The 57671-nt window shown below is 29.9% G+C and carries 46 protein-coding genes, 3 tRNA genes and 1 rRNA gene (1 of these 50 running past the window's edge); 6 read left to right on the top strand and 44 right to left on the bottom strand.

Annotation, left to right across the window (positions count from 1 at the left end):
* The 11 genes from BMY79_RS06970 to BMY79_RS06915 all read right to left on the bottom strand — a co-directional run.
* On the bottom strand, positions 1 to 314 hold the 5' portion of the coding sequence (locus tag BMY79_RS06970) for a hypothetical protein (RefSeq protein ID WP_074730660.1). Its footprint begins 979 nt before the window's first position; 314 of the gene's 1293 nt are visible here — the first part of the coding sequence; its start codon is at positions 312 to 314; the stop codon falls past the left edge of the window.
* 2 nt (positions 315 to 316) lie between these two features.
* Entirely contained in the window at positions 317 to 1333 is a 1017-nt protein-coding gene (locus tag BMY79_RS06965; protein WP_022748199.1) for a hypothetical protein, read from the bottom strand.
* Positions 1334 to 1970: 637 nt separating this feature from the next.
* Positions 1971 to 3527 carry a lysine--tRNA ligase gene (gene lysS, locus BMY79_RS06955; RefSeq protein ID WP_022748195.1) on the bottom strand — a complete coding sequence of 519 codons (1557 nt, stop codon included), beginning with the start codon at positions 3525 to 3527 and terminating at the stop codon, positions 1971 to 1973.
* A gap of 40 nt (positions 3528 to 3567) precedes the next feature.
* Positions 3568 to 4047 (bottom strand): transcription elongation factor GreA, encoded by a 480-nt coding sequence (gene greA, locus BMY79_RS06950; RefSeq protein WP_022748193.1) that lies wholly within the window; start codon positions 4045 to 4047, stop codon positions 3568 to 3570.
* Positions 4048 to 4169: 122 nt separating this feature from the next.
* A complete protein-coding gene (gene dusB / locus BMY79_RS06945; RefSeq protein ID WP_027422301.1) occupies positions 4170 to 5162 on the bottom strand; it encodes a tRNA dihydrouridine synthase DusB in 993 nt (330 codons plus the stop codon).
* Positions 5163 to 5191: 29 nt separating this feature from the next.
* Positions 5192 to 5974, bottom strand: coding sequence for a type III pantothenate kinase (locus BMY79_RS06940; protein WP_022748190.1), 783 nt, complete (start codon positions 5972 to 5974; stop codon positions 5192 to 5194).
* Positions 5975 to 5977: 3 nt separating this feature from the next.
* Entirely contained in the window at positions 5978 to 6346 is a 369-nt protein-coding gene (locus BMY79_RS06935; protein ID WP_022748189.1) for a DUF6145 family protein, read from the bottom strand.
* Positions 6333 to 7313, bottom strand: coding sequence for a biotin--[acetyl-CoA-carboxylase] ligase (locus BMY79_RS06930; protein WP_022748187.1), 981 nt, complete (start codon positions 7311 to 7313; stop codon positions 6333 to 6335). The genes BMY79_RS06935 and BMY79_RS06930 overlap by 14 nt, the downstream gene beginning before the upstream one ends.
* A gap of 5 nt (positions 7314 to 7318) precedes the next feature.
* Complete coding sequence (gene argF, locus BMY79_RS06925) at positions 7319 to 8308, bottom strand: ornithine carbamoyltransferase (protein ID WP_022748186.1); 990 nt, start codon at positions 8306 to 8308, stop codon at positions 7319 to 7321.
* Positions 8309 to 8497: 189 nt separating this feature from the next.
* The gene (locus BMY79_RS06920; protein ID WP_074730658.1) at positions 8498 to 9742 is read right to left on the bottom strand and encodes a cell wall hydrolase; all 1245 of its coding nucleotides are present in this window, start codon (positions 9740 to 9742) and stop codon (positions 8498 to 8500) included.
* Positions 9743 to 10354: 612 nt separating this feature from the next.
* The gene (locus BMY79_RS06915; RefSeq protein ID WP_027422299.1) at positions 10355 to 11701 is read right to left on the bottom strand and encodes a glucose-6-phosphate isomerase; all 1347 of its coding nucleotides are present in this window, start codon (positions 11699 to 11701) and stop codon (positions 10355 to 10357) included.
* Positions 11702 to 11881: 180 nt separating this feature from the next.
* On the opposite strand from BMY79_RS06915, the gene BMY79_RS06910 reads away from it, so the two are divergent.
* A complete protein-coding gene (locus BMY79_RS06910) occupies positions 11882 to 12949 on the top strand; it encodes an undecaprenyldiphospho-muramoylpentapeptide beta-N-acetylglucosaminyltransferase (protein ID WP_022748182.1) in 1068 nt (355 codons plus the stop codon).
* Positions 12950 to 13237: 288 nt separating this feature from the next.
* Positions 13238 to 15349, top strand: coding sequence for a methyl-accepting chemotaxis protein (locus tag BMY79_RS06905; protein WP_022748180.1), 2112 nt, complete (start codon positions 13238 to 13240; stop codon positions 15347 to 15349).
* 181 nt (positions 15350 to 15530) lie between these two features.
* Here BMY79_RS06905 and BMY79_RS06900 read toward each other — a convergent pair whose 3' ends face one another.
* The 16 genes from BMY79_RS06900 to BMY79_RS06825 form a co-directional block, all read right to left on the bottom strand.
* Complete coding sequence (locus BMY79_RS06900; protein WP_022748179.1) at positions 15531 to 15956, bottom strand: HIT family protein; 426 nt, start codon at positions 15954 to 15956, stop codon at positions 15531 to 15533.
* A 39-nt stretch (positions 15957 to 15995) separates the two neighbouring features.
* Positions 15996 to 16997, bottom strand: coding sequence for an SCP2 sterol-binding domain-containing protein (locus tag BMY79_RS06895; protein ID WP_022748178.1), 1002 nt, complete (start codon positions 16995 to 16997; stop codon positions 15996 to 15998).
* Positions 16998 to 17170: 173 nt separating this feature from the next.
* Positions 17171 to 17842, bottom strand: coding sequence for a rhomboid family intramembrane serine protease (locus BMY79_RS06890; protein WP_022748176.1), 672 nt, complete (start codon positions 17840 to 17842; stop codon positions 17171 to 17173).
* A 116-nt stretch (positions 17843 to 17958) separates the two neighbouring features.
* The gene (locus BMY79_RS06885; protein WP_074730657.1) at positions 17959 to 19296 is read right to left on the bottom strand and encodes a DUF6382 domain-containing protein; all 1338 of its coding nucleotides are present in this window, start codon (positions 19294 to 19296) and stop codon (positions 17959 to 17961) included.
* Positions 19297 to 19325: 29 nt separating this feature from the next.
* Positions 19326 to 19619 carry a hypothetical protein gene (locus tag BMY79_RS06880; protein ID WP_022748174.1) on the bottom strand — a complete coding sequence of 98 codons (294 nt, stop codon included), beginning with the start codon at positions 19617 to 19619 and terminating at the stop codon, positions 19326 to 19328.
* Between the two features lie 51 nt (positions 19620 to 19670).
* Complete coding sequence (locus BMY79_RS06875; RefSeq protein WP_022748172.1) at positions 19671 to 20210, bottom strand: prepilin peptidase; 540 nt, start codon at positions 20208 to 20210, stop codon at positions 19671 to 19673.
* A 25-nt stretch (positions 20211 to 20235) separates the two neighbouring features.
* Positions 20236 to 20820 (bottom strand): hypothetical protein, encoded by a 585-nt coding sequence (locus tag BMY79_RS06870; protein WP_143065826.1) that lies wholly within the window; start codon positions 20818 to 20820, stop codon positions 20236 to 20238.
* Positions 20821 to 21159: 339 nt separating this feature from the next.
* Positions 21160 to 22770, bottom strand: coding sequence for a DUF5702 domain-containing protein (locus tag BMY79_RS06865; protein WP_074730656.1), 1611 nt, complete (start codon positions 22768 to 22770; stop codon positions 21160 to 21162).
* A gap of 23 nt (positions 22771 to 22793) precedes the next feature.
* Entirely contained in the window at positions 22794 to 22994 is a 201-nt protein-coding gene (locus tag BMY79_RS06860) for a Flp1 family type IVb pilin (RefSeq protein ID WP_022748168.1), read from the bottom strand.
* Positions 22995 to 23064: 70 nt separating this feature from the next.
* Positions 23065 to 24282 carry a type II secretion system F family protein gene (locus BMY79_RS06855; protein WP_074730655.1) on the bottom strand — a complete coding sequence of 406 codons (1218 nt, stop codon included), beginning with the start codon at positions 24280 to 24282 and terminating at the stop codon, positions 23065 to 23067.
* Entirely contained in the window at positions 24283 to 25032 is a 750-nt protein-coding gene (locus BMY79_RS06850; protein WP_027422294.1) for a type II secretion system F family protein, read from the bottom strand.
* Positions 25033 to 26229 carry a TadA family conjugal transfer-associated ATPase gene (locus tag BMY79_RS06845; RefSeq protein WP_022748164.1) on the bottom strand — a complete coding sequence of 399 codons (1197 nt, stop codon included), beginning with the start codon at positions 26227 to 26229 and terminating at the stop codon, positions 25033 to 25035. It abuts the gene before it with no gap.
* A 2-nt stretch (positions 26230 to 26231) separates the two neighbouring features.
* On the bottom strand, positions 26232 to 27287 hold the full coding sequence (locus tag BMY79_RS06840; protein ID WP_074730654.1) for a hypothetical protein: 1056 nt from the start codon (positions 27285 to 27287) through the stop codon (positions 26232 to 26234).
* A gap of 41 nt (positions 27288 to 27328) precedes the next feature.
* Positions 27329 to 27838: a prepilin peptidase gene (locus BMY79_RS06835; RefSeq protein ID WP_177176427.1), complete on the bottom strand. Its 510-nt coding sequence runs from the start codon at positions 27836 to 27838 to the stop codon at positions 27329 to 27331.
* A gap of 242 nt (positions 27839 to 28080) precedes the next feature.
* Entirely contained in the window at positions 28081 to 28554 is a 474-nt protein-coding gene (locus BMY79_RS06830; protein WP_022748159.1) for a flagellar export chaperone FliS, read from the bottom strand.
* A 20-nt stretch (positions 28555 to 28574) separates the two neighbouring features.
* On the bottom strand, positions 28575 to 30023 hold the full coding sequence (locus BMY79_RS06825) for a flagellin N-terminal helical domain-containing protein (protein ID WP_022748158.1): 1449 nt from the start codon (positions 30021 to 30023) through the stop codon (positions 28575 to 28577).
* A gap of 282 nt (positions 30024 to 30305) precedes the next feature.
* Between BMY79_RS06825 and BMY79_RS06820 the strand changes: the two genes are divergently transcribed.
* Positions 30306 to 30515, top strand: coding sequence for a DUF1858 domain-containing protein (locus BMY79_RS06820; protein ID WP_022748157.1), 210 nt, complete (start codon positions 30306 to 30308; stop codon positions 30513 to 30515).
* A 79-nt stretch (positions 30516 to 30594) separates the two neighbouring features.
* Here BMY79_RS06820 and BMY79_RS06815 read toward each other — a convergent pair whose 3' ends face one another.
* Complete coding sequence (locus BMY79_RS06815; protein ID WP_022748155.1) at positions 30595 to 31539, bottom strand: adaptor protein MecA; 945 nt, start codon at positions 31537 to 31539, stop codon at positions 30595 to 30597.
* A 339-nt stretch (positions 31540 to 31878) separates the two neighbouring features.
* Here BMY79_RS06815 and BMY79_RS06810 point away from each other — a divergent pair, with 339 nt between their 5' ends.
* From BMY79_RS06810 to BMY79_RS06800, 3 genes are all read left to right on the top strand, one after another.
* Positions 31879 to 33288: a serine/threonine protein kinase gene (locus BMY79_RS06810; protein WP_027422292.1), complete on the top strand. Its 1410-nt coding sequence runs from the start codon at positions 31879 to 31881 to the stop codon at positions 33286 to 33288.
* 128 nt (positions 33289 to 33416) lie between these two features.
* Positions 33417 to 33875 carry a hypothetical protein gene (locus BMY79_RS06805; protein ID WP_027422291.1) on the top strand — a complete coding sequence of 153 codons (459 nt, stop codon included), beginning with the start codon at positions 33417 to 33419 and terminating at the stop codon, positions 33873 to 33875.
* A gap of 224 nt (positions 33876 to 34099) precedes the next feature.
* A complete protein-coding gene (locus BMY79_RS06800; RefSeq protein WP_074730652.1) occupies positions 34100 to 35824 on the top strand; it encodes a glycosyl hydrolase family 18 protein in 1725 nt (574 codons plus the stop codon).
* A 167-nt stretch (positions 35825 to 35991) separates the two neighbouring features.
* On the opposite strand, the gene BMY79_RS06795 is transcribed toward BMY79_RS06800, so the two are convergent.
* The 16 genes from BMY79_RS06795 to BMY79_RS06720 form a co-directional block, all read right to left on the bottom strand.
* On the bottom strand, positions 35992 to 39132 hold the full coding sequence (locus BMY79_RS06795) for a DUF6240 domain-containing protein (RefSeq protein WP_074730651.1): 3141 nt from the start codon (positions 39130 to 39132) through the stop codon (positions 35992 to 35994).
* Positions 39133 to 39207: 75 nt separating this feature from the next.
* Positions 39208 to 41112, bottom strand: coding sequence for a 1,4-alpha-glucan branching protein GlgB (gene glgB / locus BMY79_RS06790; RefSeq protein ID WP_022748148.1), 1905 nt, complete (start codon positions 41110 to 41112; stop codon positions 39208 to 39210).
* A gap of 32 nt (positions 41113 to 41144) precedes the next feature.
* Positions 41145 to 44069 (bottom strand): tetratricopeptide repeat protein, encoded by a 2925-nt coding sequence (locus BMY79_RS06785; RefSeq protein ID WP_074730650.1) that lies wholly within the window; start codon positions 44067 to 44069, stop codon positions 41145 to 41147.
* 277 nt (positions 44070 to 44346) lie between these two features.
* On the bottom strand, positions 44347 to 45711 hold the full coding sequence (locus BMY79_RS06780) for an AI-2E family transporter (RefSeq protein ID WP_022748146.1): 1365 nt from the start codon (positions 45709 to 45711) through the stop codon (positions 44347 to 44349).
* Positions 45712 to 45770: 59 nt separating this feature from the next.
* Positions 45771 to 48062, bottom strand: a complete 2292-nt coding sequence (locus BMY79_RS06775; RefSeq protein WP_022748144.1) for a hydratase — start codon at positions 48060 to 48062, stop codon at positions 45771 to 45773.
* A 68-nt stretch (positions 48063 to 48130) separates the two neighbouring features.
* On the bottom strand, positions 48131 to 49330 hold the full coding sequence (locus tag BMY79_RS06770; protein ID WP_022748143.1) for a DNA topoisomerase 2-like domain-containing protein: 1200 nt from the start codon (positions 49328 to 49330) through the stop codon (positions 48131 to 48133).
* 83 nt (positions 49331 to 49413) lie between these two features.
* Positions 49414 to 50154 (bottom strand): histidine phosphatase family protein, encoded by a 741-nt coding sequence (locus BMY79_RS06765; RefSeq protein WP_022748141.1) that lies wholly within the window; start codon positions 50152 to 50154, stop codon positions 49414 to 49416.
* A 174-nt stretch (positions 50155 to 50328) separates the two neighbouring features.
* Positions 50329 to 51951: a phosphoenolpyruvate--protein phosphotransferase gene (gene ptsP, locus BMY79_RS06760; protein ID WP_022748140.1), complete on the bottom strand. Its 1623-nt coding sequence runs from the start codon at positions 51949 to 51951 to the stop codon at positions 50329 to 50331.
* Between the two features lie 274 nt (positions 51952 to 52225).
* Positions 52226 to 52483: an HPr family phosphocarrier protein gene (locus BMY79_RS06755; protein WP_022748139.1), complete on the bottom strand. Its 258-nt coding sequence runs from the start codon at positions 52481 to 52483 to the stop codon at positions 52226 to 52228.
* Positions 52484 to 52542: 59 nt separating this feature from the next.
* The gene (locus BMY79_RS06750) at positions 52543 to 54588 is read right to left on the bottom strand and encodes a PTS fructose transporter subunit IIABC (RefSeq protein WP_022748137.1); all 2046 of its coding nucleotides are present in this window, start codon (positions 54586 to 54588) and stop codon (positions 52543 to 52545) included.
* 21 nt (positions 54589 to 54609) lie between these two features.
* Complete coding sequence (gene pfkB, locus BMY79_RS06745; RefSeq protein WP_022748136.1) at positions 54610 to 55524, bottom strand: 1-phosphofructokinase; 915 nt, start codon at positions 55522 to 55524, stop codon at positions 54610 to 54612.
* Between the two features lie 3 nt (positions 55525 to 55527).
* Complete coding sequence (locus BMY79_RS06740; protein WP_022748134.1) at positions 55528 to 56274, bottom strand: DeoR/GlpR family DNA-binding transcription regulator; 747 nt, start codon at positions 56272 to 56274, stop codon at positions 55528 to 55530.
* A 976-nt stretch (positions 56275 to 57250) separates the two neighbouring features.
* A tRNA-Cys gene (locus BMY79_RS06735) sits at positions 57251 to 57321 on the bottom strand.
* 14 nt (positions 57322 to 57335) lie between these two features.
* A tRNA-Glu gene (locus BMY79_RS06730) sits at positions 57336 to 57407 on the bottom strand.
* Between the two features lie 4 nt (positions 57408 to 57411).
* Positions 57412 to 57483 (bottom strand) — tRNA-Asn (locus BMY79_RS06725).
* 56 nt (positions 57484 to 57539) lie between these two features.
* Positions 57540 to 57671 (bottom strand): 23S ribosomal RNA (locus tag BMY79_RS06720); the annotation flags it as partial.

The raw sequence follows: 57671 nt of genomic DNA, 5'->3' as shown, positions 1-57671 counted from the left end.
TGGGAACCTATTGTTGTAAACTTAAATTCCTTTTCTTGACAGAGTTTTTGTTTAAATTGACACATGTTTTCTAACCCTTTTTTACCACTTTTATCTGTATAATTGTCTAAATCAACAGCAGAAAGATTTTCTCCTGTTTTATATAGCTTTACATTTCCGTATGTTTTATCAAATTCTTTTTTAACCTTTTCTTGCCTTTGGTTGGAATTTAAAACTGATCCGAATAAAGAGAAAAGTAATCCAGATAAAATTATCATTAAAAAAACTTGAACTTTGTGTTTGTTTAGAATTTTAAAGCCACTTATTAATTTCATACTTAACGAATTACCTCCTCTAATGGTGATTTAAAAAGTTTAAAAATGGATATTGCCAGTACAACAAACATGAATCCAATGCATATGAAAAATCCTTTAAAAAAAGATATAAAATAAGAAGGATAAATAATATGGCAATATGTTCCACTAATTATAAATGATAATATGGTGATACAAATATAACGGAAAACAAGGTTGCAAAGAATATCTGTTTTTCTAGCACCGCATATTCGACAGATGCATACGGCATTTTTCTGTTGATTAATCCAGCGTATGGATGTTAAAAGAATACATAAAAAACACGCTACTACAAGCATTGAAAGCCAACGTATAGAGTAAAGTTTGGGCATAATTGACTCAGAAAAGCAAGTTCCACCAGAAAAATCTTCAGGATTTAATCCGTTAGATTTTAAACTAGATAAAAGTTCACTTTGCCTAGTTGCTATATCTTTAAAGCTAAAAGCAGTTTTGAAAAAATCAAATGTGAAAATGTCAGCATCTATTTTTTCTGATGTCATGTTTAGGTATATATATGAATCGCATATTGTTTTCTTTTCATATCCAATTATTCCAAGAACTTTATAATTGGTTCCTTTATATGAATAGTATAAATTTCCATTTTTTTTCTGTGTGTTTTTTTCAAGATTTTTTCCAATAACACAAACTTTGTTGTTAGGCGTAAAATCTGAAGGTTTGAAGAATCTTCCACGTTCCATAGGAAAGGTTGCATATATGTTGTTGAAGTAAATATAGCGTACTTTTTCATCTATATTTGTACTAGAACATATAACAGCGATGTTGGTAGATTGTTGCTTACAGGATTTTATTATGGAATTTACAGGGTTTTTAGTTTTGATTTTATAATTCGTCTGACTTATTCCAAAACTTCCATTTTCCATTTTTGAGAGTGTATCAGTTATAGAAATGTGTTGTATCGTTAAAATCGTTATAATTGGCATAATACAATACAGCAATATTAATAATATTGTCGTATATTTTGTTTTTTTGAGTGCTTTCATTTTTTCTCCATAAAGCAGTTGAAACTACCAAAATAGAATCAACCGCTAGTTTTTCATTATTTTATAAATTTGTTTATTTGTTAGTGTCCGTAATAGGCATAAGCTCCAATAGAACCAATAGATATTGTAACACAAAACAATAAAATAAGAGTAGCTCTTTATTTTTCGAATAATAGCCCTTGGGTCCTTCTGTAATTGTCGATAAATATTCCATACATATCCTCCAAAAGCTCACATAATCATCTATTTAATTATATTCCTTCCGAGGAATAGTTTTAACATAAATACTTCCAAAAAGAATAACAAACCCTCCACAGGTCATGTCAAAATACTGATTGTTTTCACTAGCTTTGACATTCTCGGGAGGGTTTGATTTGTAATAGTCAAGCCCACTTAAGAATAAGTGGGCTCGTCTACGATTCACATATTTAATTGTAACCCATATCGTTAGATTTCTTTCGCATGATTTATAACATTTATTTTTATCTAACTGTTTCAAAGTCAATCGCCTTTTAAATAAAAAGAAAGCTTCCACATAGGTGGAAACTCCCTTAATCGTGTTCTCTTTCAATTATCTGGTCGTAAATTGGTCGTAAATCCTGTCATCCAACCTCTGAAACCCTTGAAAATACTAGGATTATTTATCCAAGTTCTTCAATGTTGGGAAGAGAAGTACATCTCTAATAGCTGGTGAATCTGTTAATAACATAACAAGACGATCAATACCATAACCAATACCACCTGTTGGAGGCATACCGATTGATAATGCATTTAAGAAGTCCTCGTCTGTATGGTTAGCTTCTTCATCACCTGCTGCAAATGCTTCTTCCTGAGCAGCGAAACGTTCTCTTTGATCGATTGGATCATTAAGCTCTGAATATGCGTTACACATTTCCCATGTATTAATAAATAATTCGAAACGTTCTACCTTTGTTGGATCTTCTGGTTTCTTCTTTGTTAAAGGAGAAATTGCAAGTGGATGATCCATTACAAATGTAGGTTGAATTAAATTCTTTTCACAGAATTCTTCGAAGAATAAGTTTACAATATCACCTTTTGAATGACGTTCTTCGAATTCTACATTATGTTCTTTTGCAATAGCTTTAGCTTCTTCATCTGTTTCAACTGCATCAAAATCTACTCCTGTGTATTTCTTGATACAATCAATCATTGTAATTCTTTCGAATGGTTTACCAAAATCAATTTCAATTCCGTTGTATGTGATCTTTGTTGTACCACAAACTTTTTCTGCTAAGTAGCGGAACATAGACTCTGTAAGTTCCATCATTCCATAGTAATCTGTATATGCTTGATATAATTCCATCAATGTAAACTCTGGATTATGACGAGTATCAACACCTTCGTTACGGAAAACTCTACCAATTTCATATACTCTCTCTAAACCACCTACGATTAATCTCTTAAGATATAACTCTAAAGAAATACGTAATTTAACATCTTCATCTAATGAATTGTAATGTGTTTCAAATGGTCTAGCGGCAGCACCACCAGCATTATGTACAAGCATTGGTGTTTCTACTTCCATGAAATCTCTTCCATCTAAGAAATTACGAATTTCTTTAAGTATTTTAGATCTCTTAACAAAAGTTTCCTTAACTTCTGGATTCATAACCAAATCAACATATCTTTGACGATATCTAACGTCTGTGTCTGTTAATCCGTGGAATTTCTCTGGTAAAATCTGTAAACTCTTTGATAAAAGAGTAACTTCTTTAGCATGGATTGATACTTCACCTGTTTTTGTTTTGAAAACAAAGCCCTTAACACCTATAATATCTCCGATATCATATTTCTTAAAGTCTTTATATGTATCTTCTCCAATATCATTTCTTGTAACATAAATTTGAATATCGCCTTTTAAGTCACGAACATTTGCAAATGATGCTTTACCCATAACACGTTTAAACATCATACGTCCTGCAACTGTTACAAGTTTACCTTCTGGAAAATCTTCTACAGGAACTACAATACTTTTACCATTTTCATCAACTGGTGCTTCAAACTGTAATTCTTCGTAATTATTTTTTACATCTACTGAATGATGTGTTACATCAAATTTTGTAACCTGAAAAGGATCTAATCCTCTTTCTTGTAAATCTTTTAACTTATCGCGACGAACCTGTAATAATTGATTAATATCCTGTCCGCCTTGTCCATTATTCTGCTGGGCCATATTTTCCTCCGCTTTCTTAGCAGAATTTAATCTGCGTTTTTTACATTGAACGCTGAATTTCTAGTACTTTGTACTTTAACTCTCCAGCCTGTGTTTCTACTGTTACTGTATCTCCAACTTTATGTCCAAGTAGTGCTTTACCTACAGGTGACTCGTTAGAAATTTTTCCTTTTAAGCTGTTTGTTTCTGTAGAACCAACGATTTTATATTCAAGTTCTTCATCAAATTCACAATCTAAAATTTTAACTTTACACCCGATATTTACTGTATCTGTATCAGCTTCTTCTTCAACAACTACTTCTGCATTTTTAAGGATTTTCTCGATTTCCTCAATACGAGCCTCAATATCACGCTGCTCATCTTTAGCAGCATCATATTCTGCATTCTCGGATAAGTCGCCTTGTTCACGAGCTTCCTTAATTTTCTGTGCTACTTCTTTACGTTTTACAACTTTTAAATCTTGGAGTTCATCTTCAAGTTTTTTGAGACCTTGGTAAGTCAAAATGTTTTTCTTATCCATATATTTTTACCCTTCTTTTAATATATAATGTACCTATTTTAACTAGAATATTGTATATTATTATCATGTCAATGTCAAGAAAACAAGTACATTGACTATTATACAAAATCACAGTATTTTCTTTATAATTTTTTATTAAAAATTTCTTGTTCTAATAATCTTTGCATATCTTCATATGATTCTACTGCATTAAATTTCACTCTTAATTTCGACGAATTATGATATCCTGCTGTATACCAAGCTGCATGTTTTCGCATTTCTCTTACTCCAGTATACTCACCTTTAAAATCTATCATCATTTTGCCGTGTCTTAAAATCATATTTGCCACTTCTTCTAATGAAGGTTTCGCCAAATGCTCGCCTGTTTCAAAATAATGTAATATCTGTTTGAAAATCCACGGATTTCCCTGAGCACCTCTTGCTATCATAAATCCATCACAATTAGTTTGTTCTTTCATTGCAATAACATCTTCGGCTGTTAACAAATCACCATTTCCTATAACTGGAATTGATACAGCCTCTTTTACCTGACGAATAATATCCCAATCAGCTTTTCCTGAATAATACTGTTCTCTAGTCCTTCCATGAACTGCCACTGCTGCTGCTCCTGACTCTTGTGCAATCTTTGCAATTTCAACAGCATTAACGTGTTCATCGTCAAAACCTTTTCTAAATTTTACCGTTACTGGCTTTTTGGTTGCCTTTGAAACTTTTTCTATTATCTCTCCAACTAATTTTGGATTCTTCATAAGTGCAGAACCCTCACCATTATTAACGATTTTAGGAACTGGACAGCCCATATTTATATCTAAAATATCATACGGTCTATCTTCTATCTCTTTTGCTATCTGTGCCATAATGTCAGGATCTGAACCAAATAATTGTAATGAAACTGGTTTTTCTCTCTCATCTATTGCTAAAAGAGATTGTGTATTTTTATTTTTGTATAAAATTGCTTTAGCACTAATCATTTCCATGCATAATAGTCCTGCACCTTGCTCTTTGCAAAGTATACGAAATGGCAGGTCTGTTACCCCTGCCATTGGTGCTAAAATCAAATTATTTGGTAATGTCACATCACCTATTTTTAATTTTGTAATTTGATTATTATTCATGTGTGTTACTATCTTTCTATATATATTACTTATTTTCTTCTATTTTGTTTTTTGTAAACTCTATAGATTCCTTCTAAAGTCAAATTTGGATTATAAATGTCTATGCTATCTGTTTCTTCGGCAATTATTCTTCCAAGTCCTCCTGTAGCAACTACTTTTATGTTATCCATCTTTGCTTCTTCTTTCATCTTTTTGATTATATATTCTGTTTGACCAATTTGTCCATACACAAGACCTGCTTGCATACTTGAAATAGTCTCCTTTGCCATAATTGTATCTGGCTTTTTAATTTCTATCTCTGGAAGCTTAGCAGCTTCTTCCCATAATGCCTGAGCTGATATTCTAAGTCCAGGTGCTGTTACAGCACATAAAAATGCGCCATTTTCATCTACCAAGTCATATGTTGTTGCTGTTCCAAAATCAAGTACTAAGACCGGTCCTCCATATATTTCATATGCAGCTACTGCATCTACAATTCTATCTGCACCAATCTGTTGCGGATTAGCTGTTACAATTCGTATACCTGTTTTAATTCCAGCCTCTACTACTATTGGTTTAATATCAAAATATTTTATAAATGCCCCCTCTAGCGAATGCATTACTTTAGGCACTACTGAGCAAATAATTGCATCATTAATATCCCTTACTGATATTTTGTTTTTTTCCAATAATGTTGTCAATATCATTGCATACTCGTCGGATGTTCTAGGCATTTTAGTTGTTATTCTAAAACTTGCCTCCATTTTGTCATTTTTACAGTTAAAAACCCCTACTGTAATATTAGTATTACCGACATCAATTGCTAAAACCATTTCTTATTCCTCCTGGTCGAAGCCCTCTCCTAAGAATAAAATTCTGTAATAAAGTTCTACGGACTCCAACAATTCCACTTTTGTTTTTTGTAATTGTTTTATTTTAAGGATGCTTCCAATATCATCATATAGTAAATCTCCCTCTTTAGATGAAGTTCTAAATTCTAGATTTCCTTTTCCATCAAAAACTAATTGTAAAATCCCACCTATTTCCTCGGTGTATAAAACACACATGATTCTTAGTTCTTCTTTTATTGAATCTGGTAGCCCCATAAAATTCTCATTTAAATAATATTTTTTGTTATATGCACTTGCACCACAAAGTACAACTTCGTCTTTAGAATTTTCTATGTTGTTTTTAGACATATCCATACATTCCTCTCACTGATACTTCGCCACTTGATACGTGGCGTATTTGATTATTTATTTCAACAATGAGTTCGCCATTATCTGTTATTCCTTTTGCTATTCCTTCATAAGGTTCTGTAGGATCTAACACCTTAACCTCTTTATCTAAATTAACTAGTTTTTGGTTATAAATGACTTTCACATTGCTTAAATCTTTTGTTTCTAAAAAAATATTATAATATTTTTCAAAATAAAATAGCACACGTTCTATTAGAACATCTCTATTTATTTTTTTATTGGTTTCTGTAAAAATAGAACCCGCTATGTTTTTTAATTCTTCTGGGAACGATGGGTTATTAACATTTATTCCAATTCCTACAACAATATTGTTGATATAATCAGATTGAATACTCATTTCTGTTAATATTCCACATATTTTTTTATTTCCTATGACAATATCATTTGGCCATTTTATTTTGGCTGGTACTTCTACTATTTCTTCTATTGCATCTGATACTGCAAGTGCTGCTAAAAGTGTTAACATCGGAGCACAATATGGACTAAAATCCGGTTTTAAAATTACCGTCATAAAAATCCCCACGCCTTTTGGCGACATAAAATTTCTGCCTCTTCTACCTCGTCCCGATGACTGTGTATCTGCAATTACTACTGTTCCATGTTCATATCCTTTTTCGGCTAACTCTTTTGCCAACGTATTTGTAGATGGTATATCATCTTTGTAGACTATCGTTTTTCCAAATTCTCCACCTTTGATAAGGCTTCCTACCGCAAAATCATTTACAATATCTGGAGTAGTCTTTAATAGATAACCTTTTCTACTAACAGCATCAATCTCATAGCCATATTCGCGTAATGAATTTACTTCATTGCATACCGTAGTTCTTGACACCTGTAACTGTTCGCTTAATTTTTGACCCGAAATATAATTTTCATTTGAATTTCTTAACATTCGTAATATTGCAGTTTTCACTTTAATCAATCTCCTAATGTTGCTCTCATTATTGCTTTTATTGTGTGCATTCTGTTTTCAGCTTCGTCAAATACAACAGATCTTTCTCCTGTAAAGATTTCATCTGTAACTTCCATTTCTTTTAATCCAAATTTTTCATATACTTGTTTTCCTATTTTGGTATTAAGATCATGGAAAGCTGGTAAACAATGCATAAATATCGCTGTATCTTTTGCATTTTCAAATGCTTTTTCGTTTACTTGATATGGTAATAAATCGTCTATTCTTTCTTTCCAAACTTCATCTGGTTCACCCATCGATACCCACACATCTGTATATATTACATCTGCATCTTTAGTTGCCTCTTCTATGTTATCAGTCAATGTTATGCTTCCACCTGATTTTTGCGCTTCTTCTTTCGCATAACTAACTAATTTATCTTCAGGATAATATTTTGAATTAGTACATGCCACAAAATCCATTCCTAATTTTGCACATGTTACCATCAATGAATTTCCCATGTTATATCTAGCATCACCCATATAGACAAAACGAATTCCTTTTAATCTACCGAAATTTTCTTTAATTGTCAACATATCTGCAATCATCTGTGTTGGATGAGATTCATTTGTTAAACCATTCCAGACTGGAACGTTAGCATACTCAGCCAATACCTCTACTATTTCCTGCTCAAATCCTCGATATTCTATACCATCATACATTCTTCCAAGAACTTGTGCTGTATCTGCTATACTTTCTTTTTTTCCAATTTGGGATCCTGATGGATCAAGATATGTAACATTCATTCCTAAATCATATGCGGCAACTTCAAATGAACAACGTGTTCTTGTTGATGTTTTTTCAAAAATTAATGCTATATTTTTTCCTTTAAGATCATCATGTCGAATTCCTTGTTTCTTTTTATCCTTTAGCTCTTTGGCTAAATCAATCAAATATAAAATCTCTTCAGGACTAAAATCCTTAATTTTCAAAAAATTTCTACCTTTTAAATTCATAACTATTCCTCCGTTTTATGTTAAACTTCGCTTTTATCCCTTTTTGTAATAATAGTATTTTAACCCATGTACCAAATATTAGCAAGTCTAGACCCTTTTTAAGATACAAAAAAAGCACTGAAACACTAACTTTTTAGTGCTCAGCGCTCTTTAAAATTATGCTTAAAGTTAAAAAACTAAATACCTTTTTTAGAAAAAGACCATTCCACCAATTACATGTCCACTATATGAACTTGATGAAACATCTCTAAAATTTTTAACACCACCAACATTATCAACACCGCTTAATGCTTCTTGAGCTGCTCTAACTGATGTTGAACTTGGTCCTTTTGATAATACTCTTTCAAGTTTACCTGTCATTGCTGGTCCAAATTGTCCTCTCTGATAAATTACTCCGTAAAGAGTACCATCAGCATATCCACTTTGTACACGGTTAACTACAACTGCACCAACTGCTAATTGACATTCGTATGATTCTCCACCTGCTTCACACTGAATTAATGCTGCAAGTAATGTCACATCATTAGCACTTGCTGCAAGAGATGAACCTGTTGTTCTTGCAGGTGCTGATTTTGTAGTCTGTGTCTCTTTTACACTTTGTGCTTCCTGTGCTTCTTTTGCACTTTGTGCTTCCTGTGCTTTCTTTGCTTCTTCAGCTGCTTTAGCTGCTGCTTCTTCTTCAAGTGTTACTCCAACACCTGTGTTAATTTTAACATCTACAAACTGTCTACTAACAAAATTTGTAGCATCATTAACTTTAACAGCAACCCACTCATTATTAGCCTGTGCATTTGTATCAACAGAAATTCCTTCTCCATTTGAAAGAACCTTTGTAACTTCTGCATTTGCATCTTGTGATGCTCTAACTCTAAGTCCTTCTGTTTTTGATACAGCAACAATCTGACATGATTGTTTTGCATAGTTTAATGCTTCTAAGCCAAAGTAACACATATCATTTCTTACGTATCCTTGTAGTTTTCCTGAAGAAATTTTTGTCCATTCTTCTCCTTTTTCTACAACTGTGGCTTTATTGCCTTTATATAATTTTCCAACTACTTGTGAATCCTGATTAGCTTCTGTTCTAACTAGTAAAAAATCTTCGACTTTTGGCATTAACGCGCTAGCCCAATCTTTTTCTTCATCTGATAATTTTAACTCTTTTACTAGGCCTTCGATTTGTTCACCAATCGCTTCATATCCAATTTCTTTAATTGTCGCTTTTTTAACGCTGTCAGCTTCTACGGATGTTCTAGCTATTTCTGCTCCAAAACCTGCACGTCCTCTGCTTGATTCAGTGTATGCTACGGTAACAACTTTCTTATTGTGATCAGCTAATGTTCTTTCTCCGTTGTTTGTCATTGCTGCAACTGTAGTCATAACACAAAGTGAACTAAGTACTGTCATACTACCTATCACTTTTTTGTTAAACTTCATAAATTTACCTCCATATGGTGTTTATAGATTTAAAAATCTATTACACTAATATTTCGTTTTTGAATTTTGTGTTTCAATTGTTACAAATTTATTACTTCACAAAGTATAACAGACACTATTTTTTTTGTCAAATCGAGGGCTGTTTTATAGATCATTTTATTTTTCGCATCCCCAAAAAGCCCTATTTTACGGACTCTTTAGGACATTTTCTTCATTTGAACTACTGTTAGACGCTATTTCTTTTAGGCAATTTGCACAAAAGATTTATCTTTTCCTTAACAATTACATCAATGTGTATCTTGTAACATTTTTGTAATATCTTTTCCCCTATTTATCTTATTTATACGCATTTTTGATTCATTAATTAATTTTCATTTCTTATTGTCATTTTGTTAGAGTAAACTAACTGTTTTTTCTAAAAAATGGCTTATTTTTGTTACATTTGTACATAAAAAAAAGGCTGTAAGAGGTATTTTTAACCTCTTACAACCTTAATATTTCGTTTTAAAATCTAGCATTTTCTTCTATAATTTAACATGTTTTCTTAGCAAAAATAACGTGTTATCCTACCAAAAAATAGCATGTTATCTTAATAAAAAGTAAATTTAAAAACTAAAGTCTCTTTAATAATTCTTCTCTTTGAGCTTCAAAACCTGGTTTGCCAAGTAATGCAAACATGTTCTTTTTATAGCTTTCTACACCTGGCTGATTGAATGGATTTACACCTAATAAGTATCCACTTACACCAACTGCAAACTCGAAGAAGTAGAATAATTCTCCAAGATAAAATTCATTCTGCTCTGGAATATTAACGATTAAGTTTGGTACATTTCCGTCAGTATGAGCTAAAATTGTACCATTCATAGCACTCTTATTAACGAAATCCATGTTTTTACCAGCTAAATAGTTTAAACCATCTAAGTCGTCCTTATCTTCTCCGATAACAACTTCTCTACGTGATTCTTCTACATTTAAAACTGTTTCGAACATGATTCTAGCACCATCTTGAATGAACTGTCCCATTGAATGAAGATCTGTTGTTAAATCAACTGAAGCTGGGAATAAACCTTTTTGATCTTTTCCTTCACTTTCACCGTATAACTGTTTCCACCATTCAGAAACATAGTGGCAGCTTGGTTCATAATTAGCTAAAACTTCTACTGTTTTACCTTTTCTTAATAAGATATTTCTGATTGCTGCATACTGTAATGAGTCATTATCACCAAACTCTTTATTTAATGCAAGTTCTCTACCTGCTGCTGCACCTTCCATTAATTTATCAATATCAGCACCACTTACTGCAATTGGAAGTAAACCTACTGCTGTTAGAACTGAGAAACGTCCACCAACATCATCAGGTACTACGAATGTTTCATATCCTTCTTCTGTTGCAAGGCTCTTTAATGCTCCCTTAGCTTTATCTGTTGTTGCATAGATACGTTTTGCAGCGCCTTCTTTACCGTATTTTTTCTCAAGCATTTCTTTGAATACTCTAAATGCGATAGATGGTTCTGTTGTTGTACCTGATTTTGAAATAATATTTACAGAGAAATCTCTATCTCCAATTACATCAATAAGGTCTCTTAAATATGTACCACTGATGCTATTTCCTGCATAATAGATTTCTGGAGTTTTACGCTGTTCTTTTGTAATGTTATTGTAGAAACCATGTCTTAAGAACTCAATTGCAGCTCTTGCTCCTAAGTATGATCCACCAATACCGATTACTACAAACACCTCTGAATCAGACTGGATTTTTTTAGCAGCCTCCTTAATTCTAGAAAACTCTTCTTTATCGTATGCTACTGGTAGATCAATCCATCCTAAGAAATCATTACCAGCACCTGTTTTGTTAACTAACTGCTCTTTAGCGTCGTTTACAAGTTTCTCCATGAAAGAAACTTCTTCTGAACTAATAAAAGATGACGCTTTTGAATAATCAAATGTAATTTTACACATCTTTAAACACTCCTTTATTTGGTTTGACGAATTCGTTTAAATTATAGCAATCCTAAGAATTTTATTCAAGGTATTCACGAAAATTTATGAAAAATTCACTTTTGTATTTGCTTATTTTTTCCTAAAGTTGTAATATTGAACTTGCTAAGGCTTTTATATAGAAAGAAGAGGTTATAACATATGAAAAAAATTATTATGACAGGTGGCGGAACTGCTGGTCATGTTACACCTAATATAGCTTTAATGCCAGCCCTTAAAGAAGCTGGTTACGACATCTCATATATCGGTTCTTACAACGGTATGGAAAGAGGTTTAATTGAAGCGCAGGGCATTAAATATTACGGAATTTCTTCTGGAAAATTACGTAGATATTTTGATTGGAAAAATTTTTCTGATCCTTTTAAAGTTTTAAAAGGTTATTTTCAAGCTATTCGTCTAATTAAAAAAATTAAACCAAATATTGTATTTTCTAAGGGAGGTTTTGTTTCAGTTCCTGTAGTACTTGCAGCAAAGTTCTGCAAAGTACCAGCAATTATTCATGAATCTGATATAACTCCTGGACTTGCTAATAGACTCGCAATTCCACGTTCAAAAAAAGTTTGCTGTAACTTCCCTGAGACAATGAAATATTTACCAAAAGATAAAGCGGTTTTAACAGGTTCACCTATCCGTGCTGAATTATTTGGTGGCGATCCTAACAAAGCAATCGAATATTGTCATTTTACAGATACTACAAAACCTATTCTTCTTATTGTTGGTGGTAGTTCAGGTTCAAAAGTAATAAATGACTCTGTTCGCAAAGTTTTACCTGAACTTTTAGAACAATTCAACATCATCCATCTTTGTGGAAAAGGTAATTTAGATTCTTCTCTTGATGGTTTAGTTGGATATGCCCAATTTGAATATGCTAATAAAGAATTAACAGATATGTTTGCTTCTGCCGATTTAGTTATTTCTCGTGCTGGCGCTAATTCAATTTGTGAACTTTTAGCATTACGAAAACCTAATATTTTAATTCCACTATCTGCAGCCGCAAGCCGTGGTGATCAAATTTTAAACGCTAAATCTTTCAAGCGTCAAGGATTTTCTGTTGTAATCGAAGAAGAATCATTAAATGATAAGCTTTTATTAGAAACAGTTAATTCTACTTTTAAAAACAAAGAACAATATATAAAAGCAATGAATGCAAGTGGACAAATTGATTCAATTGGAGCTATTATCTCTTTAATCAAAGAAACATCTATATAAAATTTTTTTCTATAAAACAATTTTTATTTTTCATTAGGATACATTTTTTTAATGTATCCTTTTTTATTCCTATTTTTTTTCTTATTTTTTTTCTTATTTTTTTATTCCTATTTTTTTATTCATATTTTTTATTTAATTTTATTGTTTTATATTTTCTATTTATATTTTTATCTTTTTTATTTATAATTTTTTAATTATTCTTGTCCCTATATTGTTCCTTTATCCTCCGATAAACCTGTTATAGAATGTGTTTGATACTTAGATCTATAAAATTAAGGAGGAAATTATATGAACAGACCCACTAATACAAGTAAAACAAACTCTAATGGGCGTAAAAAACCTGGTGCTTTTAAATCAGTTAGTGGAAAACTTTTAAGTATTTTGGTCCCTCTAATTGCAGTTTTAACCATTATACTTATTATGATTCTTATGCAATATGCTAAAAGCACTATCCTAACAACAGTAAAGGATTCTTTAGATAATGAATCTCACTATCAAGCTGCATCTCTTTCTGACGAGTTATTGCCACTTATATCACATTTTGAAGGAGTCATGAGCACTATTGAGCATTCTGACTATGAATCTGACGCAGATCTTTTACGTGCTATTCAACCAACTCGTACATACTCTAACCTTTCTAGATCTGGTGTTTATTTTGGTCTTTCAGATAAAAAATATTACTATTATGACCAATATGACACTCCGGGCTATTCTCCGGATACAGACCCTTGTTATGAAGATACCTATAACCCTTTAGAGCGTGATTGGTATAAAGCAGGTCTAGACAAAGAGAAATTTACTCTTGTTGGTTCTCCTTACACAAGTCATGATACCGGTGCTACAGTAATAACAATGGCAAGAAAAATCAAATTAAAAGACGGACGTACTGGTGTTGCTGGTTCAGATATTATCCTTACCTCTTTAATTGACCGAGTTTCAAAGGTAAAACCAATGAATACAGGATCAATGATGCTTGTAAGTGGTGATGATATACTTTATTTTAGAATCAAAAAATATAACAACAAAAAATTATCAGAAATAACTGATAATGAACTTATCGAAAACCTAAAACCTATTCTAAAAAAAGCTGGAGATTCTATCATATATGGCAAAAACAACCCTACAACTTCCATAAAAGGAGAAGATGGTTCGACGTATTATGTATCTCCTGCGCTTGTAAAGGGTGTAGGATGGACTGTTGCTTGTACCGTAAAAGAAAGCACTGCTCTTGCTGAAGTTAAAATTTTCCAACGTATTGGCTATATTATTATGGTAATTGCTGTTACTATTATTGCTATTGTTTTACTTATTTTCATAAAACAATTTGTTTCAAAACCTATAAAAGAAATTACTGCTATTATTCACGAAATCACACAAGGTAACTTTACCGTAAGTATTAATTCTAATTCTTCTGATGAAATTGGATACATGAGCGATTCACTACAAACCTTTGTAAGTCACATGAAAGACTCTATTTCATCAGTAAAAACTACATCTGACAACTTAGCTCTTCAAGCAGAAAACAGTAAACGCTCTTCTGATTTGTTAAGCCAACAGGCTAGTGAGCAATCTAGTTCTATGGAACAAATAAGACTTGCCATGGATGGTATGACAGATGCAGTTAGTGAACTTGCTAATAACGCCACCGATTTAGCAGGTGAAGTAAGCGATCTTATGGTAAAAGGTGATACAGCTAATAACACAATGAGTCTTCTAGTAACTAAGGCTCAAAACGGCCAACAGGATATGGAGAACGTTCAACAAGGAATGCAAGATATTGCAAATTCTATGAACGAAATGAACGATGTCGTTTCTGCCGTTAATGAGTCAACACAAAAGATTAATTCTATTATAGAAATGATTAACTCTATCGCAGAGCAAACCAACTTACTTTCTTTGAACGCTTCGATTGAAGCAGCTCGAGCTGGTGAAGCCGGTAAAGGTTTTGCTGTTGTTGCTAGCGAAATCGGCAATCTTGCCTCTGACTCTGCAGATTCAACGACTCAAATTGCTGCAATTATCAAAGATATCAATGCACAAATTGATCAACTTTACGAAAAATCTAAACAAAATGTAGAAGAAATTGCAACTAGCTCAGAAGCCGTTACAGTTGCTGGTAATACTTTTGCTGAAATTTATGACGATGTTCAAAATACAAACTTAACTATCAAAGAAATGATGGATATGATGAGTAACGTCGATAACATCGCATCTTCTGTTGCTGCAATATCAGAAGAACAATCAGCAAGTAGTGAAGAAGTATCTTCTTCCGTTGAAAAATTAGCTACTTCTGCTGAGGAAGTTGCTGCTGAAAGTGAGGAAGTTGCTGATTCAGCTAATACTGTTACCGAATCTGCTGTTGGAATTAAAGAATCAATGAGTGTATTTAAAATAGACTAACACTTTTTCAAATATAATATTAAATGTATGATATTTAAACCTTAATTAAACTTTTACAATAAACTCATATTATATACTATATAAATTAAGAAAATAAAAAATATGCATATCTACTTTTAACTGTAGATATGCATATTTTATTTTTACTTCTATTAAATTATATGAAAAACAATTTTTAAAACTAATTAAGCTTCATTTTTTCACAAATATTTTTCATTTCTTCTGGATCAACTTTTCTTTGTTCCCAATCTACAACACCAGTTGTATCCTCTTCTTGATTTTCATATCTTGGGATAAGGTGCATATGGAAGTGAAATACTGTCTGCCCTGCGACTTCTCCATTATTTTGCACTATATTATATCCTTGACATCCTAATTTTACTTTTTCTTCTTTAATTATCTTTTGTGCTAAAATAGCTGCCTTTCCCAATAATTCTGAATCAATTGAATATACATCTTTATAGTGCTTTTTAGGCAAAATTAAAGCATGTCCTTTTGTTGCTGGTGAAGCATCTAAAATAACATTAAAATCTTCATCTTCATAAATTGAATTTGTAGGAATATCTCCGTTTGCTAATTTACAAAAAATACAGTTATCTTCCTTCATCTTATATCCTCTTTTCTATTTATTATAAATATTTAAACTTTATACTAACTGCTCTGATAAAAATATTTCATCTAGAAGCCTAAGTATTTTAAAGTTACCTTTCGCTGTTATCGAGCCCGTCATGAATGCCCTTTGGAATGTCAATCTACCTGCTAAAATATCATCAAACATTTCTTGTCTGATTTTTATTACCACATCTACGCTTTCATTTTCACCATAATACACTTCGATATTTGCTCCGCTTATTCCAACATAAAGCGGCTTTTTGAATCCTTCTATGATGAAAGAATACGCTACTTTAAGGCTTCCCTGTGGTCTAAACCTTGCTAACAAATCATTCTTATAAGGTTCTATATTTTTTTCTTCTCTATGTCCTAATAAATCTTTATACATAGATGCTAATTCTTCTATATCTTCTTTTTGTTTTTTTACGTAAGTATCATCTGAAACATACTTCGATAATTGTTCACTTTCTTGTGGTGTAAGACTTAAGGATTGAGTTCTTAATACCGTTTGTTTAACAGCCTGATTACTTGTTGGTAAATTTTTTACCTTTTGAGATATAGTTCTATATAAACTCTCTGCTTTCTTTTCTATAATCAGATTATAATCTTCATTCATTTTGAACATGGCCAAATCATCAACATATCCACACAAACCTGGACATGGAGAACCACCTAAAATCTCCCAAGCATTACATAATGTCATTTCACCTTCTCGTTCTCCATATGTTGTTGACATAACAATTGGTTGCATATATGTCGTTGCAATTTTATTTTTGTCTCCATAAAGCCAACAAGCATCTAAAAATTGCTGCATATATCCGCCAATTCCAAGCCATTCAACTGTTATTGCTAGTATAATTCCATCAGCATCTTTAAATGTCTGTGGAAGGGTTGCTATTTCATTTTTATGCTCATATATATTGAATCTTTCAACATCCACTCTTAATTCACGTAATACATTTTCCATTCTTGTTATTACATAAAGCGTTGGATCATCTAAAAGCCCTCGACCCCCATAATAAATTTTTATTTTCATATCTTGCACCCCTTTAACATAATTTTTAATATGTCCCAAAACTACTCAAAAATCTGTTTATCTATACCTTATATAATTAAGTATATTAATTTTTCTAAACAAAATCAACCTTGTTCGATTATAAAATATAAGGTAAGTATCTTTATAATAATTTCAGATGTATCAATATGAAATTAGAAAATAAATTTATATCTTTTAGAAATAACACTATTCTTTTTTATGATTTTTTCCACAAAATATAACAACATTGTAATAAATAATCCACTTAATAATCCAGTTATATGGCCTATATTGTTTATATTTGTGGTTTTTGTTGTTTTACCTATTAGCAATAAAAATACAGCCAAAAATACTATTCCTTTTTTAGAAATATCTATCTTCTTTTTGCTATCTAATAAAATTAATACTATTGATGCACCTATTATTCCAAATATAGCTCCTGATGCACCTGCAGATACATAATTATTATATACTCTGAAATTTGTAATGAATATAATCTCAAGTATACTACCAACAATTCCTGAGAAAAGATAAATTAATAAAAATCGTAGTTTCCCCACAACTTCTTCCACTCTATGCCCCATTAAAAGTAGGATAAACATGTTTCCTACTAAATGATTTATATCAAAATGTATAAAAAAACATGTCAATAATCTGTAGTATTCTTTATTTTTTATAGTATTTTCAACTAATCCAAAGTATTTATAAATCAGGATATAATTATTTTTATCAAAAATAAAATTATTTACGATAAAAATCACGACACAAACCATTATTATTGTCACAGTTATCGGAAATCTTCTTACAAAATCTAATTTTTTCTTTATTTGTTCTATTTTTACCACAATTTTCATCCTCCGTAAAATATAGTTTATCTATCAACAAATATTCAATTTTGTAATTTATTTCGATTATATCACTCAAAAATTAATTTTTCAATTTTAAAACATCTTAGAATTTTTTACAGAACACGATATTTTGCATCGGCAATTAATAGAATATCGTTTCTTTTTAACTTGTATTTTTTCTGATATTCTAATAGTTTTCCGTTTAATAATGTTCCATTTGTCGAATTTAAATCTTCTACATAATATTCCGCGTTATCACGTTTTATTTGGCAATGCATTTTACTGACAGTATTCTTTTTTATAAATACATCTGCAGTTTGTGAACTACCAATTAATACTACATCTTTATCTACATAAAAATCATTTAAATTATCTATCCCTTCATAAATAAATGTTCCCTTTATTTTATCTGTTTCAACACTTAGACAAACCGTTTCAAATGTTTCAACAAGATTTTCATCCGACTCTTCATAATCTAAATCTGGATAAATAACTTGTAATTGCTCTTGTTCCTTCTCCTGTTTTTTTCCTAAAAAATTTGTTGGAATTTTCCACCCGTTAGTCTTACTTTGCTTCTCTAAATCAAACTCTTCTGATTTTTCTTCTGATTTTTCTTCTGATTTTAACCTTGGAAAATTGTTTTCATCTGAGATACCTAAAAACTCATATATTACCCCTCGTGTTTCTTTAATTTTATCTTGAATAAGTCTACTTAATTTATTCCTCTTTCGCTCTACTTCTTTCTTCTTTTTAGGGGTATTTTCCTGAGGTATACTGTGTACGGTTTTTTCTTGTTGTGGAGAAGTTTCTAAATTCTCAAGTTTTTCTACTTTCTCAGAGCTGATTTTCGATATATTTTCCGAGTTGTCAACAAACTTTTCCACTTTTCCACTTTTTTGATCTGATATTTCATACTTTTTGACATATTTTCTGATAGATTTAAAGCAATTTTCATCTTTTCCAATTTTCTCATACACTCCATAAACAAATTCAACTATATCATGTTCTTCATGTGGGATTTCTTTCAATATAATTTCCATTAAATTTTGAAATTTTTCTAGAAAACTCACACTTTTTGATGGATAAATTGTAAAAAAGATTTCTTTTTCTTCTATATAAATATATCTTGGATCTAATACTAACGAATTGATACTTATAAGATTTTTTTCAAGAATTTCAATTTGCATAAAAATGCTATTTATCAGATGTTTGTATAACTTAATCGTTGGCTTTTTTAATTTACAATATTTATCAAAAGACTGATAGCCTGTTATATCATACCAATATTCTGCAACTCCATCATTATAATTCTTTTTACAATTCAACGTATTTTCAAGTTCTTTTCTTAAAAGTAATTCCTGATCTAATTTTTCACATTCTCCCACCGGTATTTTCATAAAACTTTTTGTTGGTGTCCTAAAAAAAGAAACTTCTTGTAAAAAATCTGACATACTATACTTATCCTTTCCTGTTAATAATGTTATTTTTCTATGTATGGTTCATCTTTATTAAACTCAACAAGATAAAAATCTGAAACCGCCCACATTTTTTCGATTTTTTTATCTTCATGTTCATTACTAATTTCTTTATATAATGAAATCGATAGGTTACAAGTCACTAAAAATACGGCTAATATTATTGGAACCATAACTGCGGCTTCAATTGTGTACGAAGCACGTAATTTTTTTTCTAAATTTATACCATACAAGTTTATACTATTGTCTTTTTTACTTTTCTTGTATAACCTTAATTTTATTAATCCTTTTTTTAACATATTGCTTATTCCTATCTTCTACATGTCTTTTATTATTGTACTTTTTTACTGTTAATGAATAAACTGTGTACAATTTATAATAACGTATGAAATAAATAAAAATGGCACAAACGGAATCTCATGTTTTTTATCTTTTTTCCTTATTATGAATTCGTATAAAGCTACTAATCCTGCTATGAAAAAAGCTAATACAATTAATCCCATTAAATTCTTCACATCTAAATATAGCCCTAATACAACAATAACCATTGTATCCCCATATCCTATCATTTGATTCGTATATTTAGAAACTAAAAACAATATAATCCCTGGAATCAACGAAATAGCCGTATTCATTAGTACACTAAACAATAGTCTCATACCAAAGTAACCACTACATACGACCGATACTATTGATAAAGCCACACCTATAAATGCCATAATTATTGAATTCTTTACTGGTATTTCTTTTGTTCTTATATCTAAATATGCGTTGTAACCTAAATAACTAATGCATATTAGATTTGAAATAATAGGTATTATCAGATATTTAGCCATATTAGGATATATTTGTATTAATTTTATTGCAGAAAAAATAGATATATTTTGCATTATAATTCCTTTCTAACTTTTTACCTTAAACGCAGTGTTTACAAGGGCTTTTACCTTTTACATCCTTAAGTTTTATCCTTTCTACGCTTCTTTTTAATCCACTACACAATATACTTGAATGATAATTTGTTCCATAATCAGCTATATAATAGTAAGGTACGTCTTTTTTCACACAGTGTGAACATCTGTAATATTTTCCACCTGATAAATTTCTTGCGGAATTTATATTCTCCTTACTTATTAAATGTATCGATAAATCTAGGTGACTGCACTTTATATCTTTGTGATATGCATACCCTGTTTCTGTAATATATACATATTCTGAGTCTTCGTTCGCATCTAATCTTGGCTTATCTCCTGACCATCTCCTTTGGTGCGATGATTGGTATATTCTAAGTGAATCTATTGTTCCAAACTTTATAGGCATCTTGATTTCATAGCTGATCTTTAGTACTATATCATCCTTATCACAACTACTTCCATCAAATCTTGTCATTACCCAAGAACCTTTCATGTATTTTTTTACCACTTTATATTTTGCTGCGTGGTGAAAATAATAACCCTTTGCCATAGAAAGAGCTACTGTATCACTCTTAACATTCACTGCCATAGCTGCTGTCTTCCTTGTTGCATAAGTTGCACTTTCTTGTACAGCCGTTTGCACCTGTAGTACCCTAAACAGCATGAGAATACTGGCAAAAGTAAACACTAAAAACAAAATGACTACAGTAGCTTCTAATGTCAGAGAACCCTTTTTCCAGGTGCATATGGGTGTCTCTGAAATTTTGGTATGTTTATTTTTCGTTTTCATATTGAGAGAGTTTCCTTTCTTATTTATTTTTTATTTTTTTATTATTATTTATTTTTAATTTTGAGATGAGTTTTTATAGAGACACCCATATACACCTGAAATATGTATGGGTTAAATTTTTTTTTAATTATCTTTATACTATTCTTTACAGTTTTTTAGATATGAATACCTTGATTTATTATTTATTTCTACTGAACTAATTTTGCTTGTATTCAAGTTGACAAACCCTAGAAATACAGTGTTTATTCGATATCTATAATCAACTTCAGCCTCTATTATCACATTGTCTAATCTAAACTTTTCATATCCTTTTTGTTGTGCAATTGTATGCTCTATAATGTCCATTGCATTTATTGTAGTTTCCTTTTGATTTTTTAAAGCTAGAAAAGCTGATAAAAAATCTTCATACTTTATACCTTTTTTATTTTCTTTAGCCTTAAATTTTAAATCCGTTAATGATCCTATGTTAGATAATCCTAAAGTCCACTCATTTTGAGATTTTATAATACTAATTTTGCCTCCACTCATAAGCGTCCTTAAATCTAAGATACTTTCACCATAAGCCCATGCCGTTATCAATCCAATTTTTGCACACTTCATAATAACTGGATTTGCTGTTACAACACCCAATGAATTTGCTAAAGCTTCGATCTGAGACATTTTTGACGGATCCTTATAAATAGCCGCCATGTTAGAGGCTGTTCGCATTACTAATATTTTATTTATTGTACTTTTCAAATTTGAGCAATCATCTTTTTTTCCTGATAAAATATATTCTTGTTCATATTGTAAAGCACCTTCTCGCCTTGGTTTAGTATATGAAGAAAAATACTCACTAAAATAGTGTGTTAGTGCGACTTTGTCTATCAACATACTTTCAGATGTAACCTTTATATTTCCACTTAATATGCGTCTTTTGGACAATGACTTCTTAAGATCAATTTCATTATTAGATACTTCACCCGGTTTCTCTAAAACTAATTCTAGGATACCTTTTTTTCTTAAATTATTTATCACCTTTAACGGATTTGTTTTTTCATTTGATACTGCCTCGGATTGATTCACAGGAAACTTACTTACCTCGTCACTTACCTTATTTACAGTATTATTATCATTAGGAACATCTATCGTAGAATTGTTCTTTGAAGCTTCTTTCTTATAATTGTCTTCTAGTGAAATATTATGTTTTTTTGCGTATTCCTTGGGATTATCAATTGCTTCTTGAGCATCATCTAAATCTTTATCCATTTTATCGCCAGACTTATTTGCATCTATATTTCTTAGGCGTTCCTTTAGTTCATTAACTAATCTTTGAGGAATTGTTCGTTTTTCTTTTTCAACTATTGATTGTGTAAATGCCCTTCCATTATCATCTGTCATTAACATATATTTTTCTACTTTTATATCACAATTACTAACTCTAAGTAAATTTAAGGCATTTTTATTATACAAATATGGTTGATTTTTTAAATTTTGATACGTATAATTTTGTATTTTTGATATAGTTGAATCAAAACTAACATTTCCTTTCTCATTATCCGCCCAATATCCTAGCAAACCATATTTTTGATATAATGGCGTATTATATTCTGCAAAAACACCTTCTAATACAGCATCTGAATTCATTCGCGTAACTTTTTGTATTTCTGTAATTCTTGCCGCTTCCAATAAAGAAAAGGAAACTGCAAGAACCAACATAAAGGATAAAGTTGCAAAAACTGTAATACTCGCTTTTTGAGTTTTTTTCATAGTTATTTATTTTTTTCTTTCTTTTAAACAGAAGATGCTTTATCAGATATTGTTTTAAAGATTTTATTTACAATTGATGTTAACTGTTCTTTGAAAATTAGTACCAAGCCTATTAAAACGACCAATATTAAGATCATTTCTACAACACCTACACCGTCTTCCTCCTTTAAAAAGTTCTTAACATTAACTAATTCTGTGTCTTTTAATTTTTTTAAAAATTTCATTTCTTTTTTTCAGAGTTATTAAAAAGTATTCTAATCAACCCTGATTCTCCTTTCTTTTTTTATTAGTTTTTTATATGTGAAATGTAAATATGGCAGGTGCAATAACCACCGCCATTACAATTCCAAACATTATCATCATTGGGCCTAAAAGTTTTGTACTGGCTTCTTCTCCTAATTTTTTTGCTAAATTTTTTCTAATTTCAAAGGACTTATACATCTCTTCTTCTAAAGATTTTGCCAAACTTGTCGACCCTTTTTGCATATTTTGAATTAAAAGCCTTGAAAATCTTCTATATTCTGGAATTTTTACCCTCTCTGCAAGTTTCTGAATGGCAATTCTATCCGAAATACCATCTTTTATCTCATTACTAGTAATAATAAGTTGTTTATAACCTTCTTTATTTCCTAATTCTTCATTATTATTTTTAGCATTTTCTGCAATTCTATGAAGACAACTTGATATCGACATACCTGCACCAATCAAAATCACAAACTTGCTTACAATTTGTGAATAATCAATTCTAAGTTGCATTTGTCTCATCTTTTCTTTATTTTTCATTTCTTCTAACTCAGATAGTTTCAATAAAATCATTACTATAAAAGAAAAAAATAATATTTTTACAAAATAAAATTTTGATTTCTTTTTCCATTTTACTTCCACTCCATCTATTCTCTGCGGTAAATTAAAATATTGAGTTTGGGAATTTATTTGATTATTTGCAATTTTAGAATCTAATTCATATATAAGATTTTCTTTTTTAGAAAGTTTTTTGCGATAGAGTATCATTTTTAGTGTGGTTTTATCAGAATACTGGCCACAAATAAGATTTATATGAAGATTAACCTTACTTCCTTTTTTTGATATTTTATTAAAAATTGGCTTTCCTGCTGGTGTTATAACATCATAACGATCAAAGTACCATTCTGCTGCAACCATTCCATCTGCCCATTTTTCTTTAAGTTGTAATTTTTTAGTTACATGATTTACATTATCTCCTTTTGCAAAAATTTGACTACTAATTTCTTTTTTTGCTTGTTTCAAAAATTTTGCCGCTTGTTTAGCTGTAATTAATGATTCACGAATTTTGATGTCATAATCATAATTTTTAACAACTCCATCTGCGTCAATTTTAACATGTACTATTTTCTGCCCTTCTCCGCTTTTATTTTTCTTTAAAATCAAATTATCCTTTCCAAGAAATCCAATAATATCAGCAGCTAAACCGAATAAAGCAAAAATAATACATATAATCATTAACTTTTTTTTATCTATTTTACTCTTGTTCATTTAAACCTCTATTTCTAAAATTTTTTTCTCCCATTTTAAAGAAATATAATAAGCTACTAAACATATACTCATAAAAAAAGCGCCAAAAAAATTATTATAGAGCGGATTTAAATATCCACCAGAAGTTACTCTTAAATAAGCAATAATAAAAATTGGTACCATACTCATTATTTTTTGTTCGTATTTTTTTGCAGCAATTAAAACATTAATTTCATTAGAAATATCAATACTTTCTCTTATATGTGATACCGATTTTTCTATTATCTTTACAAAATCGCCACTACCTCTTTTAGCATAATAAAATACTTCTGCAAAATTTTTTATTTCTTCTACACCAGATCTTTGAGCAAAATCATCTAGCAATTGTTCTAATGGTATATTTAAATCGACCGATTTATTTATTTGGTTTAATTCTTTATACATTACGGATTTTTTAGAATGTAATTGTTCTATCTCATTTTCCGCTTCTTTAAATGCATTTTCTACGGAATATCCTGATAAAATAGAAGTTGATATACTCTGTAGCGCATCAACAAATTGATTTTCGAGAATTTTTCTCCTTTTAGTTTTACCATCTTCTATAAGTTTATCCTTAACTAATTTATACAGTAAAAAAAATATTATTAATGCTATTGGAGAATTATAAAAAAGAAATGCTATTACTATCGTAAGAATTATACTGATAAATAGAATTTTCTTTTTTTCTATTTTTGAAAGTATATATTCGTTATAATTAATATTACTGTTCATCTATATTACTCCTGACATGATTAACTTATCTTGATTGATTAATTCATTGCACTTTATTAATATATTTTCTGAATTAATCTCATAGATTTTATTCAATTGAATTTCTCCATTTTTCAAGCCATTTACTTCTGCGATTTCAAGAACTTTTCTTGATTTATCAATGCACCTTCCTAAATGAACAATGATATCTATACCTGATGCTATTTGTGATCTTATTGCAGGAAGTGGAATATCTACTCCCATAAGTACCATTGTTTCAATTCTATAGAGAATATCTCTGCTTGAATTTGCATGTCCTGTTGATAAACTTCCATCATGTCCTGTATTCATCGCCTGTAACATATCTAGTGTTTCTTCGCCTCTACATTCACCTACTATAATTCTATCCGGTCTCATTCTTAATGCAGATTTAATAAGATCTCTTATTGTAATTGGTGTTACACCATCAACGTTTGCATTTCTCGTTTCTAATCTCACAATATTTTCTACACCTTGAATTTGTAGTTCTGCGGAATCTTCTATTGTGATAATTCTTTCATCTGAATTAATAAATTGTGATAATGCATTCAAAAAAGTTGTCTTACCAGAACTTGTTCCTCCTGAAATAAAAATATTGTATCTAGCTTTTACTAACATCTTCAAAAAAACTGCCGCTTCCTCAGTTATACTACATTTTTTTATTAAATCATCCATTTCTAATGGTTTACTTGGGAACTTTCTTATTGATATAGAAGAACCATTTAAAGAAATCGGAGCTAAAACTATATTAACTCTTGATCCATTTGGCAAACGTGTATCTACTATAGGATTTGCTTCATTTACTACTCGATTATGTTTTCCAACAATTTGTTGTATAACATCATGCAATTTTTCTTCAGACGCAAAATTTAGATTTGATTTTTTTATTATTCCAGCTTCTTCATAAAAAATATTTTTAGGTCCATTTATCATTATTTCACTTACCTGAGGATTATCTATCAAATCCTGTAAGACATCAAATTTCCTTAATGAATTAAAAATACTTTTTTCTAGTTCGATACGTTCTTGTATTTTAAAATTTATACCATTTAGATTTTTTACTGTTTCTTCTCCGATAATGCATTTTATTTCTTCATCATCAACTTCTCTTGTAAAATCTAAACGTTTAAGAACATCTTCTCGTATATTTTCATATATTTTTGTATCTGAATTATTCATTATTAGATCACCAGTCTCTTTCTTATTGAATCTCCAAATTCGCTCCATTTCCAAGCTTCGACAATTTTAGAAATATCTAATAATTTATTCTTTGGTTGTATTAGCGAAATTTCTTCAACAATTTCATATTCATTTAAGTTAGACTCTTGGTAAAAATCAGATAATCTATTATTTGAAATTAATGACTCATCTTTAAGAATATAAATCTTTTTACATTCTTTTAATACATCATAAAAATTTATACACCTTGTCCCAAAATTTATAATTATATATTTATACTTCAACTCTTTGCTTAAAATATTAATCATATTTTTCCACATTTCAAAAGTCATATCTGCAATTACAGATGAATCTTTTGGTGGATTAATAATATCTATCTTACCAAGCGAACTTTTACAACTTGTTAAACGTTTACTTGATATAGTCCCGGTTTCTGTCATCACTAATAAATCTTCAAGTCCCATTTTATTTGAATTTTGATTGTTTTGATTTAAAAACAATTTAAGACCACTATTTTCTTGCATATCAAGCAGTAAAACTCTATCGTTTGAAATATCATTTTCCGAAATACTTTCCGCTGCAAAAAGTGAAAAAGGTAACTGAAATTGGGAATTTGCTAAGGAATAAACTCCAATTATTTTTGAAGTATTAATACTGCTTTTATCAATATTTAGAGTATACTCTTCATCGCAAATATCGTAATATGTATCCTCTAGCAATTGATCAACATCTGTAAATTTATCTACTACTATTAGATTTTTTTCATCTCCAGATTCTAGATTATTCTTTCCAACTTCATTAATATTTTCTGCAAAACAAATCATTTTTATATTATATAATTCACATATACTTACTATTTCATTATAATTTTCCGGATTTTCTTCAAAAAATAATAAATCAATCTCTTCTGATGTTCGCTCCAAAAAATCCTTTAATTTTTGAATTTCACTAAAAACAAATGATTCTATTTTGTCATTGTTATTTTTTAAAATATAATTATTCAATCGCCTTATATACTCACTATTTTTCTCAAGAAAACCAGATTTTATTTTTTTCATATAAATTACTTCCTTTCCTATGACTAATTTAGTTCATTATGTTAGATACAAAAATTAATGACAACTGCTAAAAAAATTGGAATCGAAAAATGTATTACAGATTTTTTTTGATCTTTTTCAACCTCATATTTTCTGACACGTCCATAGAAGAGATCTCTTATATAGATAAAAAATTTAAATAAAATGAATTTGAATTTTTTATCAACAATTAGCTTTATAATCGAAATTATCGCTCCAAGAACAAATGAAATAAATATAATCTTATAAAATAACGAATATTCTACAAAAAAAGCACACACAAAGTATAATTTCACATCGCCTGATCCGATTGCTTTTATTCTATAAAATATATATAAAACTAATATCACAATGATTTTATTAATGAGACCAACCTTTAATGGATACGCATTTTGAAATAAATTTAATATGATTCCTAAAGAAATGCCTGCTAAAATCGTCTTATTCTTTATCTTATAAGTTTTAATATCCTGGAAAACTGCTATTATCAGAACGATAAAAAGAATAAAATGTGAGGCACTTAGATTTGTCATGTTTATCACCTCATTTACTTTTTGAAGTATAACAAGATTTTTTACCTTTGTCCACAACTTTTTATTTGATTTGTGATATTTGTAAAAAACATCCATTTTACAACTTCTATTTTTTTATTTTTTTGTAATAAGAAACATAATAAAAGATTTTCCCTATAATAAATTTATATCAAAAACATAACAAATCGCCAAGAAACCTAAATTTCTTGGCGACTTTTTTATTTTTCACCTATTAAATTTTATCAAGCCAAAAATCCTCTATTTGAATCGTTCGTATATGTTTCATTCAAATCATTTTTTGAATATGTTATTCCTGCATATACATTTTGCACATTATCCATCATGCTTCCAGAATTATCTGATTCTGCCGCAACTCTAAAACTTTCATACAATTTTTCCAACAACTTTTTAGCTTCCTTAATGCCGTTTGTTTCATTTTTGTAAACACTTTCTGATAGACTTCTATTACAATATAAGTAGATTTCATTTAAATTATTCGACAACTCATACTCAAAGTTCAAAACGCTTCTTAATTCTTCAATTGCTTTTTCAGCCCACTCAATATTCTTTTTAAATTCAGCATAATCACCATTATTATATGCAGATTCTGCGTCCTCCATATAAGTAAATGCAATTTCATAGTTAATGATTGTAAGCTCGCTCTTATTGCATTGACTTAAACGTCTTGTAAATTCTTGAATCTTTTCTTGTGTCATAACTTATCTTCTCTCCCATCTTATTTTGTTAATAACGCTAAAATTTGTTGTGGCATATCATTTGCCTGCGATAAAACTGAAATCGTAGCTTGATTTAATATATTTTGTTCTGTATATGTTGTCATTTCTTCAGCCATATCCGTATCCATAAGTGTAGCAAATGCATTTGTCATATTAACTTCTAATTCTGATAAACTGTTTGCTGCATAATTTAATCTATTTTGTGCTGCACCAACCCCAGATCTAATTTTAGAAACTGCTGCTATAGCCTCATCTAATAAAGCAATTCCACGTCCTCCACCATTTGTCGTAGAAACGTCGATTTTTTCAATATATAAAGCCTCTGATGAAACTTTTGGAATTCTAACATCAATTTCCTGATACTGATTAGATCCAACCTGCATAGTAATATCACCAATATCTGTCACTTCTATTTCTTGCGTTCCTGCAGCTGCATATGTATCTTTATCAAGTACATTTAAGAAATCTATATTAAATCCACCAATATCTGTTACCTCTATTCTGTTGCCTTTCGTGTAAGCAGTAGCATTCTCAGAAAATCCGTCATCTGATGGAATTAAATTAACCCCAACATCTTTACCACCATATTGAGAATAATTTTGCAAATCATCTGTCACAAAGCTTACTCCACCTTCTACAGTGGTAAAATCACCCGAATTTGCAAATAATTTATCTGCTAATTCCTGAGACGAACATGTAATGTTAAACTGATAATCTTCACCATACTCAATTGCTTCTAATTTGTTTTGTCCGTTTTCTCTACTAAATTTTCCTTCTCCAATTTCAGCACCTTTTCTGATTTTTTCATAAACTTCTTTGTTAGTCATATCTGCAGTTAAATCAATAATGCTTCCATTGATTGTCAATTTTCCTTCTACACCAAAGGGATCATCTGTCGTAAAATCAATTGGATTCATATCCATATGAGCTTTCACTGCTGGACTTACAATTTCATATTTATAAAATCCAGCTTTTACTTCATCTGAAGTCATAATCCTATCTGCATTATCTGCATAAGATCTAATATCCTGACTTCCATCTAATAAATTTTTACTATTAAATTGTGTATCAGCTGCAATTCTATCTACTTCTTGTTTTAATTTTTCGATTTCTTTTTGGATAGCTTGCTTATCATCATAAACATTCGAATCACTTGCCGCCTGAACGCACAACTCTCTCATTCTTTGTAATACTGCTACAATTTCTCCAAGTGCACCATCTGCTACTTGCATTACTGAAATTCCTGAAGAAGTATTATCCTTTGCTTGCGTAACACCTTTGGTTTGTGAAGTCATTCTATACGAAATTGCAAGGCCCGCTGGATTATCTCCTGGTTTATTAATTTTATAACCTGTTGATAATCGCTCTGTAGACGCCGCTAATCTTTCTTCTATTTTCTTTAACTGTGTATTGGTAATAACAGCCGATAAATTATGGTTAATTCTCATCTATATCATTTCTCCTAATTCTGCCAACTGGCGAGTCCGCTTCCATGCATTTCATAACTGACTATCCATGTCAGTTCGTACTACTAATAGACATATTAATAACTCACTTAATCTCTAGCAAAAATTCTCTAAAATATATCTAGTAAGTTTATCGACCTTGAAAAAATTATTTCTTATACAGAAGATAATTAAAAAAAAATAAATAATATTTTTATTATTTGCTTTTATGTTTAAAGCATATTATAATGTTTTAAGCTAGGATTTTTTAAGGAGGATAAAACAATGGCAAAAGTAACAAAAGAAACAATGATCGGCGAACTTTTAAATATTGATCAAAATATTGCACCTATGCTTTTAGGAATTGGTATGCACTGTCTCGGATGTCCTTCATCTCAGATGGAAACAATTGAAGAAGCTGCTATGGTTCATGGAATTGATCCTGATGATTTAGTTGCTGATATCAACGATTTTTTAGAGCATGATTTAGCTTAATCATTCCTTTAAATTTAAAAAACCTTTACGCTTTATGGCATAAAGGTTTTTATTTTTTATTCATTTTTATTCATTTTTATTAATCTAATTCTGATAATACTTCTAACGCATTTTTTTCAAGAATCAATTTATTATGTTCTCTTAAAAACGCCTCTGTTGATTTTGAATATATTTGTAACTTACCATATTCAGATACAACGTTACAAATTTTATTATATTCTTTTGGAGAATGATTATTCTTATGTAGAATTAAATTATATTTTTTTGTCTTTGTATTCTTATATAAATTATTTTCTCCGTTATAAAAACGTTTTAAAACTTTACCCAAACGAATAATGCTCTCTATTCTGCTGAATTCATACATTCTTACTATATCAACCAATTTGTCAGATTCTTCTTCCTCGAAATTATCCTCATCGCTTAAAGAATCATTTTTCTTCTTTTCCTTAGAGACTTTATCTGCGAAAACTTCATCTAATAGTTCTTCGACGCTCTTATATTCTTTTAATTCTAAGTTATCGTCTTCGTCTTTTATTGGCCTGATTGCTACTATATCATTTGTTATATCTAAATATTTCTCATCATCGTCTGAATCATCTACATCTTCTTCATCTTCTTCATCAACATTTTCGTTCTCATCATCATGCATTTTTTTAAATATATCTAATATATCATCAACGCCTTGTACTTTAGCTTTTTTACTTTCTGCAGCCCCAAATGCGTCAAACTCATCAATATCAGTAAATTTAGAAAAACGTGTATCTAATTCTTCTGGATAATCTACTTTGGTAATCATTAATATAATATTTCCCCCTGAAAGCGGAACTGCTTCGACCATAAGAGGTATACCATTATCTGCTTCAAATCCAAACTCACTATTAGCTTGTTGCATCATATCGCGAAATAAATTTCTAGCCTTTTCTGTTCCATATGCTAATTCGCTTAATTCAATCTGTCTATTTTCTAAATCTTCTCTTGTTAATGTACAACGAATTTGATTTTCATTTACTCTTTCGATCTTCACTTTTACCCTTCCTTCTTGTCAGCACACCTTATTAATATGTAAATTACACTCATTATAATAAAGCCTTTTATTTATGTAAAGGTTTTACGCAATTAATTTTTCTAATCTACATATTTTATGTTTATTTATTACTTCTATCAACCTACATTATAACCATTTCACAACATGTTTTACAATGCTTTTTTTTATATTGTTCTATTTTTCAATTTTAACATATCAATGTCATATCTTTTTCCACATAATTCATAGAAATTTATATTTTATAATTATAGGGGTTGAATTTATTTTTTTTTCATGATATAAAAAATATACGTTGCGTAAGCAGGAAGGAAGTTTTAAATGAATAATAATTCTATGGACATATCTATTTTTTCATCAAATATAATCCAAAAATATGAAATAATTAAACAAATTGGAACTGGTTCTTTTAGCTTTGTATTTCTCGCAAAACACAAAACATTAGATTCTCTACGAGCTATAAAAGTTATTTCAAAAGAAAAAAACAGTTACCAATCTATAATTTCGGAGGCTTTAATTCTTAAATCTTTACGGCATCCCGGAATTCCAATTATCTATGATGTAGAAGAAGACCAAAACAACGTTTATCTTATACAAGAATATGTTTCCGGTTTAACCCTTGGAGAATTTTTATACAATAACAAACATATTAGTCCCCTTTTTTTTATAAATTTATGTGAAAAATTATCAGATATTTACACTTTTTTACATAATTCATATGAAACTCCACTCTTTTACCAGGATTTAAAACCAGAACACATATATATACAAGATGACTCTTTAAAATTAATTGATTTCGGAAATTTTGATACAATTTACCCTGATAATGCTTCTACCATAAAGGGTAATTATGAATTTTCATCTCCTGAATTACTTAATGGTGAAAAAATTACTATACGGTCAGATGTATATACTTTGGCTAAATTAATAAAATATGTTATGAATTATTTAGAATTTACATTTTCCAAAAGTTCTATATCTGCTTTAAATAAAGCATTATCCTTAGATCCTAAATGTCGTTTTGAAACGGTCGACAGATTTATTAGTATATTTTTAAAAGATATACAAGATTTAAGGTCGTATAATAACACGCAACAATATTCAAAAATTGCAATTTTAGGCACTTTATCTGGATGCGGTTGTACACATTTTTCGATTGCAATAACTTCATTTTTTTATACACAACAAATACCAGCTGTTTACATAGAAAAAAATAATTCTAATCATCTACTTGATTTTCAAAAAGCAAACTCTAATGTAAATGAAATTGATGGTTATCTTAAATATAAGAATTTCAACGGATTACCTAATTATGGCGATGGTATTATTGTTAAAAATTCTCAGACTCAAATTCAAATTCATGATATTGGCGTGTTAAATGATTTAACCCAATTAAGAAATAATGATTATGATTTATTCCTTATTGTATTGCCTTCATCTGAATGGCTATTTGAATCAAATATTTTGGCAATTGAAAAGTATTTATCCGTTATTTCCAAAGAAAATGTTGTACTTATAGCTAATTTATCAACTTTATCTATATCACGTTCTAAACATTTAATTGCAATTTCTAAACATTATAATTTGCCAATCTATTCTTTTTCCTATGATACAAATCCATTTATATACAGTAGCAAAAAAGATAAAATATTTCGGCAAATTTTACATCTTGAAGGGAGGAAAAGAAGATTTTTAGATTTCACAAACATTTTCAAACACCGACAACAATAGCGATTACTGGAAGTGAACCTAATGTTGGCTGCACACATTTTTCATTAGCTTTAGCAAATTACTTAGCAAATAAACTCAAATTTAAGGTTGCTTATTTAGAATTTAATTCATCAAATAGAATTTCGTTTTTGAATAATCAAAAATTTATTACAGACCATTTTAAGCACTTAAACATTGATTTTTATCCGAATGTATTATTCCGTGATCTTATTAACATTCGTTCTAAACAATATAATTTTTTTATTGTGGATATGGGTGTTTTAAATCAGAATGTCTTATCTGAATTTTTAAGACATGACGTACATTTTGTTATTGGCTATAGCAATAAAATAAAGGCTTCAACATTTAATAATTATATTGATTTTATTCTATCGCCCTACGATATAGAAAAAAGTAGTTCAAAGAGTACTGTTTTAAAAAACACAAAAACAACTCTACTATCTAATCTTGGACTTCCAAACGATATAAAATCATTTTCTAAACAATATCACTACTCTTTAAATTCTATTCCCTTTTTCTTTAATCCGTTTCATCTTACTTCCGCTGAATGGAAATTTTTCCAAGATTTGACAAAAGACTTTATGTAACAAGGATTTTTATGTTATATACCACAAATTTACATTTATACACAAAAGGTGCTCAATACCTTCTTGTCAATTCTACTTAAGTGGTTTTTTTCAATTTAATATCATTTATAATAAAATGATCATTCTTTTGCCGGAATGGTCATTTTTCTTTTCTATATCAATGTTAATTTTTTACATATTATATGATATAATTAAAAAAAATATATAAAGGATGGAAGACAAAAATGAAAAAAATTATGTCTAAATTACTAATTCCATGTGCCATTATTTTTTTATTGGTTTGTATTTTCATAGGAATTTTTCTATATAAACACTTTTCTCCAAACAATGCTCATGCAGATATTAGTAAGAACTACGGTCTAATAACCGATGAACAAGTCGCCGTTATTTTAAATGCTAATTTTGAAGAGTCTCAAGGTACTTTAATTGACGGTGATGTGTATTTAAATTATAAATTTATTCATAAAAATCTAAATTCTAGATTATATTGGGATTCAAATGAGAATAAACTTCTTTACACAACTAATAAAGATCTCATCATGGTTTCTCCTGATTCATCTAATTATCTTGTTAACCGAACTAACACGAACTTTAACAAAAAAATCGTGGTGACATCTGGAGATAATTGCTATATAAATGTGAATTTTATAAAAAAATTCTCAAATTTTGATTATAAATTTTATAAAAATCCATCAAGAATAGTTTTAACCACAGAATTCAAAAATCTAGATTACTGTTCAAGTGAAAAAAGCACTCAAATTAGAGTATTAGGTGGAATAAAAAGTCCTATTTTAAAAGATCTTAACTCCGGAGAATCGCTTAGACTTATCAAAAAATATGACAACTGGTCAAAGGTAATGTCTAGCGATGGCATAATCGGTTATGTAAAAAATAGTGCACTTTCCGATGTTACAAAAAAAGACCTTAAAACAAATTTTAAAAAAGAACATTTTACACATAAACTTTTAAATTCCACTATAAATATGGCATGGCATCAAGTTACATCACCTGCTGCTAACTCAAAAATTTCTAGTGTGTTAGCATCTACTAAAAAAGTAAATGTTATATCTCCAACATGGTTTTCTTTGAATGATAATAATGGAAATTTAAAAAGCGTAGCTAGTATTGACTATGTAAATTATTGTCACAAACAAAACATTCAAGTTTGGGCACTATACAGTAATATTGAAAATAAAAATGTTGATACTTCTTATGTATTAACTCACACTAGTACACGACACAATTTAGTTAACCAAATTATTTCGCAAGCTATACAATATAACATAGACGGTATTAATCTTGATTTTGAATCACTAAATGGAAGTAAAGTTGGAGATAGTTACATTCAATTCGTTCGTGAATTATCTTTAAAATGTAAAGATAACCATTTGATTTTATCAGTTGATAATTACACTCCAGCTAATTATACTCGTTTTTATAATATAAAAGAACAAGCTAATTTTGCTGACTATATTTGTATAATGGCCTATGATGAACATACTTCAGGTTCACCATCAGCTGGATCTACTGCTTCTTATTCTTGGGTCAAATCAGGAATAGAGAAAACATTAAATGATGTACCTAGCAACCAAGTGATTATGGGCATACCTTTTTACTCTAGATTATGGTTTAAACCTCTTTCAAATGTAAATGATTCATCTGACAACAATGGCTACAAAATCAAATCTACTTTAGGTCTTGTCGCAATGAGCAAACTTGTAACTGATACAAAAACAACTAAAAAATGGCTAAGTGATGAAGGTCAATATTATATACAGTATAAAGATAATGAGAATCTTTATAAGGTTTGGATTGAAGATAATAAATCTATTTCTAAAAAATTAAACATTGTAAATAAGAAAAAACTTGCCGGAGCTGCTTATTGGAAATTAGGATTTGAAGATCAATCTACCTGGGATACTATAGTTAAAACATTAAAATTGAAATAACATATAAAAATACGAACTTAAAATAAAACACAAACTAAAAAAGAGCACTAGCATATATGGTTTTTATAATCTCCAACGATTTAAATTTGAAGGAAAAACCTCATAATATATGCTCAGCGCTCTTTTTTTATCTACCTTTTAATCTTCTTTTTTCTTTATTATAAATTCTATAAATCAGAAAATTGCTTTACCAAAATCTCGGCTACATTATAAAGTACTTTAGTTTGAGGTTTTGATTCTTTTTCATTTTGTTTCCAATCATATTCACTAGTAATCTTACTATTATCAAATTTATTTAAATCTAAATTTTCTGAATACGCTATATCAATCTGAATTTTATTTTCATCAAAAGGCAATTTCTTTTTTATAACATCTAAGCTTTTTTTTATTTTATCTACGATTTCATTATTATCAGACGCAATCATTCCTCCAACATTATCTCCAATAACTTTTAAACTACTTGCAACTTTATAATTAGAATTTGCCTTAAATAATAGATTCACCATTCCTTTTTCTTCAGAAGTTCTTACTATCCTCAACTTGATTCCTGCCACGCCATCTGCTGTATCAACGGGAATTACATAAGCCTCTTCTCTTGATTGCTTAGCCATAATTTTTAGAGATGATGCCATTATTCTATATGATTTTAACTCTTTTGCCGTGATTGTTTTATTTTCAACTAGCATATCATCCATAGCATGTTCTGCTAAATCGGCTAGTTCTTCCTGAGCGTCAGCCATCTCTTTTGGTTCTTTTATACTCTCTCCAAATCTTCTAATTATTTCTTCTTTCATCTTTTGTACTTTTTCAATTTCAGAAAAATCACCATTGAATAACATATCAAGAACTTTATCTGGCTGTCTTAAGCTTCTTGCGCCTAATAAATTTATAAGATTGCATGGCATATCATATTTTTCAAGCATATCTATGACTTCATCTTTTGTGCTAAGCACCTTTATAAAATCATTTTTTACTTCTTCAAAATATTCGTTCTCTAGCTTTGTATTCTCAGAAAAATGTTCTTCATTTTCTTTTGAAATTTCTTTTTTCAAATCATCTAGATTCATATCTTGCCAGTTGTTAATTAGTTTTCCACTTAATTTATTGGAATTAAGGTATTCATCAACAATGTTATTAACTTTTATTCTAACAAGTTCAGCCTTATTAGCATTTAATACTATTCCTTCTTCAATTTGCTTATCAATGGCATTTGTATATTTTGAATCAACTCCATTAAAATCGTCATCTATTTCATAGTCCATATCTAACTTGTTTTTACTTCTAATTGCAGTTAATAAATTTCTCATAGTAACTTTTTGATCTTGCTTTAATACCATTCCAACGACACTTCCATCTGTCTTTTCTACTTGAGAAATCAGTCTATAAATTCCAATGTAAGATTTTCTTTCTTCTGGTGATATATCACTATTCTTCTCTAATTTCCAAAGATATTCACTAAATTTATCTTGTTTAGTCGGACCAACTTCTTTTGCAATTGTCGAAACCATATTGTTTAAATCCTCAATTGGGATATCTAATGGATTAATTCCTCTTTGAATTATTTCAACAGTAACATTAGGTGTCAAATTTTTAAAAGTGTTTTGAATTTTAATATCAATATCTCTTACTTTTTCAATATTTTCAATTGTTACATCTTCTGAGTTATATCCCAAAATTCTAACTGCTCTAAGAGTCTCTTCATTAACATCTAATCCTAAATTTTCTAATAAATAGTTAGAATTTGAAAATGCCTTTTTGATAGAATCTCCTAATTGAGCTATTGGTTGTGTCATGACTTTTTCATAATTTTCATTTACTCTTTTAAAATCAACAAATTCCTTATCCCCAATTTCATTTAACTCATTTATTGTTAGTACCTTATCGACTCTACCTAATATTGCTGAAGGTTGATTTTTTAATTCTTCTATAGCAAAATTTGTAGCTTCAAATCTATCTATTTTTTCACTTGATACGGCCTTCTCTTTAAAAATCGAATCATAATATTCTTGCTCAAGATTTTTTAGTTCATCCACTATCTCTTCTAGTGGCTTTGTATCTAATGCAACACCTTGTTTCAATAATTTATAATTGGCATCTATTGTCATCATCAATCTTACTTCTTCTAACTGTCTTTTTGCCATTAAAATCTTTAAATCTTTGTCCGCTATTATTTCTTTGTTATTAATTCTTGTCGTTTCTCTAGATTCATCTTGTCTTTGTTTTATTGAATCTGCCAAATTAGAAATTGTAACATCTTTGTTTTCCTCTATAACATATTCTAAATCTTCAACTTCAGCTGAATTAATAATTTCATAATCTTTGATAGCAAGCTCAGAATATGAATATCCTGTTAAAATATAAGCACTCTCCGGACTCTTTCCATCCATAACAGCAGATACCAATTTGTCTATAATCTGAGTACTCTCTAACTTTTCAAAATTAGATAATTCATTATAATAATCCAGATTTTCTTTGGTAAGATTTATATTATTTGCTATAATTGTTTTACTATTATCTATATTTTGATTTGTTTTTTCATATCCATTTTTTATCAAGAACTCATCAATTTGTTTTTTTAAATCATTAATATTATCTCTCTGAAAATCGTTTAAATTTTCTGTTAAATTTGGTTTGATTCCTGCACTTTTTTGCGCTAAGTATACATTAGAAATTGTTGGTTCTATATCATTTTTTACAATATACGAAATAGTCGATTCTTGCAATTTTGATATATCAGAAGCTTTTTCATAAGAATCTAATGCCTTTTCCATTATTTCCTTATTAACTGGTAAATCTTTTTCTTTCAGGCTTCTCTCTATTTGTTTTGCTATTGCAACATCGCCTGTTATCTCCTTTAATTCTTCTGATGATAATGATGAACCATAAATTTTAGATATATCAACTCCAGCTTTTGCAAGTGTAGCCTTAATCTTATCTGTGACACTTACAATTGTTTTTACATCAGTATCATTAATTGAATATCCATTTTTTTCTAATTCTTTTAAATCTTCTGCTGAAACGGTATTCGCAATTACTGCCAAATCATTTGCAGTTTTATTCATCGGTGAATTAATATCCTCTAAAATAGATTTGGCAAGTGACTCATCTTTTTTGACACCTAAATTAGGTTTAACATATGTAAACCTATCAATGGCATCATTTTGTGATAAATCACTTGCCTTATATTCTGGATTTTTGAAAAATGTCTTTGAGGAATTCTCCTTAATATCAGAAAGAAATTCCTCAATTCCATCTTTATTTTTTTCAATCTCTTTTTTATCTATATATGATGTAATATCTATCTTCATAGTTATCCCTCGCTTGTCACTTCAATACTATACTTATATAGTATATCGACAGCAAAGCATACTAAAAACAGTCACTTAATATTTAAATACTGCCACACCATATGCTGGTAATGGATATGCGAATGAATACTTTTTATTATCACATTCTTTTTCTTCTGCTTTATATGAAGCTTTTTTATGTGATGAAGTACCACCAAATTTGGCATCATCGCTATCTAAGACTAATTTATATGTCTTTTTCTCCAAAACACCCACTCTATAATCTAATCTTTCCATTGGTGTAAAGTTGATTACAAACAATAAATTATTTTTTCCATCTTCGCTTTTTCTAACAAAACTAAAAATACTTCTGTCTGCATCGTTAGCATTAATCCATTCGAAACCTTTCCAACTGTGATCTAACTCATACATACCCTTATTTTCTCTGTACAAATGTAATAATGCCTTAACCCAATCTTGCATAAATTTATGTCTAGGATTTTCTAGAAGATACCAATCAAGTTCTCTTTTTTCGCTCCACTCTTGTAATTGTGCGAATTCCTGACCCATAAATAATAATTTCTTACCTGGGTGTCCCATCATAAAGGCATAACCAGCCATCAAATTTTTAAATTTGTCAACTTCGTAACCTGGCATCTTATTAATCATAGAACATTTCAAATGTACTACTTCATCATGTGATAATACTAAAATGTATTTTTCACTTTCGTTATAGCTCATTGCAAATGTCATTTTGTTATGATTATTTTTTCTAAAATATGGATCTAATTTCATATAATCTAGAAAGTCATGCATCCATCCCATATTCCATTTATATGTAAAGTTCAATCCATCTTCATTTGCCTTACCTGTTACTTTTGGCCAAGCTGTCGATTCTTCTGCGATCATAAGTGTTCCATGATTTCTTCCTAATACAACTGTATTAATATGTTTGAAGAATTCAACTGCTTCAAGGTTTTTATTTCCGCCAAATTTATTTGGAATCCACTCACCATTTTGTTTTCCATAATCAAGATACAACATTGATGCAACTGCATCTACTCTTAATCCATCAACATGATATTTTTCAATCCACATTAACGCACTACCAATTAGAAAATTCTTAATTTCATTTTTTTCATAATTAAAAATCTTAGTTCCCCAATCAGAGTGTTCTCCCTTTCTTGGATCTGGATATTCATATAAAGGTTGACCGTCAAATTCTGCTAATCCATGTGCATCTTTAGGAAAATGTGCTGGAACCCAATCTAAAATAACACCAATTCCTTCTTTATGACACTCATTAATAAATGCTGCAAACTCATCTGGTTTTCCATATCTTGATGTTGGTGCATAATAACCTGTTACTTGATATCCCCATGATCCGTCAAAAGGATATTCTGCTATACCCATTAATTCAATATGAGTATATCCCATTTCTTTAACATATGGGATAAGTTTCTTTGCTAATTCTTCATATGTATAAAATCCGTCATCATCTCTTCCTGGATGTCTTACCCATGATCCTGGATGACATTCATAAATTGCAATTGGCTCTTTATAGACATCTTCTTCTGTCTTTTTAGCTCTTTCATTCATCCATTTCTTGTCTGTCCATTTAAACTTAGATGTATCATATACAGCTGAAGCTGTACCTGGACGTAATTCTGCATATGAAGCATATGGATCAGCTTTGTATAATTTCTTACCATCTTCTGTGATAATCAAATATTTATATAAAGATTCCTCTTTTACACCTTCTACAAAAAGTTCAAAAATGCCATTTTTATCATCTCCGAGTTTAACCATCTCATGTGATGTCTCATTCCAGTCGTTAAATTGGCCTATTAAAAATACTTGCTTAGCATGTGGTGCCCAAAGATCAAATACAACCCCTTTTTTTCCATCTTTTTTGCACACATGAGCTCCTAACTTCTCGTAAATTTCATAGTGTGTCGCCTGCCCAAACAAATAGCTGTCCATTTCAGTAAAGTTACTCATACTACTCTCCTCCAAAATATATTTAATTTTTATTATTCAAAATCCTTCTCTCTTAAGATGATTCTGTTATCTTCTGTATAGCGTTTTTTATTGCTAAATCTAGAAAACGCTTTTATACGACTTCTTTTTCTTTCGTTTATAATAGCTTCATCAATTATATCTTTTACTTCCGAAATTGTAGTTGCTTGATCTAATCTTTGAATATTATTAATTCTATTATAAAGTGCAAGTATCGCCATTTCTTCAATAGCATATCCTAATTCTGAGCAATATGCTTTACCAAAAGCTACCAATTCATCATTGTTAAAAATTGGTACTGTAATTTTTTCAGAGAATTTCTTCTCTAAACCAGCATCTAAAGAAAATGCTTTTTCAATTCCACTTGGTGTATCCTCAAAAATAATAAGCATTCCACTTGTATCATGTTCCATTAATAGTGATAATGCAACTGCTGTTTTTTTAGTTAATTCACAAACATTTTCTACAATTAAACATCCACCAGATACCTTTTTAATTAATTTATTGATATCTTTTTTGTTTAATGCAGAAGCTTGTATTTTACCAACTCTTCCTTCTGGTTTACCTGTTTCTTCCTGTAAAATTTTAATAATTCCAGTTGTTAAAACAGTTTTACCACAACCTCTTGTACCTTGGACAATTAAGTTTCTTTCGTTAGCATTTGAATTATCCTTTAATCTTTCTTTCAATCCTGTTAAAACTTGGCATAGCTGTTTTTCCATACCTTTAATTGGTACAAAATAAGAGAAAATTGATTTTTGCTCTTTAGTGAGTTCTTCAACTAACTCTGTTTCTTTTTTAACAAGTTTACTTCTCTCCGCCTTCTTCTCAGATAACTGTTTCTTTATTTCTTCTTCAAGTTCTTCTCTAGTAGGCATTGGTTTAGTTTCTTCAGTGATAATATTGTTATCTTTTACTTCTGTATTATCATCCTTTTTGTTTGATGTTGATTTAACAGAATCAAAGTCAACTAATACACCTGTTTTGTCTGCTATTTCATCATTCTTATCTAATAATTCATTTACCGTATCTTGTTCTATATCTTCATTATCATTAGATTTGAACACTGTACTTAATATATTACAAATACCATTCCATGCTTCTTCACCAATGTTTTCAACTTTATCAGCTTCATTCTCTGAAGAATCGTTGTTATCTTCTTCTGATAATTCCTCTTCACTCTCAGACTTTTCTACATCTTCAATGCTATTTTCTTCTGAATTAACTGAATCATCATTTGAAGAAATTTCTTCTTTAACTGATTCTTCTTCAAAATTGTTTTCTTTTGACTCAGAAACATCTGTATCATTAACTTTTTTATATTCATTTGAGACATTTTCTTCTACTGTTGCTTCTTCGTTTTGTTCTGTTTCAATTGAAGATTCTGTATTAATTACTTCATTAATAGACTCTGCTGAGACTGATAAATTCTCTTCAACATTTTCTTCTGATTTTTCTAAAGAATCATTTTCTGATTGCTCTTGTTCATCAAATTCATTTGTTTCTGCTTTATCATCTTCTGATAAATCAACAGCTTCTGCTCTTTCACGAGTTACTGGTGTTTCATTAATATCTGAATTATAAATATCTGAAACTGCTCTTTCTGCCTCTATAGCTTTTTTTATCTCTTTTTGTTCTTTGACAGTTTCTCTTTGTTTAATCTTATCTGGATCTAATTCAATTCCAAGATTGTGTTCTCTTGCAGCTTCAATTAAATCATATTTATCTTTCAAATATTCTCTCTCTAGTAACTCTTTTGGAGAATGACCTTCCTCTAACTTAGGAATAACCTCATTTAATCTCTTTAAAATATCTTCTGCAACAGCTAATGCTCTCGCTCTTGAAGAATTCAATTTCTTTTCTTCGGCATTCTTTAATGCAGTTTCTGCTGCACGTTTAGTTTTTTCCCATTTACCAAGAATATCATCAATACTAAGCTGTTCATTTTCGCTTTCATCTTCTGATTTTGTAATATTAATTTTACCTTCAGATTCTTCACTCAATAACTCTTTAAAATTCAATTTTAAAGAACCATCAATTTCTTCGTCAGTTTCAATATTTTTAGTTTTTTTCAAAATCTCATCATCAATTTGAACAACTTTTAAATAAGGCATATCAACTACCAATTTCTTGATATTATCAAGATTTTCTTCAATTTGATCACGATTATCAGCTTTTTTAATTTGCTCAATATAATCTTCAAGAGATTTTTTTAATGAATCAGTATCATATTTCTCTTCATTTTCTTTATTTTCATTTTGATCAGTTGCCTCAGGTAATTCATTTTGATCAACAAGTTCTTCGATTTTTTGTATCTTCTCATCATCTAAATGAAATTTTTTATATTTCTCTTCTTGTTTTTTTGTTAGTGGATGATATAAGATTTTTAATTCGAGTGCTCTCTCGACATATGGACCATCACCAAACCATAAAATAAGTTCATCACACGCTGCTACACATTTTTGAACCATATTTGCTTTATGATATAAATATGCAAGTTCATATGCCCATTCTTCTGTGTACTCGTGCTCTTTTAAACTTTCTAGTATTGGAATTAATTCCTCTGTTGTAGCCCCAGTAGCTCTTTTAATTTCATATTTTAATGCAAACTTTAATACATCATTTGGTCCAATTTCAACAAACTCATCATAATATTCATTTGCACTCTCGATATCATTTAATTTTAATGCTAATTTTGCTAATTTATAAATGATATTTCTGCCTAAAGGAGAACGATTATATGCTAAAATAAGAATTTCTCTAGCGTCTTCTAATCTACCTAATTTTTCGTAAATTTCACCGACTTTTACTAAAATATTAACGTTCTTAACTTTATTCCAATTAATCCCATCTGCAACTTTAGCCGCCGCCTCAAATTTACTATCCTTGTATAGATTTTTTATTTCATCTAATTTTAAATTATATTCATATTTATCCAATTCCTGTCACCTCATTGTGAATGATTTTTTAATTGTTTCTAGTACAATTACTCACTTGTCTAAAGTTATCAGTAACAAAAGTGTCAGTATTACCGTCAATTATTCCATATATATACACAACTAGCCAACTGTAGCTAATTATATATATTTTAGTGTAACATAGCAGCGAATGTATGTCAAAAAAACACGCAAAAAAAGTACAGTTACGTTTATTTTTTTCACATAACTGTACATTTTTCTTTTTTAGTATTAAATATTTAATTTTAAATCAAAAAAATTACTTTTTATCTTTTTCTGAATTTGAATTTTTATCTTTATTTTTTATTTTTTTTATTAAAAAATTCTCATTCTTTTTTTCTCTAGATGATTTATTGTCACCTTTTTGGTCATTTAATTTTTCGTAAACAAGATCGTTTGTTTTCTCATCTACCTTAACTACATCTATATATGCAGTTGTTTCTAATTCCAATTCTTTTTTTCTCAAAATATTGTTTACTACTTTTGTTACTAAATAGTAGATAACACCAAAAATTGGTACTCCTAGTAACATTCCAACAAATCCAAACATTCCTCCAAAAATTAAAATTGAAAACATAACCCAGAATGAAGATAATCCTGTTGTGTTACCAATAATTTTTGGTCCAATGATATTACCATCAATTTGCTGTAAAATAACCATAAAAATTAACAAATACAAAGCATGAATTGGACTTTGAATTAATGTTATAAGCAATGTTGGAACAGCTCCAATAAATTGTCCAAAAAATGGAATCAAATTAGTCACACCTATTATTACTGCAACTAAAATTTCATTTGGTATATTTAAGAATAAACACCCAATGTAACAAATAACTCCTAATATTGCTGAATCAATTATTTTTCCTGTAATAAATCCACCAAAAATAGAATTTGAATGACGTATTATCTCAATCAATTCATTAGCTGTTTTAGGTTTAAATATTGCATATATTATTTTTTTACTTTGTCCCTTTAATTGTTCTTGAATTCCCATCAAATATATTGCTACTATTAATCCTATAAAACAATTAAAAAATCCTGTAACTATACTAACTACACCACTTGTTATTTGTGTTAAGTATCTTTGAATTTGTGGTAATAAATCACCCTTTGTCCATTTTTCGAATTCTTGTGTCACTTTATTCATCGTTGTCTTCGCAACTTCTGATGCTCTACTATCTGATTGTAATAATTTTGTCATCCATTTAGTAAAATTTCTCATTTCAGTTGGAAAACGTGATATTAAATTACTAATACTTTCCATTGTTGCAGGAACAATAGATGCTATTAATAAGAAAATCAAAATAATAAACACTGTAATTGATGCTGTAACTGCTAAGGCTCGAGTAAAACCTTTTTCTTTTTTTTCATCCTTAATAAATTTAGGCGCAATCTTGTGAATCTGCTTTTCCCAAAATTTCATTACAGGATTTAATATGTATGCTATTGCCGCACCAATTATAATAGGCTGACCAGTTCTAATTAGCTTTGCTGAAATATCAGCAAAACTATCAAACCTGTATATCACAAAAAAGAAGACTATAACACTTGAAAGAGTTAAAAAAAGTGTAATTCCTATTTTTAAATATTCTTCCAACTCTTTTTCATTTTTTTTATTTTGCAATTTTAAGCTCCTTTTTTTTTTATGTATTTATTCTAGATATAACCTTTTTTACATATAATTTACATTTGACTCTTGTAATAATTAATCAAACATCCTTTTAAAATAATTTCTTTTTCATTATCTGTTAAAGGATCCATTCCTAATTTGAATAAATGTTTTTGTCCATCTTTAATTAAATAGGCATCAAATTCTGTCTTTCCATCAGAAATAGACTTTTTAATATCCGGAATAAAAATATAATCTAAATTTTCAAATGGTAATTTTCCTTCTTTTATCAAAAATGGAATCATACCCCAATTAATTAAATTGCTACGATATCTCTTTGTCGCATATTCATTTGCAATATTTGCCCATCCCCCAAGAACTTTTTGACATGATGCAGCTTGTTCTCTAGCTGATCCATCACCTGGTTTTACAGCAAATATTGTACTTCCAAATCCAAGGTTTTCTCTTTTTACACCTTTGAATTCTTTATGTATAACATCCATAATAGGTTTTATTTCATCTACAATAGAAACTGGACATTTATCTTCTTCAACTGCTTTTTGTGCTTTTTGAATTTCTTTTGCTCTTTCAACATATTGTGGATCTTTTCTTGAAAGTGCAAATTCAGCCAATTTCAATGGATTTGATCTATATGAAGATGTTTCACCTGATGGAATTAATTCATCAGTTGTTGTAACTGGATCATGAATCTCTGAAACAACTTTTAAGACCAAATTATCAGGAAGTGCACTCATCTTTGGCCAATCCTTAATGTTTGGACCGAATTTTAATTCTACACTTGAATCTGCTTTTCCCTTACTATCAAAAACTCTGTTTTCGTAAATTGTACTATCATAGAAATATTTAGGTTTTGTATAATTTACATCAATTTCAGTTGCTGCTGTTAAATATCCACCATTAGCCGCTGTTGCTGCAATTGATCTAGCATCCATTAATGCAACAGATGCAATCTGTCCATCTTGAACTTTTGAACCTTCTCTGTTAGGGAAGTTTCTTGTAGAATGTCTAATAGAGAAGGCATTATTTGCTGGAGTATCTCCTGCTCCAAAACATGGACCACAGAATGCAGTCTTAACAATTGCTCCTGAAGCCATTAAATTAGCAACTGCTCCATTTTTCACTAATTCCATATAAACTGGTGTTGATGCTGGATAAACACTAAGTGTAAATTCATCAGAACCAATTGATGAACCTTTTAAAATATCTGCTGCATCGCAAATATTTTCAAATCCACCACCTGCACAACCTGCTATAATTCCTTGATCTACGTATAATTTTCCGTTTCTTACTTTGCTCTTTAAGTCTAAATCTACTTTTCCATCGAAACTTACTTTAGCTCTTTTCTCGCAATCATCTAAAATATCTATTAAATTTTTGTTTAGTTCTTCAATAGTATACGTATTACTTGGATGGAAAGGCATAGCTATCATTGGTTTAATTTTACTTAAATCTAATTCAATAAATTTATCGTAATATGTCACTTCGCCAGGAATTAATTCTTTATAATCTCCTATTCTTCCATGCATATCTAAAAAGTCTTTTACTGCATTATCTGTTTCCCAAATTGAAGATAAACATGTTGTCTCAGTTGTCATTACATCAACGCCAATTCGAAAATCAACTGTTAACTCCTTAACACCTGGTCCAACAAATTCCATTACTCTATTTTTTACGAAACCTTTTTCAAAAGTTGCACCTATTAAAGCTAAAGCAACGTCTTGTGGACCTACACCTTTAATTGGTTTACCTGTTAAATATATTCCAACTACTTCTGGACGATTTATGTCATATGTTCTATTCAAAAGCTGTTTTACTAATTCCGGTCCACCTTCACCAATTGCCATTGTACCTAAGGCACCATATCTAGTATGTGAATCTGAACCTAAAATCATCTGGCCTCCACCAGCTAACATTTCTCTTGCGAACTGATGAATTACTGCCTGATGAGGTGGAACATAAATACCACCATATTTTTTTGCAGCTGTTAATCCAAACATGTGATCATCTTCGTTGATTGTACCACCTACTGCACATAAACTATTATGACAATTTGTCAAAACATATGGTATTGGAAATTTTTCTAATCCTGATGCTCTTGCAGTTTGAATAATACCAACATATGTAATATCATGTGATGTTAACTTATCAAACTTAATTTGTAATTTTTCTTTATCGCCTGATACATTGTGTTTTTGTAAAATACCATTAGCAATAGTCTCTTCCCTAGCTTCTTCCTTAGTTGTATCTTTTCCAAATTTGCTTTTTATTTCTAACAAAGCTTCATTCGAATCTACAACTATTTCCTTTCCGTTAATTAAATAAGCTCCATTTTCGTATAATTTCATAATCTTATTCCTCTCAAAAAAAATTTCTTTTTAAAATTATAGCTATTGTACCTTCTAAAAGCAAGAATTTAATTATCTTTCATCAATTTTTGTACTTCATTTGCCAATGAACGGTACGCACTTTCTTCCTCTTCCTTTAATTTTTTCAAGAAAACCTCATCCATTTTATCTCTTTGCGTAAGGATTTCTTCATCTTCATCATCTAAATCTAATCTCTCTATAGGTTCAGACACTCTTTTGAGTCTTTCTTGTTTTTCTGGCGATTGATTTAAATATATTTTTTTATTTCTGTTTTCTTTATCCCTTGCAATTATAGCCTTACTTCTTTTCTTTATATCCTTTGAAGGTATATGCTCAGATTTTTGATCTTTTGTATGATCATTATTTTTCTTTTCACTGATTTCCTGATTTTCTTTCTTCTTTTTAAAATATGCAGAATTTAAATTAACTTGAATATCAGTCTCTTGTGGTAAAATGCTTCTTTCTTCCTCAATAAAGCTATCTACATCAAAATTTTTTGCAATTTCCTGTAAATATTCTTCATTTAATTCATTAGTATCATACGATTCTAATTCTCCTGTAAAAGGTTCAAAATTAGCTACATTTCCGAAATCGCCAAAATCATCATTTGCCACACTATCAGCTTCATCCATAGTCATTCCTAATTTTTCAAAATACTTAGGATTAATTTTTACCTCTGGCTGAATGTTATTATATGAAGGTGTAAATTTTTTTCTTTGATATTTTAAACCTGATGCACGTAAAGCTTTTGCTTTTTTTATTTCTCTATTTCTTTCTTCAATAAGCTTTAGATATTTATCTGTATCAACCAAACCCTCTAATTGTGATTTTAATTCAGATTGATTACTCTTTACAATTCGCTTTTGCTCAGCTAACTTTTCATCCATTTGAGTATATACTCTTTTTACCGAGTCCTGCGCTCTTTGCATAATATCTTGTATACTATTCAACGCTTCGTCTGTATATAAAACTGACGCTGCATAAATATCTTCTGCTTTATGATTTGCATCTATAACAATTTCTTCACTTTTTTTACGAAATTCTCTTTCAGCTTTATCTTTACTAGCTTTAGTCATTTCATACTCTTCCATCAACTCGCCCATGCATTTAGTAAGATTCTTAAGTAGTCCTATCATTTGATACTTATCAACAATAATCTTATTATTATCTCCTTCATATTCTGGACTTTTCGAAATTGCTATATGTAACTTTTTTAAAACTTTTTCTGTGTTTTCTTGTGCACTCATTTAAATACTCTCCTCTTATTTATAAAATCCCCATCTTTAATTATATTACTCTTTAAAATTTCGATTATACCTGTAATCTCTTTTTAATCATGTCTTTCATCTTCATTATCATACATCTCACAAAATCTTGCTGAAAATGAAGGTTCTTGATTTGCCACATATAAATGTGATGTATCCCCAAAACAATTTGCTCTAAATGAAGCAATTCCTTTTCTTCTTTCCTCTGTATATAACAACGTAACTGAAGAAGTTGGTGCACAAAATCCATGCCATAAAATCATCGGTGATACATGTAATAAATGGCTTAACAATACGCATTCTAAACCAAAGTGACAAAATAATACTATTGTATCGTCATTTGCATTTTCTACTCTATAATAATTATTTTCTCTCTTATAGCCATGTTTTTCTAATAAATTATCGAATTCCTCACAAACCCATTTATATTCATTTGGAACATCACTTTCATTCATTGCACTTGGATTTGTCCATTTTTCAACGTCATAAAAATCTTTTTCCTTAGTCCAATCTTCAGGCAACCAATCCCACGCATTTTTTAGTTTTTGCGTATCTGGTCTATGTATTCTAGGTGCAAATTCTCTTAACCATTCACACTCTGTTGCTTTCATATTTAATTTTTCTAATGTTTTAGAGGCTGTATCCTTTGCTCTTCCTAAAGGTGACACATAAATATCCTTTATTCCATATTTATCATGATACTTGAGCATTCTCTCAGATAATAATTCGGCCTCTTTCCAACCAACTTCTGTTAAAGAATCAATTTCATAATTAGGATCCCCATGTCTTGCTATTATTATTCTCATATAAATACCTCAAATCATTTTTTCATTCCCTTTTATTTTAGTATAACCACATAAATTTTACAACTTTTATAAATATAATAATTTTTTTAACAAAAAAAGATAAGGTAATAATTAGACTTCTCTAAATTAATACCTTATCTTGAAATAATCTTCTTAAACTGTATCTATAAAAAATTATTTTGTTGTGTCGATTGAACGAATCTTATCTCTTACTCGTAAAATCATAGATGGGCTAACTGATAACTCATCGAATCCCATTTTAAGGAATGTTTCTGTTAATGTAGTATCTGCACCTAATTCTCCACAAATACCTACCCAAGCGCCACCTTTATGACCATTATCAACGATCATCTGTAACATCTTAAGAAGTGCTGGATGATGTGAATCATAGAAATCATCTAATTTTGGATTCTGACGGTCAATTGCAAGTGTGTACTGAGTTAAATCGTTTGTTCCAATAGAGAAGAAGTCAACTTCTTTTCCAAGCTCTTCACTGATCATAACTGCTGCAGGAGTTTCAATCATAACACCGATTTCGATGTCTTTCTTATATGGAATTCCTTCAGCATCTAATTCTGCTTTAACTTCAGCTAAGATTTCTTTGATTTTCTTAACTTCAGATACAGAAATAATCATTGGGAACATGATAGAAATGTTACCATAATAACTAGCTCTTAAGATAGCTCTTAACTGAGTTTTGAAAATTTCAGGTCTAGTTAAGCAAATACGAATAGCTCTGTATCCTAATGCTGGGTTATCTTCTTTATCAAGTTCAAAATAATCAACCTGTTTATCAGCTCCAATATCTAAAGTACGAATAATAACTTTTTTACCAGCCATATTTTCTGCTACTTTACGATATGCACTAAACTGAGCTTCTTCTGTTGGATATGTATCTGACTCTAAGTATAAGAACTCACTTCTGAATAATCCAATTCCGCCTGCATCATTAGCAAGTACAGAAGCAACATCGCCTACACCACCGATGTTAGCATATAAGTTAATTCTCTTACCATCAAGAGTTACATTATCCTGTCCTTTTAATTCTTGTAAAAGACGTTTTTTGTCGTCTTCTTGTTTTTTCTTTTCTTGGTAAACTTTTAATGTTTCTTCATCTGGATCAATAATAATTTTTCCTTCAAAACCATCAACTATACCAACTTTACCATTAGCATCTTCTGGGTAGTCTACACCAATTAATGCTGGAATGTTCATTGTTCTAGCTAAGATAGCTGTATGTGAATTTGTTGAACCATGTCTTGTAACAAATGATAATACTTTAGATTTATCTAATTGAACAGTCTCACTTGGAGCTAAATCATCTGCTAATAAAATTACTGGTTCATCAGCCATATCTGCATCGTTTGAATTTCCTTGTAAAATAGAAATTACACGATTAGAAATATCTTTTACGTCAGCAGCTCTTCCTCTCATATAATCGTCATCCATAGATGCGAACATATCTGAGAAATTATCTCCTGTTGTTGCTACAGCAAATTCTGCATTAACTTTTTGGCTTTCAATCATGTTTGTGATAGATTCAACGTAATCTAAATCATCAAGCATCATTTGGTGAACTTCAAATACCTGTGCGTTTACTTCACCAACTTCTTTAACCGCTTTCTCATAAATTCCTGCAAGTTGTGTTTTAGCTACTTCTCTTGCATCTTCAAATCTCTTTGTTTCAGCTTCTACATCCTGTATAGTATTTCTCTTTACAGTGTTATCTTTTTTATTAAAAATAGAAAGCTTACCAATGGCTACGCCACTAAAGACACTTTTTCCTTCGATAACCATATAAATCTCCTTATTCATTATATCTACTATTCTGAATTTCTTACTACATATTCACTAAATGATTTTAGTTAACGTAACTTATTATACACTATTATACCTTGCACTTAAAAATTACATAACCTCTTAATACAAAGTCTATTATAATAAGTACACCTTTTACGACATTATCCCAGTAAGTAAAAACAAACATTTAAACTTACTGGGATAACTCCTTTTTTTTAATTAGACATCAATAATTCTAAAAAAATTCTATAATTTAATTCAAAAACCTAAATTAAAGATTCTCTTCTAAGAATTTGCTTAAAGCTGCGCAAGCTTCTTCTTCTTGATCACCATCAGTTTTTAATGTGATTTCTTGACCACATTTAACACCAAGGCTCATTACTCCGAAAATTCTCTTAGCGTCAACTTCTTTTCCATCTTTTGCGATTGTTACAGCACATGGGAATTTAGCAGCTTCTTTTACGAATAATCCAGCTGGTCTAGCGTGGATTCCCATTTCATCTTTAATTGTGTACTTAAACTCTTTCATGAATTAATTTCCTCCTATTATTACAAAAGTGTTTCGCTACTATTATAACTCATTTTTTTTTATTTTGCATCCTTTTTTATAAATCCTAGTAAAATTGCAGTAACAAGAGAACCAATTAACCACGAAATGACGAATGCTAATGGCTTTCCAATCGTCATAATAACGAAAATTCCACCGTGTGGAGCCATCAATGTACATTTAAATACAGCTGCTAAACATCCTGCTACACCAGCACCAACTAATGTACAAGGAATTACATGTAATGGATCAGCTGCTGCAAATGGAATTGCACCTTCTGTAATGAATGAGAATCCCATTACTAAGTTAGTAATTTTTGTTTCTCTTTCAGCATTTGTAAATTTCTTAGGGAACAAGAAACATGCTAATGAAATACCAACTGGAGGTACCATACCACCGATCATAACTGCTGCCATTGCTACATAACAAGCTTGAACTGCTGGATCAGATTGACTTGCACCGTTTTTAATTAAATCAGCTGCCTGTGATAACATTGTTGTACCAAATACATATGCAGCTTTATTAATTGGGCCACCCATATCAATAGCCATCATAGCACCTAAGATTAAACCTAAAACTGGAAGCATATTTGCTTTTGATAATGCTGATAACATATCATTTAATACTGTGTTAAATTCACCGATTAATGGATTTAATGCGAAACACATTACGATACCCATTAATAATATACCAAATACTGGATAAATTAATGTTGGTTTTAAACCATCTAATGAACTTGGTAAATTCTTTGTAAGTTGTTTTAATAATAAGATGATTGCACCTGCAACGAAACCAGCTGCAATACCACCAAGGAATCCTGAAACTGTCTGACCTTTACCTGCAAAACCAAAGTCAGCAATAAATTTCTCAAATCCATTTAATTTATCTGGCCATACGCCTACAAAATCTTTAAATGCTGCGTTTCCTGATGATGCTAACATACCACCAACAAAACCAACTGCAAGACCTGGTCTATCTGCAATAGAATATGCAATGTATCCAGCTAAAACAGGAACCATGAGTCCCATTGCTAGTCCACCAACATATTTAAAGAATGCTGATAAAGGCATCATTTGACCAAAGTTACCACTACCAGAAGCTCCATAGCCACAGATTGTATCAATTAAGAATGCAAGTGCAACCATGATACCGCCACCAATAACGAATGGAAGCATATGAGAAACACCACTCATTAAGTGTTTGTAAGCAGATCTTCCTGCACCTTCTGAACTTGAAGAATCTTCGCTATCTGAACTTGACTCTGCAGCATTAAATACTGGAGCATCACCATTCATTGCTCTATCTAATAATTCATCAGCCTTATTAATACCATCAGCAACTTTTACTTGAATAACAGGTTTACCATCGAATCTATCCATAGGAACCTTTGTATCAGCTGCAACAATAATAGCTTTTGCGTCTTTAATTTCTTGATCTGTTAATACGTTTTTAGCACCACCAGATCCTCTTGTTTCAACTTTGATAGAAATTCCTCTATCTTTTGCGTGTTGCTCTAATGACTCAGCTGCCATGTATGTATGAGCAATACCTGTAGGACAAGCTGTAACCGCTAGTACAGAAAAACTTGCACCTTCTTGAGCTGCTAATTTTGCAGTCTCTTCCTCATCTTTGTCACTTTCTGCATCATCAATAATCTTAAGGAATTCGTCAACTGATTTTGCATTTTTTAATTTTTCTGTAAAATCTACATCCATAAGAAGTGTTGATAATTTACTTAATACATCTAAGTGAACGTTATCTTTAGTATTTGGAGCAGCAATTAAGAAAATTAAGTTAACTGGCTGTCCATCTAATGAATCAAAATCAACTCCGTTTGGTAAAACCATTGCAGCAAGTCCTGGTTTATTTACTGCTGGAGATTTGCAATGTGGAATACCAATTCCATCACCAATACCTGTTGTAGATTCATCTTCTCTTGCAAACACACCTTTTCTATATGTGTCTACGTCGTTAATTTTTCCGCTTTTTGCCATCAAATCGACCATTTGATTTAAAACATCTGTCTTACTACTAGCTTTACCGTTAAGACTAATACTCTCAACTGCTAATAAATCTTTAATTCTCACGCGTCTACCTCCTTAATATAATTAAAATAAATCTTTATTTTTTTCATATAATGCTTCAACTTCAGCCTTTGTAGCTAACTCCTCTGAAAAAGCACTTGCGCTACCTGTACAAACACCCATTTTGAAAGCTTCAAAATAGTCTTTCTTTGTTAAATATCCAGCAATAAAACCTGCAACCATAGAATCACCAGCACCTACTGAGTTCTTTAAATCACCCTTTGGAGCTTCTGCTCTAAATTCATTTCCATCTTCAGTAACTAAAACTGCTCCATCACCAGCCATAGATACTAATACGTTTCTAGCACCTTTTTCTTGTAATTTCTTAGCATATTTTACTACATCATCTTTTGTTTCAATTTTAACATTGAAAATTTCACCTAATTCATGATTATTAGGTTTGATTACAAATGGTTTATATGGTAAAACATTTACTAATAAATCTCTTGTTGCATCTACAGCAATATCAATTTTTTTATCTTGTAAATATTTCATAATATCCATATACATTGATTCTGGCATAACACTAGGAATACTACCAGCTAATACTAATGTATCGCCTTCTTGTAATTTATCTAACTGTTTATACAACTTATCAATATCACTTTGTAAAATTTCAGGTCCTCTACCATTAATTTCAGATTCTTCATTAGATCTCATCTTTACATTAATTCTTGATAAACCTTTTTCAACATGGATAAAATCAGTTTTTACTCCTTTTTCTTCAAGTAATCTTGAAATTTCATCACCTGTGAATCCAGCCATGAATCCTAATGCTGTGTTATCGAATCCTAAATTTTTTAGTACAATAGATACATTAATTCCTTTTCCACCTGGAAAAATAATCTCATCAGTTGTTCTGTTAACCTCTCCAGCTTTAAAGTTATCAACAGAAACAATATAATCTAACGATGGGTTAAATGTAACTGTATAAATCATATCTTAAGAAACCTCCGTTATATTTTTATATTTTCTAAGTGATTGCTGTTTTAGATTTGTCGTAATAATACTCATCTCCTTAAAATCAGCAAATTTCACACTAGATACTTCATTAAATTTACTCGAATCCGCCAATAATATTTTTCTCTTACATTTACTAATAGCAGATTTCTTAACCATAGCTTCCTTTAATTCCGGTGTCGTTATTCCTTTAACTGTACTAACTCCATTCGCACCAAAAAAACCGATTGAAAAATTATACATATTCAAACTTTCTATCGCGCTTTCCCCAACAATAGCTTCTGTACTAATTTTCATCTCACCACCGAGAAGGTATACTGTATAACCTCTCTGCGAAAGCTTTCTTGCATGCTCAATAGCATTAGTCACAAAAACAACTTTTTTCTCAGTGATATAATCAATCATCATCGATGTCGTTGTACCAGCATCAACGTAAACAAAATCATTTGGTTTAATCAATGTAGCTGCATACTTGCCTATCACAGATTTATCTTCTTTATTTAATCCGCTTCTATTAACATAATTTTCATCCATAGTATTAACAACAACATTATTTGAAATTGCACCACCATGAACTTTTATTAAGGCTCCGTTTGAATGTAATGTATTCAAATCTCTCCTTATAGTTGATTCAGAAGCATTCAAAGATGCCATCAACTCTGTAATAGTCGCACTTCCCTCCCTTTCTATAATAGACAATATCTTAGCAAATCTCTCCTCAGCTAACATAAATCACTCTCCATAAACAGTTATTTTTTTCATAGATAATTAAAAAAATTATAATAATTCTCAAAACAATTCCTATACATAAAAACATATATATAGCAAAATTACTTATCAAATATGAAATCTTATTAATTATACATTTAATAGCATATTAAAAAATATATTTTATAAGATACTTAATAATACATTTGATACTTTATTATTAATTTACTTTTAATTTTAAATTATCTATATATAACCACTAAATATCCAAATCATTGATAAATTTTTATTTATCATGATAACAATTATAGAGTCAATTTCATTCAACGTCAACCAAAATATGTCAAAATCATTCACAAAAATTTTCTTACAAATTGTATATTTTCACCAAAGAAGTCTTTATTATCTTTTTTTACATTTAATCATAATTTTTCGTATATTCACATTTTTTTATCCTTATCATAAAATACTAATACTTAACGCATTCATAAGAAACCAATAATTTTCAAAACAACACACCTCACATTATTATTAATCGGCATTTTTTTATATAAAAATTATTTTTTTTACATGTTATTAAGTATAATTAGGGGATTTTTATTTGATTAAACAAATTATTATCTATATTATTTAGATACATCATATAAATATATTTTTTATTACTACAAAATACTTATTACTTACATTATTACTCTTCTTAATTTATTGCTTTATTTATTACTTAATTTATTACTTAATTTATTTCTTTATTTATTACTTTATTTATTAGCAATTACTGTAACTCCATGATATTCAAACTCATCCAATTATGATATGCTATACTTTCATTTTATAGACTATATTTTTAATACCATTATATTCTTCAACTACATATGCATATTTTGTAATCTTTATACACATATAAACATCAATTATCCTATTTATGTTTATAACTTCCTGCCTAAACCAAAAATTGTTTAAAACACAAAAAAACCAAGTCAATTATAGACTTGGTTAAAGGTGACTGCCGGATTTGAACCGGCGATCAGGGTGTTGCAGACCCACGCCTTACCACTTGGCTAAGTCACCAAAGATATAAAAAATGACTCCGACGGGAATCGAACCCGTGTTACCGCCGTGAAAGGGCGATGTCTTAACCGCTTGACCACGGAGCCATAACTCCCCGAGTAGGGCTCGAACCTACAACAACTCGGTTAACAGCCGAGTGCTCTACCATTGAGCTATCGAGGATTATTTAATTGAAGTATTATACCTTCAAAACTTCATACAAGTTATTAAAAACCTTTTTGGTCAAGCCTTCGACCTATTAGTAACAGTCAGCTACATACATTACTGCACTTCCACCTCTGCCCTATTTACCTGTTAGTCTCTCAGGGGTCTTATCTCCTTTTAGGAGGGGATATCTCATCTTGAGGGGG

This window comes from Lachnobacterium bovis (genome assembly GCF_900111325.1).
Classification (GTDB): domain Bacteria; phylum Bacillota; class Clostridia; order Lachnospirales; family Lachnospiraceae; genus Roseburia; species Roseburia bovis_A.
This window is presented reverse-complemented; position numbering and strand designations above follow the sequence as displayed.

What these genes read in the sequence shown, in the direction of transcription:
- BMY79_RS06965 (WP_022748199.1), bottom strand. Translation starts at nt 1,333, where the DNA reads ATGAAAGCACTCAAAAAAACAAAATATACGACAATATTATTAATATTG.
- BMY79_RS06940 (WP_022748190.1), bottom strand. Translation starts at nt 5,974, where the DNA reads ATGGTTTTAGCAATTGATGTCGGTAATACTAATATTACAGTAGGGGTT.
- BMY79_RS06770 (WP_022748143.1), bottom strand. Translation starts at nt 49,330, where the DNA reads ATGAGTGCACAAGAAAACACAGAAAAAGTTTTAAAAAAGTTACATATA.
- ptsP (WP_022748140.1), bottom strand. Translation starts at nt 51,951, where the DNA reads ATGGTTATCGAAGGAAAAAGTGTCTTTAGTGGCGTAGCCATTGGTAAG.
- dusB (WP_027422301.1), bottom strand. Translation starts at nt 5,162, where the DNA reads ATGAATAATAATCAAATTACAAAATTAAAAATAGGTGATGTGACATTA.
- BMY79_RS06915 (WP_027422299.1), bottom strand. Translation starts at nt 11,701, where the DNA reads ATGTGTAAAATTACATTTGATTATTCAAAAGCGTCATCTTTTATTAGT.
- greA (WP_022748193.1), bottom strand. Translation starts at nt 4,047, where the DNA reads ATGGATAAGAAAAACATTTTGACTTACCAAGGTCTCAAAAAACTTGAA.
- BMY79_RS06900 (WP_022748179.1), bottom strand. Translation starts at nt 15,956, where the DNA reads ATGAAGGAAGATAACTGTATTTTTTGTAAATTAGCAAACGGAGATATT.
- BMY79_RS06820 (WP_022748157.1), top strand. Translation starts at nt 30,306, where the DNA reads ATGGCAAAAGTAACAAAAGAAACAATGATCGGCGAACTTTTAAATATT.
- BMY79_RS06865 (WP_074730656.1), bottom strand. Translation starts at nt 22,770, where the DNA reads ATGAAAAAAACTCAAAAAGCGAGTATTACAGTTTTTGCAACTTTATCC.
- BMY79_RS06840 (WP_074730654.1), bottom strand. Translation starts at nt 27,287, where the DNA reads ATGAAAAAAATAAAATCTGGTTTTCTTGAGAAAAATAGTGAGTATATA.
- BMY79_RS06845 (WP_022748164.1), bottom strand. Translation starts at nt 26,229, where the DNA reads ATGAATAATTCAGATACAAAAATATATGAAAATATACGAGAAGATGTT.
- BMY79_RS06875 (WP_022748172.1), bottom strand. Translation starts at nt 20,210, where the DNA reads ATGCAAAATATATCTATTTTTTCTGCAATAAAATTAATACAAATATAT.
- BMY79_RS06740 (WP_022748134.1), bottom strand. Translation starts at nt 56,274, where the DNA reads ATGTTAGCTGAGGAGAGATTTGCTAAGATATTGTCTATTATAGAAAGG.
- argF (WP_022748186.1), bottom strand. Translation starts at nt 8,308, where the DNA reads ATGAATTTAAAAGGTAGAAATTTTTTGAAAATTAAGGATTTTAGTCCT.
- BMY79_RS06830 (WP_022748159.1), bottom strand. Translation starts at nt 28,554, where the DNA reads ATGACACAAGAAAAGATTCAAGAATTTACAAGACGTTTAAGTCAATGC.
- BMY79_RS06870 (WP_143065826.1), bottom strand. Translation starts at nt 20,820, where the DNA reads ATGGCAGTGAATGTTAAGAGTGATACAGTAGCTCTTTCTATGGCAAAG.
- BMY79_RS06810 (WP_027422292.1), top strand. Translation starts at nt 31,879, where the DNA reads ATGAATAATAATTCTATGGACATATCTATTTTTTCATCAAATATAATC.
- pfkB (WP_022748136.1), bottom strand. Translation starts at nt 55,524, where the DNA reads ATGATTTATACAGTTACATTTAACCCATCGTTAGATTATATTGTTTCT.
- BMY79_RS06920 (WP_074730658.1), bottom strand. Translation starts at nt 9,742, where the DNA reads ATGAAGTTTAACAAAAAAGTGATAGGTAGTATGACAGTACTTAGTTCA.
- BMY79_RS06765 (WP_022748141.1), bottom strand. Translation starts at nt 50,154, where the DNA reads ATGAGAATAATAATAGCAAGACATGGGGATCCTAATTATGAAATTGAT.
- BMY79_RS06835 (WP_177176427.1), bottom strand. Translation starts at nt 27,838, where the DNA reads ATGACAAATCTAAGTGCCTCACATTTTATTCTTTTTATCGTTCTGATA.
- BMY79_RS06825 (WP_022748158.1), bottom strand. Translation starts at nt 30,023, where the DNA reads ATGAGAATTAACCATAATTTATCGGCTGTTATTACCAATACACAGTTA.
- BMY79_RS06795 (WP_074730651.1), bottom strand. Translation starts at nt 39,132, where the DNA reads ATGAAGATAGATATTACATCATATATAGATAAAAAAGAGATTGAAAAA.
- BMY79_RS06880 (WP_022748174.1), bottom strand. Translation starts at nt 19,619, where the DNA reads ATGTTAAAAAAAGGATTAATAAAATTAAGGTTATACAAGAAAAGTAAA.
- BMY79_RS06755 (WP_022748139.1), bottom strand. Translation starts at nt 52,483, where the DNA reads ATGAAAGAGTTTAAGTACACAATTAAAGATGAAATGGGAATCCACGCT.
- BMY79_RS06910 (WP_022748182.1), top strand. Translation starts at nt 11,882, where the DNA reads ATGAAAAAAATTATTATGACAGGTGGCGGAACTGCTGGTCATGTTACA.
- BMY79_RS06935 (WP_022748189.1), bottom strand. Translation starts at nt 6,346, where the DNA reads ATGGATATGTCTAAAAACAACATAGAAAATTCTAAAGACGAAGTTGTA.
- BMY79_RS06905 (WP_022748180.1), top strand. Translation starts at nt 13,238, where the DNA reads ATGAACAGACCCACTAATACAAGTAAAACAAACTCTAATGGGCGTAAA.
- BMY79_RS06860 (WP_022748168.1), bottom strand. Translation starts at nt 22,994, where the DNA reads ATGAAATTTTTAAAAAAATTAAAAGACACAGAATTAGTTAATGTTAAG.
- BMY79_RS06775 (WP_022748144.1), bottom strand. Translation starts at nt 48,062, where the DNA reads ATGAAATTATACGAAAATGGAGCTTATTTAATTAACGGAAAGGAAATA.
- lysS (WP_022748195.1), bottom strand. Translation starts at nt 3,527, where the DNA reads ATGGCCCAGCAGAATAATGGACAAGGCGGACAGGATATTAATCAATTA.
- BMY79_RS06855 (WP_074730655.1), bottom strand. Translation starts at nt 24,282, where the DNA reads ATGAACAAGAGTAAAATAGATAAAAAAAAGTTAATGATTATATGTATT.
- BMY79_RS06850 (WP_027422294.1), bottom strand. Translation starts at nt 25,032, where the DNA reads ATGAACAGTAATATTAATTATAACGAATATATACTTTCAAAAATAGAA.
- BMY79_RS06895 (WP_022748178.1), bottom strand. Translation starts at nt 16,997, where the DNA reads ATGAAAATAAAAATTTATTATGGGGGTCGAGGGCTTTTAGATGATCCA.
- BMY79_RS06800 (WP_074730652.1), top strand. Translation starts at nt 34,100, where the DNA reads ATGAAAAAAATTATGTCTAAATTACTAATTCCATGTGCCATTATTTTT.
- glgB (WP_022748148.1), bottom strand. Translation starts at nt 41,112, where the DNA reads ATGAGTAACTTTACTGAAATGGACAGCTATTTGTTTGGGCAGGCGACA.
- BMY79_RS06885 (WP_074730657.1), bottom strand. Translation starts at nt 19,296, where the DNA reads ATGTCAGATTTTTTACAAGAAGTTTCTTTTTTTAGGACACCAACAAAA.